At 36.1% G+C, this 57671-nt stretch carries 54 protein-coding genes (2 of these 54 only partly in view); 23 read left to right on the top strand and 31 right to left on the bottom strand.

Going from position 1 to position 57671, the window contains the following annotated elements; all coding sequences use genetic code 11:
* A protein-coding gene (locus NST63_RS04215; protein ID WP_071974800.1) for a YoaK family protein crosses the window boundary here: on the bottom strand, window positions 1–669 show its 5' portion. The gene continues 51 nt to the left of window position 1, outside the view; only the first 669 of its 720 coding nucleotides appear in the window; the start codon lies at window positions 667–669; the stop codon falls past the left edge of the window.
* A 209-nt stretch (window positions 670–878) separates the two neighbouring features.
* On the opposite strand from NST63_RS04215, the gene NST63_RS04210 reads away from it, so the two are divergent.
* A complete protein-coding gene (locus tag NST63_RS04210; RefSeq protein ID WP_071974799.1) occupies window positions 879–1439 on the top strand; it encodes a hypothetical protein in 561 nt (186 codons plus the stop codon).
* A 40-nt stretch (window positions 1440–1479) separates the two neighbouring features.
* Here the strand turns inward: NST63_RS04210 and NST63_RS04205 are convergent, their stop codons facing one another.
* The 4 genes from NST63_RS04205 to NST63_RS04190 all read right to left on the bottom strand — a co-directional run bounded on the left by NST63_RS04205 (window position 1480) and on the right by NST63_RS04190 (window position 6382).
* On the bottom strand, window positions 1480–3072 hold the full coding sequence (locus NST63_RS04205) for an acetolactate synthase large subunit (RefSeq protein ID WP_180212207.1): 1593 nt from the start codon (window positions 3070–3072) through the stop codon (window positions 1480–1482).
* Between the two features lie 282 nt (window positions 3073–3354).
* Window positions 3355–4224, bottom strand: coding sequence for an ROK family protein (locus tag NST63_RS04200; RefSeq protein ID WP_212945521.1), 870 nt, complete (start codon window positions 4222–4224; stop codon window positions 3355–3357).
* A 171-nt stretch (window positions 4225–4395) separates the two neighbouring features.
* Window positions 4396–5601: a hypothetical protein gene (locus NST63_RS04195; protein ID WP_341041364.1), complete on the bottom strand. Its 1206-nt coding sequence runs from the start codon at window positions 5599–5601 to the stop codon at window positions 4396–4398.
* A gap of 64 nt (window positions 5602–5665) precedes the next feature.
* Window positions 5666–6382, bottom strand: a complete 717-nt coding sequence (locus NST63_RS04190) for a YiiX/YebB-like N1pC/P60 family cysteine hydrolase (protein WP_078110446.1) — start codon at window positions 6380–6382, stop codon at window positions 5666–5668.
* Between the two features lie 313 nt (window positions 6383–6695).
* On the opposite strand from NST63_RS04190, the gene NST63_RS04185 reads away from it, so the two are divergent.
* Window positions 6696–7385 (top strand): YjjG family noncanonical pyrimidine nucleotidase, encoded by a 690-nt coding sequence (locus NST63_RS04185; protein WP_341041363.1) that lies wholly within the window; start codon window positions 6696–6698, stop codon window positions 7383–7385.
* Between the two features lie 114 nt (window positions 7386–7499).
* Here the strand turns inward: NST63_RS04185 and NST63_RS04180 are convergent, their stop codons facing one another.
* From NST63_RS04180 to NST63_RS04155, 6 genes are all read right to left on the bottom strand, one after another.
* Window positions 7500–8603: a threonine aldolase family protein gene (locus NST63_RS04180; protein ID WP_341041362.1), complete on the bottom strand. Its 1104-nt coding sequence runs from the start codon at window positions 8601–8603 to the stop codon at window positions 7500–7502.
* A gap of 238 nt (window positions 8604–8841) precedes the next feature.
* Window positions 8842–10974, bottom strand: a complete 2133-nt coding sequence (locus tag NST63_RS04175) for a cellulose biosynthesis cyclic di-GMP-binding regulatory protein BcsB (protein ID WP_341041361.1) — start codon at window positions 10972–10974, stop codon at window positions 8842–8844.
* Complete coding sequence (locus NST63_RS04170; RefSeq protein WP_078109581.1) at window positions 10971–12242, bottom strand: glycosyltransferase family 2 protein; 1272 nt, start codon at window positions 12240–12242, stop codon at window positions 10971–10973. The genes NST63_RS04175 and NST63_RS04170 overlap by 4 nt, the downstream gene beginning before the upstream one ends.
* 1 nt (window position 12243) lies before the next feature.
* Window positions 12244–13947 carry a DUF2334 domain-containing protein gene (locus tag NST63_RS04165; protein ID WP_180212218.1) on the bottom strand — a complete coding sequence of 568 codons (1704 nt, stop codon included), beginning with the start codon at window positions 13945–13947 and terminating at the stop codon, window positions 12244–12246.
* Window positions 13937–14788 carry a diguanylate cyclase domain-containing protein gene (locus tag NST63_RS04160; RefSeq protein WP_180212219.1) on the bottom strand — a complete coding sequence of 284 codons (852 nt, stop codon included), beginning with the start codon at window positions 14786–14788 and terminating at the stop codon, window positions 13937–13939. Before NST63_RS04160 ends, NST63_RS04165 begins: the two co-directional genes overlap by 11 nt.
* Window positions 14772–15866 (bottom strand): glycosyl hydrolase family 8, encoded by a 1095-nt coding sequence (locus tag NST63_RS04155; RefSeq protein ID WP_180212220.1) that lies wholly within the window; start codon window positions 15864–15866, stop codon window positions 14772–14774. Before NST63_RS04155 ends, NST63_RS04160 begins: the two co-directional genes overlap by 17 nt.
* A gap of 271 nt (window positions 15867–16137) precedes the next feature.
* Here NST63_RS04155 and NST63_RS04150 point away from each other — a divergent pair, with 271 nt between their 5' ends.
* From NST63_RS04150 to NST63_RS04120, 7 genes are all read left to right on the top strand, one after another.
* Complete coding sequence (locus tag NST63_RS04150) at window positions 16138–16968, top strand: hypothetical protein (RefSeq protein WP_259548964.1); 831 nt, start codon at window positions 16138–16140, stop codon at window positions 16966–16968.
* A 206-nt stretch (window positions 16969–17174) separates the two neighbouring features.
* Window positions 17175–18293, top strand: a complete 1119-nt coding sequence (locus NST63_RS04145; RefSeq protein WP_180212223.1) for an ABC transporter ATP-binding protein — start codon at window positions 17175–17177, stop codon at window positions 18291–18293.
* A 2-nt stretch (window positions 18294–18295) separates the two neighbouring features.
* Window positions 18296–19234 carry a carbohydrate ABC transporter permease gene (locus tag NST63_RS04140; RefSeq protein ID WP_201788798.1) on the top strand — a complete coding sequence of 313 codons (939 nt, stop codon included), beginning with the start codon at window positions 18296–18298 and terminating at the stop codon, window positions 19232–19234.
* Window positions 19231–20046 (top strand): ABC transporter permease subunit, encoded by an 816-nt coding sequence (locus NST63_RS04135; RefSeq protein ID WP_180212224.1) that lies wholly within the window; start codon window positions 19231–19233, stop codon window positions 20044–20046. The genes NST63_RS04140 and NST63_RS04135 overlap by 4 nt, the downstream gene beginning before the upstream one ends.
* A 40-nt stretch (window positions 20047–20086) precedes the next feature.
* Complete coding sequence (locus NST63_RS04130) at window positions 20087–21418, top strand: extracellular solute-binding protein (protein ID WP_180212225.1); 1332 nt, start codon at window positions 20087–20089, stop codon at window positions 21416–21418.
* 90 nt (window positions 21419–21508) lie between these two features.
* Window positions 21509–22267 (top strand): glycerophosphodiester phosphodiesterase, encoded by a 759-nt coding sequence (locus NST63_RS04125; protein WP_071974773.1) that lies wholly within the window; start codon window positions 21509–21511, stop codon window positions 22265–22267.
* The gene (locus NST63_RS04120; protein ID WP_180212226.1) at window positions 22260–23198 is read left to right on the top strand and encodes a glycerophosphodiester phosphodiesterase family protein; all 939 of its coding nucleotides are present in this window, start codon (window positions 22260–22262) and stop codon (window positions 23196–23198) included. Before NST63_RS04125 ends, NST63_RS04120 begins: the two co-directional genes overlap by 8 nt.
* Before the next feature lie 129 nt (window positions 23199–23327).
* On the opposite strand, the gene NST63_RS04115 is transcribed toward NST63_RS04120, so the two are convergent.
* The 6 genes from NST63_RS04115 to NST63_RS04090 form a co-directional block, all read right to left on the bottom strand.
* The gene (locus NST63_RS04115; RefSeq protein WP_180212227.1) at window positions 23328–24359 is read right to left on the bottom strand and encodes a DUF418 domain-containing protein; all 1032 of its coding nucleotides are present in this window, start codon (window positions 24357–24359) and stop codon (window positions 23328–23330) included.
* 70 nt (window positions 24360–24429) lie between these two features.
* Entirely contained in the window at window positions 24430–24789 is a 360-nt protein-coding gene (locus NST63_RS04110; protein ID WP_078109591.1) for a YxeA family protein, read from the bottom strand.
* Window positions 24790–24811: 22 nt separating this feature from the next.
* Window positions 24812–26683 carry an FtsX-like permease family protein gene (locus NST63_RS04105; RefSeq protein ID WP_180212228.1) on the bottom strand — a complete coding sequence of 624 codons (1872 nt, stop codon included), beginning with the start codon at window positions 26681–26683 and terminating at the stop codon, window positions 24812–24814.
* Entirely contained in the window at window positions 26658–27431 is a 774-nt protein-coding gene (locus NST63_RS04100) for an ABC transporter ATP-binding protein (protein WP_071974768.1), read from the bottom strand. The genes NST63_RS04105 and NST63_RS04100 overlap by 26 nt, the downstream gene beginning before the upstream one ends.
* A gap of 716 nt (window positions 27432–28147) precedes the next feature.
* The gene (locus NST63_RS04095; RefSeq protein WP_180212229.1) at window positions 28148–29125 is read right to left on the bottom strand and encodes an ATP-binding protein; all 978 of its coding nucleotides are present in this window, start codon (window positions 29123–29125) and stop codon (window positions 28148–28150) included.
* The gene (locus tag NST63_RS04090; protein ID WP_180212230.1) at window positions 29122–29823 is read right to left on the bottom strand and encodes a response regulator transcription factor; all 702 of its coding nucleotides are present in this window, start codon (window positions 29821–29823) and stop codon (window positions 29122–29124) included. The genes NST63_RS04095 and NST63_RS04090 overlap by 4 nt, the downstream gene beginning before the upstream one ends.
* Before the next feature lie 304 nt (window positions 29824–30127).
* Here NST63_RS04090 and NST63_RS04085 point away from each other — a divergent pair, with 304 nt between their 5' ends.
* Window positions 30128–30658 carry a GNAT family N-acetyltransferase gene (locus NST63_RS04085; protein ID WP_216384427.1) on the top strand — a complete coding sequence of 177 codons (531 nt, stop codon included), beginning with the start codon at window positions 30128–30130 and terminating at the stop codon, window positions 30656–30658.
* A 200-nt stretch (window positions 30659–30858) separates the two neighbouring features.
* Here NST63_RS04085 and NST63_RS04080 read toward each other — a convergent pair whose 3' ends face one another.
* Window positions 30859–31284 carry a carboxymuconolactone decarboxylase family protein gene (locus tag NST63_RS04080; protein WP_078109597.1) on the bottom strand — a complete coding sequence of 142 codons (426 nt, stop codon included), beginning with the start codon at window positions 31282–31284 and terminating at the stop codon, window positions 30859–30861.
* A 120-nt stretch (window positions 31285–31404) separates the two neighbouring features.
* On the opposite strand from NST63_RS04080, the gene NST63_RS04075 reads away from it, so the two are divergent.
* Complete coding sequence (locus NST63_RS04075; RefSeq protein WP_071974763.1) at window positions 31405–31839, top strand: Lrp/AsnC family transcriptional regulator; 435 nt, start codon at window positions 31405–31407, stop codon at window positions 31837–31839.
* A gap of 82 nt (window positions 31840–31921) precedes the next feature.
* Here NST63_RS04075 and NST63_RS27755 read toward each other — a convergent pair whose 3' ends face one another.
* Window positions 31922–32068, bottom strand: coding sequence for an aspartyl-phosphate phosphatase Spo0E family protein (locus NST63_RS27755; protein ID WP_352523797.1), 147 nt, complete (start codon window positions 32066–32068; stop codon window positions 31922–31924).
* 263 nt (window positions 32069–32331) lie between these two features.
* Here NST63_RS27755 and NST63_RS04070 point away from each other — a divergent pair, with 263 nt between their 5' ends.
* Window positions 32332–32739, top strand: coding sequence for an ASCH domain-containing protein (locus tag NST63_RS04070; RefSeq protein ID WP_078109599.1), 408 nt, complete (start codon window positions 32332–32334; stop codon window positions 32737–32739).
* Between the two features lie 92 nt (window positions 32740–32831).
* On the opposite strand, the gene NST63_RS04065 is transcribed toward NST63_RS04070, so the two are convergent.
* Together NST63_RS04065 and NST63_RS04060 are read right to left on the bottom strand one after the other, a co-directional pair.
* Window positions 32832–34250 (bottom strand): alpha/beta hydrolase, encoded by a 1419-nt coding sequence (locus tag NST63_RS04065; protein ID WP_180212231.1) that lies wholly within the window; start codon window positions 34248–34250, stop codon window positions 32832–32834.
* Between the two features lie 95 nt (window positions 34251–34345).
* A complete protein-coding gene (locus NST63_RS04060) occupies window positions 34346–35794 on the bottom strand; it encodes an MDR family MFS transporter (RefSeq protein ID WP_180212232.1) in 1449 nt (482 codons plus the stop codon).
* A gap of 122 nt (window positions 35795–35916) precedes the next feature.
* On the opposite strand from NST63_RS04060, the gene NST63_RS04055 reads away from it, so the two are divergent.
* The gene (locus NST63_RS04055) at window positions 35917–36780 is read left to right on the top strand and encodes a TetR family transcriptional regulator (protein WP_180212233.1); all 864 of its coding nucleotides are present in this window, start codon (window positions 35917–35919) and stop codon (window positions 36778–36780) included.
* A 92-nt stretch (window positions 36781–36872) separates the two neighbouring features.
* On the opposite strand, the gene NST63_RS04050 is transcribed toward NST63_RS04055, so the two are convergent.
* From NST63_RS04050 to NST63_RS04040, 3 genes are read right to left on the bottom strand one after another with little or no spacing between them, the layout of a single operon-like run.
* Window positions 36873–38324, bottom strand: coding sequence for an NAD-dependent succinate-semialdehyde dehydrogenase (locus NST63_RS04050; RefSeq protein ID WP_078109603.1), 1452 nt, complete (start codon window positions 38322–38324; stop codon window positions 36873–36875).
* A gap of 14 nt (window positions 38325–38338) precedes the next feature.
* Window positions 38339–39658: an aminotransferase family protein gene (locus tag NST63_RS04045; protein ID WP_078109604.1), complete on the bottom strand. Its 1320-nt coding sequence runs from the start codon at window positions 39656–39658 to the stop codon at window positions 38339–38341.
* Window positions 39659–39664: 6 nt separating this feature from the next.
* Complete coding sequence (locus tag NST63_RS04040) at window positions 39665–41053, bottom strand: APC family permease (RefSeq protein WP_078109605.1); 1389 nt, start codon at window positions 41051–41053, stop codon at window positions 39665–39667.
* A gap of 895 nt (window positions 41054–41948) precedes the next feature.
* On the opposite strand from NST63_RS04040, the gene NST63_RS04035 reads away from it, so the two are divergent.
* The 7 genes from NST63_RS04035 to NST63_RS04005 are packed head-to-tail and all read left to right on the top strand — an operon-like array spanning window position 41949 to window position 47058.
* Window positions 41949–42689, top strand: a complete 741-nt coding sequence (locus NST63_RS04035) for a UTRA domain-containing protein (RefSeq protein WP_180212234.1) — start codon at window positions 41949–41951, stop codon at window positions 42687–42689.
* Between the two features lie 21 nt (window positions 42690–42710).
* On the top strand, window positions 42711–43142 hold the full coding sequence (locus NST63_RS04030; protein ID WP_218958330.1) for a PTS sugar transporter subunit IIA: 432 nt from the start codon (window positions 42711–42713) through the stop codon (window positions 43140–43142).
* A 15-nt stretch (window positions 43143–43157) separates the two neighbouring features.
* Entirely contained in the window at window positions 43158–43445 is a 288-nt protein-coding gene (locus NST63_RS04025) for a PTS sugar transporter subunit IIB (protein WP_071974754.1), read from the top strand.
* Window positions 43446–43447: 2 nt separating this feature from the next.
* Window positions 43448–44713: a PTS ascorbate transporter subunit IIC gene (locus NST63_RS04020; RefSeq protein WP_341041355.1), complete on the top strand. Its 1266-nt coding sequence runs from the start codon at window positions 43448–43450 to the stop codon at window positions 44711–44713.
* 56 nt (window positions 44714–44769) lie between these two features.
* On the top strand, window positions 44770–45690 hold the full coding sequence (locus NST63_RS04015; protein WP_180212235.1) for a phosphotriesterase family protein: 921 nt from the start codon (window positions 44770–44772) through the stop codon (window positions 45688–45690).
* 4 nt (window positions 45691–45694) lie between these two features.
* Window positions 45695–46315, top strand: coding sequence for a bifunctional 4-hydroxy-2-oxoglutarate aldolase/2-dehydro-3-deoxy-phosphogluconate aldolase (locus tag NST63_RS04010; protein WP_071974751.1), 621 nt, complete (start codon window positions 45695–45697; stop codon window positions 46313–46315).
* Window positions 46315–47058: a creatininase family protein gene (locus NST63_RS04005; protein ID WP_180212236.1), complete on the top strand. Its 744-nt coding sequence runs from the start codon at window positions 46315–46317 to the stop codon at window positions 47056–47058. Before NST63_RS04010 ends, NST63_RS04005 begins: the two co-directional genes overlap by 1 nt.
* Before the next feature lie 62 nt (window positions 47059–47120).
* On the opposite strand, the gene NST63_RS04000 is transcribed toward NST63_RS04005, so the two are convergent.
* On the bottom strand, window positions 47121–47909 hold the full coding sequence (locus tag NST63_RS04000) for a MurR/RpiR family transcriptional regulator (RefSeq protein ID WP_058004639.1): 789 nt from the start codon (window positions 47907–47909) through the stop codon (window positions 47121–47123).
* 160 nt (window positions 47910–48069) lie between these two features.
* Between NST63_RS04000 and pfkB the strand changes: the two genes are divergently transcribed.
* The 3 genes from pfkB to lacD are packed head-to-tail and all read left to right on the top strand — an operon-like array spanning window position 48070 to window position 51928.
* Window positions 48070–48990 (top strand): 1-phosphofructokinase, encoded by a 921-nt coding sequence (pfkB, locus tag NST63_RS03995; RefSeq protein WP_058004638.1) that lies wholly within the window; start codon window positions 48070–48072, stop codon window positions 48988–48990.
* 44 nt (window positions 48991–49034) lie between these two features.
* Window positions 49035–50942 (top strand): fructose-specific PTS transporter subunit EIIC, encoded by a 1908-nt coding sequence (locus tag NST63_RS03990; protein WP_180212237.1) that lies wholly within the window; start codon window positions 49035–49037, stop codon window positions 50940–50942.
* A gap of 14 nt (window positions 50943–50956) precedes the next feature.
* Window positions 50957–51928: a tagatose-bisphosphate aldolase gene (gene lacD, locus NST63_RS03985; RefSeq protein WP_180212238.1), complete on the top strand. Its 972-nt coding sequence runs from the start codon at window positions 50957–50959 to the stop codon at window positions 51926–51928.
* A gap of 51 nt (window positions 51929–51979) precedes the next feature.
* Here the strand turns inward: lacD and NST63_RS03980 are convergent, their stop codons facing one another.
* From NST63_RS03980 to NST63_RS03955, 6 genes are all read right to left on the bottom strand, one after another.
* On the bottom strand, window positions 51980–52840 hold the full coding sequence (locus NST63_RS03980; protein WP_257234076.1) for a Cof-type HAD-IIB family hydrolase: 861 nt from the start codon (window positions 52838–52840) through the stop codon (window positions 51980–51982).
* 76 nt (window positions 52841–52916) lie between these two features.
* Entirely contained in the window at window positions 52917–53963 is a 1047-nt protein-coding gene (locus NST63_RS03975; protein ID WP_180212239.1) for an NAD(P)-dependent oxidoreductase, read from the bottom strand.
* A 123-nt stretch (window positions 53964–54086) separates the two neighbouring features.
* The gene (locus tag NST63_RS03970; RefSeq protein ID WP_180212240.1) at window positions 54087–54797 is read right to left on the bottom strand and encodes an L-ribulose-5-phosphate 4-epimerase; all 711 of its coding nucleotides are present in this window, start codon (window positions 54795–54797) and stop codon (window positions 54087–54089) included.
* A gap of 5 nt (window positions 54798–54802) precedes the next feature.
* Window positions 54803–55894, bottom strand: a complete 1092-nt coding sequence (locus tag NST63_RS03965) for a zinc-binding dehydrogenase (protein WP_180212306.1) — start codon at window positions 55892–55894, stop codon at window positions 54803–54805.
* 66 nt (window positions 55895–55960) lie between these two features.
* A complete protein-coding gene (locus NST63_RS03960) occupies window positions 55961–57382 on the bottom strand; it encodes a PTS galactitol transporter subunit IIC (RefSeq protein WP_078109613.1) in 1422 nt (473 codons plus the stop codon).
* Window positions 57383–57407: 25 nt separating this feature from the next.
* Window positions 57408–57671: the 3' portion of a PTS fructose transporter subunit IIB gene (locus NST63_RS03955; protein WP_078109614.1), read on the bottom strand. The gene runs 36 nt beyond the window's last position; the window shows 264 of its 300 coding nt (coding positions 37–300); the start codon falls outside the window, past its right edge; it ends in the stop codon at window positions 57408–57410.

The raw sequence follows: 57671 nt of genomic DNA, 5'->3' as shown, positions 1-57671 counted from the left end.
ATGACTGTGATACAGAAGAATAGAGATAATGAGTAGGGCGGAGGCAATCCAAATAGCTCGATCCCCTATATGCATAGTCAAATATGTTCCTGTTAATGCACCAAGGAGAAAACAAAGAATAATTGAAATGAATTCTTTAAACTGGTTTTTCGCTTCCTGATCACGTTCAACGATTGCTGAGTATGCTGCTTGTGTTGCAGTACGAAGATTTCCTGTAGTTACTGTCGAATTATAGTTCCATTTATCCAGCTTATTAAATGTGGAAATCTGCATCGATGAGACAAATGCGATACATACGGTTACAACCATATTGGGTACACTTTCAGGCAATGCTCCAACGATGAATAGAACGATACATTCCAAAATTAGAACAAAGCGTCGATAACTATACACGATTGCCCGTACGCGTGGAATCTTAACCGTTTCAGCCACTAAAACACCGAGAATAAAAGCTAGAATAGGGGGAATAAATCGAACCGTCTCCTTCCACTCCCCTTGTGCAGCCCTTATCCCCAAAAGAACCATATTTCCCGTCTGAGCATTCGCAAAAACCCCATCCCTACTCACATACGTATAAGCATCCAAAAACCCACCAACAATCGCCAGCAAAATCCCTAAAAAAACCGAATTCGACGACAACGATGGAATCATCCTTCTTTTATTTTTCATTATCTTCTCCTATTTGGGGGTCAGACCCCCACCGTTTTAACGTATTAAAGTAGTGGGGGTCTGACCCCCTCATACACAAATACTTATAATCGTTAATATACTATAGTAGTGTTTTCACATAAGTAGCTGTTGCAACTAGTTTACATATCTGATCAGGTCACTTGAAAACATGGAAGATTGAATTAAATATGTAAACGAGGTGTGTTAAGGTGTATTTTTTTTCTAAAGTGAATGATATGCTGCAAGTTTATCAAACTGCTTACCGACGCGTATCTAAGCTTAAGCAGTTACTATTAATTTCTCTATTTTCCATCATTACTTCAATATTGCAATCTGCTGGTGGTTTTATACCAGGAGTCGGTTATTTTATTAGCCCTTTCGCAACAGCTCCCATTCTTTTTTGTTCCATGCTCAACATCCCTTTTGGATGGTGGACATATTTATTCACCAATTTATTACTTCTATTCCTTCAGCCCAGTGAACTTGTCATTTTCCCTTTTACCACCGGATTATTAGGACTTGGTTTGGGAATTGCTTTTAATCTCTTTGCCAAACGATTAAGCATCATCTTCTTTGGCGCATGTTCCTTAACTATTGGCATTTGTTTACTACTATATGTGTTTAATTTCCCCGTTCTCGGACCCGCCATTTCTCATATTATGTCTATTTATACTGGCATTTGTATCTTCATTTTTTCTTTCTTATATAGTTGGTTATGGATGGAGATTGGGTTAATGATGGTGAAAAAATTTCCGAACTCAATGATTTAAACTTTAACGCTTTAAAGAAGTGGGGGTCTGACCCCTCGTCCTAATTATTTACGCAAACATCAAATAAACATAACTCCTCTGGCGATTCAATGACTTTTTTCAAGCTTTCTTCAAAATCCTTGAAAGTTGTTATTTTTTTCCCTTTCACTCCGAAACTTTCTGCAAGCTGGGCAAAATCCGGATTACTAAAGGATACCCCAAAGCTCTCACCAAACTTTTTATTCATCATCACCTGTTCCAATTTCAATATAGAATCGTTAAGAATGATGATGATGAAAGAAAGACCTAACCGTTTCGCAGTTTCAATTTCAGACATATTCATTAATGCCCCTCCATCCCCTGTAATACAAATTACGGGATCGTTAGGGCAAGCTAATTTCGCTCCAATAGAACCTGGTATAGCAATGCCCATGGAAGCAAGTCCATTTGAAAGAATTAATCGATTTGGTTGCTTCGGCTGATAGGTTCGAGCAATTGATATTTTATGTGAACCAACATCAGAAATAACAATTGTATTCTCCACACATTGTGCCTCAATGACCGCCAATATATTTTCAATTGTTAATAATGGAGAGACTTGAGATATTTTCTGACCAATGTAATAAGATTGTTTAATTTTTTCCCGTAAGTTTCCAAAAGGTTCCCATGCCTTTTTTTCCATATTAAACTGGTTCAATTGCTGCAATATGTGCTTAATACTTCCGATTAATTCCACTTCCACTGGATAATATTCATTAATTTCTGCAGGCATTGAATCAATATGTAGAACAGGGAGCTTCTTTTTATTCCACTCCTTTGGAAGTGCTTCTACAAAATCAAGCCCAATCACAATTAAGAGATCTGACTCCTCAATTCCTTGTAAAACAAGATCCTGCTCACTAAATCCAAACGTAAAGAAATTTTGTGGGTGCTTTTTTGCCAAGACTCCTTTTGCCATAAAACTATGAGCAGCAGGTGATTGTAAAGCATCTATAAACGTTAGTAGCTCATTTGCAGCTTGTTCTCTTACTACCCCGTTGCCTATCAAAATAAACGACTTTTTATATTTTCGTATCACAGCAAATGCATCTTGAAATATCTCATTAATTGGGATGGTTGGAGAAATCATTTTTACAGGTAGTGGCTTGTTCGGGATCTCCTGTGTAGCCAAGTGCTCAGGAAGCTCAATCACAACAGAACCTGGCTTTGTCATGTTTGCAATATTAAATGCCTTCCTAATGGTGGTAGGGATGGATTGGGACTCTTTGATTTGGGTGGACCATTTTGTTATAGGCTCAAATATTTTTACAATGTCTACATACTGATGAGATTCACTATGCTGTCTTTCAAAAGGAGCTTGTCCTGTTAATGCAACAACAGGAGAATGATCCAGATTTGCACTAGAGATCCCGGTCAATAAATTGGTTGCGCCAGGTCCCAGGGTTGCCAAGCAGACCCCAGTTTTTCCAGATAATCTCCCGTAAACATCCGCCATAAAGGCAGCACCTTGCTCATGACGTACATTGATAAATTTAATTTTGGTTGACCTTGCTAAGGAATCAACGATATCCAAAGTTTCTTTCCCTGGAATACCAAAAACATATTCTACCCCTTCATTTTCTAAACATTGAACAAGAACATCACTTGCTTTCATAGCTACCTCCTATAAAGCGTTCCTATTTTGTTTAGTTTGTGGATAAAATCGTTTGACATTCAAGTAACGTCAACAAAACAATAGACTTTTTTACAAAAAAATTTAATAGAAAGAGGATGACGGTGAAATTTGAAGATTACAACGTGGAAATATGAAGTTTTTTTATAAAAGAAATTACAAATTATTCCCCTAATTAAATGTGGACAATCTAGTGAAACACTCACCAATCTGGTGGAGAAGCATTGCTTCACCGCTTTAACGGAGTGGGGGTCAGACCCCCTATTACTCTTTAAAAAACGGATAAACCGCACCATATAATGCAGCATCATTGTAGAGCTGCGCAGTTTTGAGCTCAGTTTTCAGAAAATCATCAGGTAAAAATAGGTGAAGTTGTTTTTGTATATGGTGTAATAAATAGTCACCTTGGCGAGAGATTCCTCCACCAATTAAAATGCACTTAGGATCAATTAATAAAATGATTTGTGCTAAACCCTTGGCTACTTCCTTGCTCCAATCTTCTATAATGGAGACACATAGAACATCTCCTTGTTTAGCTCTAGTGAACACTTCTTTCGTAGATACTCCTTCACCAAATTCCTCTTTTATTCTTTTATTTAAAGCAGAAGTGGACGCTCTCATTTCATAATTTGTTTTTGTCATCGGATCGAATAATAAATATCCGACAGAATTTGCCTGGTGATGAAAGCCATCAATGATGTGATGATGAAAATATGCACCACCAATCCCAGTTCCTAAAGTTATACAATATACTTGATTTTGTTTTTTTGCAGCTCCCTGCCAAATTTCCCCTAGAAGCGCAGCGTTTACATCATTTTCTACATGCACAGGGAGCTGAAAAATTTCAAAAAGTCTACGCTTAAATTCAGTGCCTCTATAATGCTTAATTGTAGGACCAGCGTAGATGATTTCTCCCTTCACCCGATCAACAATTCCTGCAGTACTGATTCCTACACCATGAATAGATGTATGCTGAAGTGATGATGCTATGATTGCTTCAATTTGTTTAAGAATCGCATCATCGATATTTTCCTTCGTTTCTATTTGCTGATGACCATACAAGCCCTTTTTATCATCCATGAATGCATATTTAATAAAGGTACCACCAATATCGATTGCTAAATAATTAGCCATAATCCCCTTCCCCACTCGCTTGTTTATTGTATGTTTTACCTTCTAAGTCAACAAATCCTACTTGTACAAAAGACGAACCCAACACCATTTACCCTCGTTCAATTCACCCTCAAACCGAGGGGACAGTCCCCATTCCATTACCGCTGTAAAGTAGTGGGGGTCTGACCCCCACTACTTTAACATCTTAAAATCATAAGCATGAATGGTTTTTCCTTTTACTGATGATAGGATTTCTTCTAATCCATTAATCTTAATTTCCTTTATTTTTTCTCCGGTGTTTAGAGAATATTGTTCTATATAATAGTGATTTTCTCGTTTTTCATTATATCTCATTACATACAATTGACCATCTTCGAAATAGGTTCCTTCATTATGCCTTATCCCATCTTTTGAGGCGTTTGTAATGTTAAATTTTATTTTCACCTTATGCGTCTTTGCGTCAAAGGAAAAAACCTCTCCCAGTCCATTTATATAGTAAAATTCATTACCATATACATAAGCAGAATTTTTCGGATTAAACGGCACCGTTGCATATAAATTATTATTATTTCGATATGTAGCCAAATTTACTTTTTCTTGATCCAATGTTTCTTTATTGATCCGGAAAAGTACAGTGTTCTCATTAGTATCATTAATAAATTCACTAAGAACAATATAATAATAATTTTCGTCAGCTACAATAGGGGATAAATTTGCATAGTCCAAGCCTTCTTCATTTTTTAACTGGACAATGTCCTGCACCTTTAAATCATCATTCGTAAACAAGACCTTTCGAAATTCATATTCCTTCTCAATATCATTCGTTAATAGAATGACCTCATTATTGTCCACACCAGATGCTAAAATATAATGCGGAATGTTTCCTTTCTGAAATCCATTCTTATTCCCAAATAACACATTTGAGTCGTATCCATCTATCCCTCTTTCATTGTTTACACCCGTATTAAAAATACTAAAATATAAATTTGGTTGTTCTAAATATCCAGTTCTTTCCCCCGTATGCTGTTCCTGCTTCATCTTAAACTCTCGATACGATTCTCCGACGAGCCGAATTTTGTTCTTGTCGACCAGCATAATATCATGCTTATTTTTCGCAATTGTCCCTAGTTCTAAGCTTTTCATTTTATATCCAACGGCGTTGCCTTTATCCTCAATAAATACAGCATAACTTACCCCTTTATTATCTGTATCTTGATCAATCGTTGATGAAAAATATAAAACAGCTTGTTTATCCTCTAAGAAATCCTTTTGCTCAATACTCTCCTTATCAATCATATGTGTTTGATTACTGCCTTTATTAAAAAATAAAAAGTAAATGAGTCCTCCAACTAAAACGATAAATATGATAATCAATAGTATTATGATTGTTTTTTTCATTATAGCCCCCTATTTATTTGAAAAAGGCAATAAGTTTCGTTTCCTAACTTATTGCCTTTTGTCTTTATATATTACGAACTAGTTTTGTACCAGGAGCATCGCGAACATCTCGAGGGTACACTCCTAATCCCTTATCCTTGTCTAGATCTAAGTTTCCATTTAATTTATATGCAGACCAAATTAATTTAGAGCAGTTTTTCGCTCCATTATGACCGGTTGACCGATTAGTAGCAAAGTTATAAGAATATTTCTGTCCTATCTGACTATAAGCCCAATTCGCTGCACCATTCCGATTAGCAGTAGAAGTAGTGACTGATTTTACACAAGCTCCACCTTTATCCACTAGGCGATTAGAAGTAGATATTTTACGAACTCCAGCACTAGGTACAGATTCAACAATAGTACTGCTAGCATAATACAATCCAACATGACCATGATTTAAATAAGCCGTTTGTGAATCTGTATAGAAAAAATTCCCCTTCGTACTCGTACCTACAGCTACCGTTCCACCACTACCACCACTTAATCGATTTTCATTTTCCGCCAAATCAGCATCATTTTTAAGTTCCTGATAAATTTGTTCTAAAATTTCTTCCTGCGAATTTCCTGTTTCTTTTGCAATAGATTCTACATCAGCTAATAACTCATCAGAAGTAACATCTGGCTGCATTTGTAAGATATCGTTTAAGTAGGGTATATCATCACTTGCGGCAAATACACTTGGAACAGAAGATACTACAAGACCAACAGCCAAAATACTTGATAATAAAATTTTTTTCATTAAAATTCCTCCTCGTATTGTAGGCTTTCTTGCCGTTCTAACAAAACTTCCTGTGTATTCCCTACCTCCCCCTTAAAAAACCAGAATAACACGCAAAATAATCATACATTTTTGTAAAAATATTGTAAATATTACAAAATTACTATTTAAAGGAATTTAAACATGACTTTAGATAGGGGGTCAGACCCCCACCACTTCACCGCTTTAAAGAAGTGGGGGTCTGACCCCATCTGAAATCTAATGTATAATAAAATAGATTAAGTATTTATTGCAGCTAAGGTGACTATATCAACATAGAAATGGAGAAGTAATGATGAGAAAATATCAGACTTTATTATTTGATGTGGATAATACTTTATTAGATTTTAGTACAGCTGAAGAGGAAGCATTACGGTTGCTCTTTGAAGATCAAGATTTTCCTTTAACTATTGAAGTTAAAGATCAATATAAAAAAATCAATCAAAGTCTTTGGCGTTTATTCGAGGAGGGCAAAATTGATCGTGATACTGTAATGAATACCCGCCATTCACGACTATTTAAAGAATACGGGCGTGAAGTTGATGGGGCATTATTGGAAAGCAAATATCGCAAATACCTTAGAGAAGGACATCAGTTAGTTGATGGAGCCTTTGAATTAATTAATCATTTGCATAATCATTTTGATTTGTATATTGTCACGAATGGGGACTCAGAAACACAACACAAACGTTTAAAAGATTCTGGTTTATATCCTTTTTTTAAGGAAATATTCGTATCAGACGAAATTGGTTTCCAAAAACCACAGAAGGAGTTTTTCGATTATGTCTTTGCTCGAATTCCTAATTTCTCTGTAGAAAAGGGAATAATTATAGGAGATTCTTTAAGTGCAGATATTAAAGGAGGCTATTTATCAGGTATTGATTCATGCTGGATCAATCCTGAAATGCTACCAAATGATACTAATATCATTCCAACCTATCAAATACAAAAACTTGATGAACTATACCATATTTTAACTGTCTAAATTCCCCTATGTCTAAACAGAGCTTCTTTATATAAAAACTACTAATTAAAACTGCAAAAAAGAGGAAGTCATTTTAATGTACTTCCTCTTTTTAAATTTTATCACTATACTACTTTAAAGCAGTGGGGGTCTGACCCCCAATAATTCATTCAAGCTTTTAAATACCTTTTTCAAATCTTCCTTCGGTATTTTCGCAAATTGGTCACCAATACTTACCTCAAAATAGCAAGAATCCTTATTGATTTCTGTTAAGTAGCTCGTTATACCGATACCTGTTTCTTGATAGATAGCTATTAGAAGCGGCTCAAGTTGCTCTTTTGCAACATTAATATGAACATGAAACATATTTGAAACCGGTTCAAGAGGTAGCGTTGATATTGTATGACATTGATTAAAAAAACTTGCTAATTCTTTGGCATCCTCAAAGTACCTATCCATTTTATGAACGCGCTCATCAAAATAAAAATCAGAGCTGATGATATATGGATAAAGGCTGATAAGATCTCCCCCATGGCGTCTTTTCCATACTTTAGATTTCTCGGTAAAGTCTTTATCACCCGCTAGTATTGCACCTGCAATCCCACCAATCCCTTTATAAAAGGACACATACACACTATCAAATAAAGCGCATATTTCCTCTGCAGACTTTTGATAATACGGAAGAATTTCGAATAGCCTTGCCCCATCTAAATGCAGTTTAATTCCTTTACTCCTGCAAAAGTTTGAGATCTGCTCTAAAGTTTCATAGTCTGGTAGCTGCCCACCAATTTCTCGCTGTGGTAGTTCAAGCAATAAACAAGAAATATCTCCTTCCATATTCACTACATCATCTAATTCAATTACTCTGCTTTTATCAGCAAGTAATACGGGTTCGATATGATGCAATTCCTTTAGGCCATCCTCCTCATGAATCTCTAAATGACTAAGGGGATGATAAGCCACTTTATTGGAACCTTTTTCATCACACCATATTCGTAACGCAATTTGCTGAGCCATTGTACCACTAGGGAAAAATACAGCTGCTTCTTTGCCGAGAAAATTTGCTAGCTTCATTTGGAAGTTTTCAATAATCGCACCATTTCCATAATGGTCACTATCTATTTCACCGTTTAAGTCCATAAGTACCTTTTGTAATACTTGAATATTTCTTTTCCCATGTCCGGAAATTTGATAATTTGTTTGTTTAAAAGCTTCCAATAATGGATTAATGATTAGCATTTTTTTAACTCCCATCTTCGTTGTCAGCGATTTTTCAAACAAAATAAATCGTCTTCAACAACTACTAATTGAATTAACACTCTCTTTATATAAGAAAATGGTAATACATTTAGGCTATAATAAAAAGATTTATCAGATAAATATTTTGGTATCTTTAAGAGATACAAAATAATATTGAAACAAAATTACTTTTTCGCTTTAAAGCGATGGGGGTCTGACCCCCCATTATTGACCCTTCCTATTCTTTTCGCTTTGCTCTTTTTCTTACAATAATAATTAATAAGGCAATAAGGAGGATTAGTGCAATAAATTCAATGATCCACAATATAGAGAAATCGCGGCCTTGTTTCTTTCCTTTTTCTTTCGCCTCTTTTTGATCTTTTATTTTTATTTGTGATGCGTTTGAAAATAGCTGGTTATTATTTGACTGAACAATAATCGTAGATTTTTCATCAGTATTTACTAGATAGTCGAGAAATGTTTTCGAGATCAACGGTGTAGATGACATTTGGTGATCTAAAACAAGGATACTATTTTGTTTTGGGCTCCAAGGATTTGGTTGAATCCAACTAAACAAATCAACTGATTCAGGTATAAAACCATATTTGTTTAAGTCTGGCTTTGATTTCTCTTTATATGTGATCTCTAATTGATCATTTACTTTGTTTAAGAGTGGTTGTAATGCTGGTCCTCCAATAAAGATCGCGTTCGTATTTTTCAGCTCATTCACTTCTACTTTATCTGCAGATGTTAATCTTATCTGCGGTAATTGTCCATTCATACTAAGCGATAGGTATAAAGCAAGAAGCTGTTGATCCTCTACTTTTACCGTTTGAGGTAAGATAATAGTTGTTTTACTATCCTTTCCACCGAAAGGTAGAGGATAGGCTGCGAATGTTTTGTTCCCTTCATCCTTTTGATCCTTTGATGGGAAGTTGAAAGAGCTATCATCGGATATATATATCCAGCGATTTTCGTCTGAATTTGTACAAGAGTTTTTTTGATTTAAGCCATTCGCAACAAATTGTATATCCATCATGCCATTATCTTTAATTGTTTTTGCATCAATCGGTATATTCACGGTATATACACCATTCTCTGCATTTTTCAATGTTCGCAAATCAACCGAATGAGGAACATCATTGATGAATACAACTAATTCTACCTCTCCACCATTTATCGTTTTACCAGTTTTCTCATTGATTGGCAAAATCGTTTCAGAGCGTTTTAAATGTAACTTCAGAGTAGATGTTTGCCCAGAATGTAAAGATTTCGGTAAGTAGTAAAAGTAATGCTGACTTTTCCCTTGCGTACTATCCAAAATAAAATTTCCCATACCAAATTGTTTTAGTGTAACTTGACGATTATTATCTGTTTCTTTCCAATTAGGGATCGTCTGAATGGACATTTGATTTCCTGATAATTGTTTCATCCATTGCTGATTAGTTAGTACACTTACCCGCTTCTGAATTTCTCCTGGTGTTTTTGCTGTGACAAATAATGCTTCCACTTTATTTTTCCCATTTACAAGCTTATGACGAGAAAGCAAGAGTGATTGATTATCAGTTGGTAGTGATGCTTTTTCCATTACTTGTTTCATAAATGGTGTGGAAAATTCCGTTTGTGCCCCGATGAATATTACATTTCCTCGAAGACTTTTTACATTAGATTCCCGAACCATTTGAACTGAACCCTCTGTATAGGATTGCTCCCTTAAATAGGTTGCTATCATTAACCCACTATTCAATGTTTCCATTGATGCCTTATCTGGTAGTATGATGAATACTGGATTTGTTGAAGTGCCTTGAAAAATATCTGGATAATCCTTTAAGGATTGCTTGATATCGTTTATTTGTCCATTTAGTTGGATATATGAATTAATACCAATATTTAACCAGTTACCAGAAGTTCCTTGATCGACACAAACACCTTCCTTAATGACACCATGGTAGGAAACCTTTACACTATGACTCCCTTTTTTAAGAGCATTACCTGTAAGTGGAAATATGATCTGGCCCTTTTCATTTTGACTATTTAAAGGCTTTGATGTGATCGTTTGTCCATCGACACTTAACGTTAATGATGAAGGCGAAATCAGCATTTCAGAATGAGTGAAATCTAAGACTAGTTGATTATTCTGTCCTTTCGCATCTGAAATGTTCTCATAATAAAATGTAACCTCTTGTTCTGGTCCAATTAACTCAATCGGGCTATTTGTTATGGAATGCCGTGTTCCTACATTATTTTGACCTTCTATTTCCATACCTTGTATAGGAATTTCAGTCAAGGTCTGTGCCGCACTATTCAGCTGTCCCATACATAAGAAGAAAATAATTAATGATGTGATAAATATTATTCTATTGTTTTTCATAAGGAACCCCCTTTACCCTTCTGATCGAACCGTTCTGTTTTATACCATTTTACCTCTTGGTGAAATAACACACGTTTGATTTCAAGGTAAAGTGCATATATAACAAGAACAATCCACATTTGCGAATAGGTGAAATACATAAATATGACATAAAAAAAGTTTTTAAGATTCATTTCTGCTTTTTCAATACTTAGTGTAATCATGACTTCTGTTAGGAAAAGCAGAAAGGCAAGAACCCATAACGCTAAAGAAACATTTCCAATCGTCAGCTGTAAATCGTAGAATAGATTAATGATGAATAGAACATTCGATACAATTACACCAAAGAAGAAAAGAAAATAAGTGAAGAAAAAATAAAATAAATCAAATATAATTCTTTTTCGCTTTAATTTAAAAAATTGGCTTAGAAATTTTAACACGACATACTGATTACCGCGTGCCCATCTGGTTCGTTGCTTCCACCATACCTTTAATGTTTCTGGCTCTTGCTCCCAAGTAATCGCTGCTGGAAAAAAACGAATATGATAGCCTAAATTATATACGCGAATCGTTAATTCAGTATCTTCCGCTAATGCTTTTACATCCCAGCCTCCAAGCTCTTCAATAATACTTCGACGAATGGCAAAGTTAGTCCCAGGTATCGTTGCCACTTTGAACCATTTCCATCTGCCCCCCTGGGCCATCCATTGAAAACAGATTGTTTCAATATTAATAAATCGTGTTAACCATGTTTTTGCTGCATTAATTACTCTAAATTTACCAACTATCGCTGCAGATTTAGGATCATTCACAAGTCCCATAACAAGATACCAAATGGCCATTCGCTCTGGTGTATTGTCCGCATCATAAACAGCAATAATCTCGCTTTCAGATTGATATAATGCTTCATTTAAAGCAGATGATTTACCCTTCCCTCTATTAGGAGGCTTTGTTTCTATCATTCGAATAAAAGGATATTTTTCAGCGAACTCCTGAACGATTTCTCCTGTACGATCTGATGAGTTGTCATTAATTACGATGACTTCTAGCTTATCTTTGGGATAGTAAAGGCGAGACATCGCTTTTAAGGTCTGCCCGATAACTACTTCCTCATTATGTGCTGGAATGAACACACTTACAGTTGGGAGATCAACCATATTTTTCTCCCATTTCGGGATGATTTTTTCATATGTCTGAAAGTGGCGATAACCACCTTGCATTAAGAACATATGATATAGCAACATGACCCAAATTAAAATAAGAGCCATGTAGAATAATAGATTAGCCATGTTAATTCCTCTCCTCAAAAAGTCTTTTTCGTAATCTTGCTCTAAGACCTAAAATGTAAAAGAAGAAGACAAGTATGGTGAGGGATACAATGATTGCTAGAACCCATAAGACAAGGTCAAAAGGACGTTCTTTTATATTTTGAAAAAAGAGCTTATAACCATTTATTGATGATGTTACCTGTATGGGTTTGTCTTTTTCCTGCTTAATCTTTACATGATTAGATTGAACGGTTTGCTCTGTTTTTCTTAGATCAAGCCATTCGACATTTGGAACTGATTCTATTAATTCCACCATATGGGGTAAATATTTCAATCCGATATAAGGATGATAGAAACCGCCAATCATGGATCCCGGTACTTTCTCAAGCTGTTTTAATTTCGTCTCCATCTCTTGATACGGATCGCTTAATGTCGGATCAATAAATCCAATCGTTTCTGGATACAGTGTCATCCCTGAAGTGATAGCTGGCTTTGATGCAAAGAGTGGAGCGGACATGACCTCCCAATTTTCATCACTCAATTGAACTTGTCCAAAAATAGAAGAAAAATACTCGGAAGTAACATGATAGCCATTTGGACTCATCGCATAGTGTGGTGCCTCAAATGCAATAGGATAAAGACCTAATTGCGTTAAATGTTCGATTGAATTTGTCAGCTTTTCGTCTATATATTCTTTTTCCAATCGATTCATCTTGTTTAAATATTTTTGATACTCTTCCTCTGATGTAAAATCCAAGCTATTCTTCATTTTTGGCGGTGTTTCATCTGTATTTTTAGTAATAATTTTTTGATTTAATTTAGCATCCCAAAATTCAAATCCTTCTCCTGTTTCTTCATGACGGTAGGAATGAGTATATCCATGAGCAATGATCATCCCTCCACGCTTTTGAAGCTCTTTTAACACCCGAACAAGTTTTTTATTACTTGCAAGAGTTGTATATTCACCCGTTTCACTATTTACATAAACAGGGATAACAGCCATATAAAATGGAATGTTATGCTCTGATAAATATTCACCTGTTTCTTTTAAAAGCTTAGGATCTGTGATCGGTGAAATATCCTCAAGACGTATATATGCCTGGTGAACATCTGGTGGTTTCTGGTCTAGTAGGCTATAAAGGGATTGGGATACTGAATATTTCGTTTCTGTTCTAAAAGCTGTTGCCGCAATATATGATAATTTCCCCTTTTTAACAATAAAAGGAAATCTTTCTCCTAGATTCTCTCCAGTAGAAAGAGTTTCACTCTCCTCTGGTGGAATAACATGAATAATTGATAATATCGTTTCTAAAGAATCATTATCTAATTTCCTTATCGATTCGGGACCGACAAATTTCCATTGCTTATACGGCTGCAATTGCTCTACATTATGACCAATTGCAATGATTCGCCCTTTAAAAGATTGAATTGCATCCCTCACATTTCTAGGAACCCTTCCTTTTTCTTCTCCCATAAACACGATGACATCACTTTTCTTCAGCTTATCTATGTTCACTTGGTTCGCTTCCACTAAATCGATCTTTTTAGCAAAAGCTGCAAGAGTTGCTTCTAAAAATAAAACATCAGAATTCGGGAGATGATCTTGGGTCATATAGATGAATGTCATTTTAGGAAGTGTTTCTTCTGCATGGGTGGTTGGAACAATTGCAATTAACTGCACTAGCATGGCCAATACAAAAATGGACATCAATCGTTTATAGTTCACGATACACCATCTCACTTTCTACTTGCTGAAGCAATGCACGGTAATCCGCAACAGCGACCTCTTGATCGTAGACGATATGCCCTGAACGGAACGACAATGTTACATATTTTTCATTTAATAATTGATGTGTTTTAAGTGTTTCAGCTAATTTTTTATATATCACCTCAACAGAATGATCATCTGTATTTGTGAGAAGTAATGCAAACCGATCTTGATCATAACGAAATTTTCTATCTGTTATCCTCATCGTTTTCTCAATGGTTTTTGCCAGTTCAGACAATAAGTGACTCGTTTCCTTTTCTCCATATAATTGTTTAAACTTAGCAAAATAATCAATTTGCAATAGAATCAGGGTAAAAGCTGCACCATATCGATCCGTTCGTTTCATTTCTGCCTGTACTTCCATTTCCATCCTAAATTTATTATCAAAACCAGTCTCAACATCCACAGCTACAAATTGTCTTATCTCTTCCTGTAATCGACGATTTTTTTCACCTTGATTGATAAATATATCATGTACACGTCCTGTTAGCAGGATACAAATAATTAATGCAACCCCATAACCTAAAAAGAGAGGTAAAGGAAAAGTAACCTTTGGTGTATTGGTCATTTCTAAATAAAAAAGAGCAGTTCCAACTATAAATATAAATAGGAAGCTGCTATATAGCCCCTTAACCGTACCTAACATCATTGTCACACATAGGAGTAATACAAAAAATCCTAATAATAGAAAGCCTACGGTTCCTTGTTTCAGTAATAAAAAGGATGGAATTTGTACGACAATTAACAAAATGACCATTAGAAGGAGAGCAATTTTTTCCTGTTCAAAATACTTTTTCATTCATTCCTCTCCTTTCCGCAATAATTGCTAATAAATTATCAAATGAATGAGTATCCTTCGAGTCAACATCAATATAGCCACCATAGTACGGTGATTTCTTTTGATTTTGACGTAATGTAAGCATTTGGGAATATAGCTGTTTCGCAAATTCTCTTTCATCTATTTCAATACACATTAAAATAGCCAGCGCATAAACTGCTGGTGCCTCATACTGTACGATTGGCTGCGCTGTTTCACTATCATATTGTCCATATATTTTTCCATTTCCCTCTTTAAAAGCCTTCTTTGCAAATTGAAATAAAGGGCTAACATCTCCACCCCATTGCGCTTCATGAAGACCAACATAAAATTGATCAATTAAATTCACTTTTTGATCATACGAATATTTCCCTGTTTTTATATTGTATTCCTTCGGATAAAACCCTATCTTTGAGCGTGGTGCTTTAAGTAATACATCTTTTGTTTCTTCGTACATTTCATCTGATAGGATTCCAACTTTACTCATTCTCTTATAGCTTTCAGGTATGATATAACTTAGGGTAATAATCTCTCCTTTATCGTCCATATTAGTTAAATCTATGTAATCTACCATCAATTGATCAACTGATTGATTGCGAACAAGACTTTTACTCATTTTTTTTGCTAGGTTTGTATAGAAAGGGGTCTTCCATTTTTCCCCCGCTATGAACAAGCTATTAACAATTCTTAAATCATCGATTGAAGCATTAACAAGGTATTTTTTTGTCCCTTCTATTTTCCATGGGACTAGATGATCCTTTGTTAAAAAATACTTTTCCAGTACCTCAACTTGTTGCTTGAATTGTATAGAATCATTTTTTTCGATTAAATACTCAAGCCAAAGTCCCACAGATTCAGATAAATAAACATTATTTTGATCTGTTATATTCGTTTGAATGAATCCTTCTTTATTAAGTAGATAGTTTTGAATAAATATTTCCGTAGCAAGGGAGGCTTTTACAGGAGTTGACTGACTCTTTTCCGAAAAAACACATACGACAACGATAATCACCCCTAACACCAACAGTGACAACAATCCCCTAATCAACCAAGCTCTCATTTCACAATTCCTCTCTCATATGCCAAACTAATTTATTTCATAGTTACATAGTAACCCGTTCCATATACCTAGTAAACAAATTTTCGCTTTGGTAATTAGTGGGGTCAGACCCCCACTGCTTTACCGCGTTAAACGACAGGGGGTCTGACCCCCTGTTCCAGAGTCCTCAATTGACAATATAAATAAATGATTACTCCTTTAGATGAAAAGTGACGATAATTTGGTAAAATAAGGATCACCATATAATCTTAAATGCTTGGAGTGATTCTCTTTGAAAAAAACACTATTTTCGATACTTTTATGTATGCTTATTGCTATCATCACTACAGGATGCAATTCAGATGAAGACAAATTATTAAAAACTGAAATCTCCAAAATGGAGAATGATAAAAAACTTACGAAAGAAGAGAAAAAATTAATAAAGGAATCACAGCTGATTAATTATGTTGTAGAAACATATGGTACATCCATTGATATTACTAAATACGAAGTCATACCTGAAGAACCTGAGGAAGCTCCCCCACTGATTATTATTTATATAAAGGATCATAAAGGTCGTTATCAATCTTCGGTCAATTGTGAAATGAACTATGAGGAAAAAGGGAAACTAGACTGCAAGCCATATGATACTTATTTTACAAACCTCATTAATAAAGAGGCTACCAATTATATAAAACCATTGGTAGCAGCTTCATTTGGAAACTTAAAGAAGGAAGTAGAACATTTTGCCTTCATTAATATTGATAATGCGTCTGAAAAAAATTTAACATTTCAGGAGAAACCAAATTATGAAAAACTGAAAAGGAATTTACCAATTTGTGTTTCTGTGAGGTTGATAGATGAAAAATTAAAAGCAGAAACTTACTACAATGAAATGTATCACTTTATCCAGAACTTTAATAATCAATCCCATATCCGATTAGATTCTAATTGTAATGGAGTCTCTTTGTATATTAGAGGAAAACTTAAAGATAATTTCGGTAATGCCGATGTTAAAGCAATAACCGTAAAACAACCAGAAATTAACAACATCAAACAACCAAATGACTTAAAAAAATTCACCAAAACATCCAACCTCTTTGAAGCTGGGTATGAAATGTAGGGGGTCTGACCCCCACCTCTTTACCGCGTTAAACTACTGGGGGTCTGACCCCCTAAAATAGACCCCCTAAATAACCTCTAATATTAATTTCATATTAATTCTATTAATCTTCGGTAAAACCGCTGTGAAGTGTCAGTAAATTTGCATTATTCCTTTAGATATTGTGTTTTAATAGGCTTGCAGTGGTGATAACAAGGAGGGGTTTGATGAGTCAGGTTGAGTTATTGGATCTTTCGAAGTCTTATGATAAGCAGAAGGATATTTTGAAAGAGATCAATTTATCCATTGAAAAGGGAGAGTTTTTTGTCCTGGTAGGACCTTCTGGTTCAGGGAAAAGTACTTTGCTTCGAATGATTGCGGGACTTGAGGAAATTTCCGGTGGATTTTTAAAAATGAATAATGAACCAGTAAATCACCTTCCACCAAAAGACCGCAATTTATCTATGGTCTTTCAAAATTATGCACTATATCCACATTTAACGGTCGAACAAAATATCCTCTTTGGTCTCAAAGCAAAGAAAGTCAATAAACAGGAACAACAAAAAAGATTAAAGGAAGCTGCCGAAATGGTAGGTCTAACTGAAATGCTCAAACGCAAACCAAAAGAGCTTTCTGGTGGTCAAAGACAAAGGGTTGCACTTGCACGTTCGATTGTTAGTCAAGCACCTCTTTGCTTAATGGATGAACCTCTTTCCAATTTGGATGCAAAGCTGCGGGCTAATATGCGGATTCAAATTCGCAGATTACAAAAAAAGCTTGGTTTAACTACCATTTATGTCACCCATGATCAAGTTGAAGCAATGACGATGGGCGATCGAATTATGGTATTAAATGATGGCAAAATTCAACAGGTTGGAGAGCCGATTACTCTTTATAACGAACCAGCCAATTTGTTTGTCGCTTCTTTCATCGGGTCGCCAAAAATGAATATGGGAACAGCTATTTTTGCATCAAAAGCAAAAAAACTAATGATCGAAAATGATCTTTCCATTTCTGTAGATCCAGCTATAGCCCAAGGGCTACCGAAGGATAAGACACTTACGATTGGCATTCGTGCAGAGCATCTTTTACCCGGAACTACAGAAAATACCACCCATTATTTAGAGGTAGTAAATGTAGAGCAATTAGGAAATGAAACCACCATTGCCTTTGATGTTGGCACTGAATTATGGACAGCAAAATGGCCTGGACAATGGAATATTCAAGTAGGACAAAAAGTTCCTATCCACCTGTCTTCAGACTATCTATTATTCTTTGATACAGAAACAGGAAATCTCATTCGCTCAGCTACCCATGGAAAGAGCCAAGGGGTCATAGCAATATGAGTATGTCTAGTGTAGCCATTCAGACAAATGAATTAAATCTACAGTACGTTGAGCAAGTAAAAAAGAAACAAAGAATTAAAAACTTTTTACACGGGCTATTATTTCTTTTACCATCGATTCTGCTATTTAGTATTTTTGTATTTTACCCTATGATCCGAACGATTTATTTAAGTTTTTTCTTAACAAATGCAAGTGGTGAAACTACAGTATTTGTCGGATTGGAAAATTACTTGAATATGTTTACGTCTCCTATTTTTCTAAAGAGCATCCAATCCACGTTCTTATTTGTGCTATATACCGTTCCAGCGACCATTGTGATTAGCTTATTTTTAGCCATTATCGCGAATGAAAAATTAAAGGGAATTGGATTTTTTCGCACGATTTTCTCCTCAACAATGGGAATTTCAGTAGCAGCTGCATCTGTATTTTGGATGTATTTATTTAACCCTACTATGGGATTACTCAATCAGTTTCTTCAATCAATCGGTGTCGAATCGATTGGCTGGCTCACTGATCCAGCTTGGGCACTTTTTTCTGTTTCAGTTACTACGGTTTGGATGAATATAGGCTTTACTTTTCTCGTTCTTTTGGGAGGGCTGCAATCAATCGATTCCTATCTTTATGAAAGTGCTGATATTGAGGGTGCAGGTTACTTTTATAAGCTAAGGAGAATTACACTTCCAATGCTTTCTCCCACCCTATTTTTTGTATTAACCGTATCGATCATTAATGCTTTTCAAACATTTGGTCAAATTGATATTTTGACGCATGGCGGTCCACAAAATGAAACAAATTTAATTGTTTATTCCATTTATCGCGAGGCATTTGTTAATTATCAGTTTGGATCAGCAAGTGCTCAAGCCGTTATATTATTTATTTTGATCCTACTTATGACCGCTCTGCAATTTAAGCTTGGTGAAAGGAAGGTTCATTATCAATGACCATGTCCTTTAGAAAAAAATTAATCTTCTATGTTTTACTGACACTTTCAGCATTCATCCTATTTGCTCCTACAATGTTGGCAGTAGTGATGAGCTTTATGACCAGTCAGGATATCTTAACAGGCAGTACGCCCAGAACACTTATTACAGATAATTTTACACAGGCTTTCGAACGTTTTCCTTTATTTCAATTTTTATTAAATAGCTTGATCGTGTCGATCGTTATTATGATTGGTCAAATCATTCTATCCAGCTTAGCAGCGTATGCCTTTGTTTTTCTAGAATTCAAAGGAAGAGATTTTCTATTCTATCTATTCATCGCTACGATGATGGTGCCTTTTGAAGCATCAGTTATTCCAAATTTCCATATCATTCGTGACTTAGGTTGGATTGATACCTATCAAGGACTAACGATTCCTTTCTTTGCAACAGCTTTCGGCACATTCCTCCTTAGGCAAAATTTTAAACAAATCCCTAAGGAGCTTAGGGAAGCCAGTCAAATTGCTGGGATGGGAAATTTCAAGTATTATGTCACGGTTGTTTTACCTGTTGCAAAAAGTAGCCTAATCACATTAGGAATATACGGATTTCTATCATCCTGGAATATGTATCTTTGGCCACTTTTATCGACGACCAATGATTCCGTACGGATTGTCCAAATCGGTTTAAAGCAATTACAATCCCAGGAGCAGCTAAATGAATGGGGTGTCATGATGGCTGGGGCAGTAATTGTGATTATACCTACTTTAGTTCTTCTATTCCTCGGACAGAAAAAGCTGCAAAAAGGATTAACCGAAGGTGCATTGAAGTAATCAAGCTTCATTACATATTTAATCAAAAGGAGAAGTGAAAATGAAAAAGCGACTCTCGATACTTATGATTGGTCTATTATTCTTACTAACCGCCTGTAATACGACAGAAAAAGGCTCCGCATCATCTGCTGCAGATAATGGAAAACAAATGGTGACGTTTTGGCATTCCATGAGTGGAGCTGGTCAAGAGACATTAAAACAAATTGTAGAAGACTACAATAACTCCCAAGATAAGATTCAGGTTAATGCAGAATTTCAAGGTACCTATGATGAGGCATTAACAAAATTTCATACTGTAGCAGGTACAAAAAGTGCCCCAAGCATCATTCAAGTATTTGAAATTGGAACAAAATCGATGATCAACAGCGGTAACATCGTTCCAATTCAAAAATTTGTTGATAAAGAAAAATATGATATGAGTGGATTAGAGCAAAACATTCTTAACTATTACACGATCGATAATAAGCTATATTCCATGCCATTTAACTCATCAACTCCTGTTATGTACTACAATAAAGATGCATTTAAAAAAGCAGGTATAGATCCAGAAAATCCTCCAAGAACCTTTGAAGAAATTGAGAACATATCAAAATCAATCACTAAAGCAAATCCAGATATGAAAGGTTTTGCCTTACAAGCATATGGCTGGTTATTTGAAGAACTAATGGCCAATCAGGGTGCATTATTAATGAACAATGATAATGGTCGCTCCGATACTCCATCTAAGATTGGCTTTTCTAAGGAAGAAGGAACAGCTGTCTTCAATTGGGTGAAACGAATGATTGATGATGGAACCTTTGCCAACTATGGGACAAATGGCGATAATATGGTGGCTGGATTTCTAGCTGGAGATGTTTCAATGTTTGTCCAATCATCCGCAAATGCTCGAGATGTTATAGACAATGCTCCATTTGAAGTAGGGGTGGCCTTCCTTCCACATCCAGAAAGTAAGGAACGCCAAGGTGTCGTTATCGGTGGAGCAAGCCTATGGATGATTGATGGAAAACCGAAAGAAGAGCAGCAAGCGGCGTGGGAGTTCATGAAATACTTGCAAACACCTGAAGTACAAGCAAAGTGGCATGTTGGCACAGGCTATTTCGCGATTAACCCTAAAGCTTATGAAAATCCAATGGTCAAAGAAGCCTATAACAAAATGCCCCAATTACAAGTAACTGTAAACCAATTACAGTCAACAAAACCATCTATCGCTACTCAAGGAGCAATCATGGATATGATTCCAGAAGGCAGAAAAATTATCGAAACAGCCCTTGAAACGGTATATAATGGTGGAAATGTGGATAAAGCCTATGATACTGCAGTGAAACAGTTCAATGCGGCTATTAAACAAGCAAATGCAGCAAGAGGAAAATAAAAAAATATAGCAGATTAAGAGAATAAGGGCATATATCCTCTCCCGCTCCTTATTCTCTTCCAATTCTTTATATTGAAAGGATGGATTGTTATGACAAAGGTTTATGGACACCGAGGCTGCAAGGGAACCTATCCTGAAAATACATTACTTGGATTTCGCCAAGCGATTGTGCATGGAGTTGACGGCATTGAACTAGATATCCATATGACAAAAGATGGAGAAATCGTCGTCATCCATGACGAAAGTCTAGATCGAACCACTGATGGAACAGGCTATATTAAAGATTTAACATTAGAAGAGATTAAACAATTTAGTGCTGGAAATCAGTTTACTCATTTACCTAACTATCAAGAGGGAATATGGTCACAAGAACGCGTACCAACATTAAAGGAAGTGCTAGAACTATTAGCCCCCTACCCAATCGATCTAAATATCGAATTTAAGACGTATATGTTTGAATACGAAGGAATCGAAAGTAAAGTACACTCCATCGTAAGCCAATTCGGTGGACAGCGCAAAGTTATTTACTCATCCTTTTATTTACCGACGATCTTAAAAATGAAAAAAATCAATCCAGAAGCCACAATAGCCCTCCTATTACATAATGATGGATTGCTAAATCAACCAAACTATCTACAAAACTTACCATTATCAGCATTGAATATAGCAAAGGATATAGTTTTAACCAATTCGAATTTAGTAAAAAGCTTAAGCTATCCAATATGTGTTTGGACTGTGAATAAAGAAGAAGAAATCAAGCAGCTTTTAGAGCAAAACGTCGAAACCATTATTTCCGATTTTCCTGAAAAAGTCTTACATTCTAGAAATGAGAGAAAGCTATATGTTTAAAAAAATCGTATTCACTTTAACTAGTGTTCTATTAATTTTAACCTTTATCTATACTTTTGCTAGTCAAAAAGCAGAGTCTGTATCAACGGCAACTATAGAAACCATACCGAAAAAAACAGCAACGTCCAAGATGGAATCAACGGTAAAAAATAAAACAGAGCACAGCTTTAAACAGACTCCAAAAATTCTCGCCCATCGAGGAGCAAATGACCGATTTAATGAAAATACAATAACCGCTCAAAAAATAGCTGCCGATGATGGTGTAGATGCGTTAGAAATGGATCTACGCATGACAAAAGATGGTTCACTAATCATCATGCATGATCAAACAATTAATCGTACAACGAATGGAAAAAAGAAAGTTTCAGAACTTACTTTAGATGAATTAAAAGCCTATCAAACAATTGGACGATACAATGGGAAAACGACAACGGAAGATATCCCCACGCTTAGGGAAATGATTGAAGCTTTTACAGATACCGAACATTATTATATTGAAACAAGATTGGTCAATAGGGAATTAAAAATGGAGGAACCCTTAATTGAACTGCTTAATGAATATCATCTTATTTCCAAAGGGTTAGTCACCATTCAATCCTTTTCACCGCAAAGCTTAGAAAAAATACAGAGATTAGCACCTAATGTTCCTTTAACCCTACTTTTCGGAAAAGGTAAATTTGATTTGGAAATGGCACTAACTTCTCCTTACCCGAACATAGGGATTGAATCAACGGATGTCACTTTAAGTATTGTCAACGAGCTCCATCAAGCCGGAAAAGAAGTTCATGTGTATTTTACAAATAAAAAAACGGAAAAGAATGAGCAGGCACGGGTAAAAGCTTTTCAGGTTGATGGTTATTTCACTGATTACATAAATTATACGAAACAACTTTTGGGACAATGGACCGGATCCATTGTCCCATTTTGTTGATGAGCTTGTGCAGGTTATTTGTAACTTCCTAAGTAAAAAGGATAAAAATCAAAATCAATTAGTTGAAACAATCTAATGAAAGTAAAAACAAAGGAAGAGGACGATTGATAAGTCCTCTTCCCCATTCGGTTAATTCACTTTTCGTAACGGCATTCTCTTTAAATAAGTCACCATTCTCCATATCCATTCGAGTGGACCAAACTTAAAGAAACGAAGCCAAATCGTACTATATATTAGCTGCAAAGCAAGAATGATTAAACATAGATAAAGAGTTTCTAAATAAGTAATCTTATTATTTAAAAGCAAGACTACATTAGCCAACAATATGAAAGTAGTTTGCATAATATAATTGGACAATGCCATGCGTCCTAAATTTTTGATGGGTGACAATAGTTTAGCTATCATTCCTACCCTAACAAGAATAATGACTAATCCAACATAAAAAGCGGACACAATGGGTCCAATCATAATTCCAATTTTGAGAAATTTATTCGTCTGAATGACATTTAGGTCATCAGTTCCTTCTAATATCATGCCATAAAAAGGACGCAATGGACTCTGCATGTATTGATAGGTTAGACCGACTATACTTAACAGAAACATGACGAACGTAAACTTGTTAATTAAACGCTTTTGTTCAGAAAGTTTCTCAAAGATACGATATTGTCCCGCAGCAAGTCCCAATAAAATGTATGGGAAGCTCATAAGTTCTTTCATCGATAAAATGGCAAAAGTAATTAATAAAACCAATCCAACAATCAGATTTATTTCTTTTTTCACCTTATAAAATGGCATCACTAGAAGACCACAAATGGCATAGACAGCTAACGCTTCTCCCGGCTGAAATATATGATGAATGCATCCAAAAATGAATAATGCGATGATTCTTCGTATAAATAGCACATAGCCATTTTTCCCTTTGGAGATCGCTCTTGATAGAAAAATATAAAAGCCAACCCCAAATAAAAAGGAAAAGATAGAGAAAAAGCGAGTTTCCACAAATACATAGAGCCATTTTTGATAGGCAGCATTCGCCGTATGTGGTTCAGGCATTTGCACTGACAATAATGCTAAAATATTGACTAAAATAATTCCAATTAAAGCGAATCCTCTCAAATAATCTAGGGCATCGATCCTTCTTGTCTGTTCAATTGAATTCATATGTTTCTCCTTTTTGTCTGTTCTATTATAGGGTCTGACCCCTAGAACATTTCTCCCTGTCCTTTGTAAGCTATAAATCCGATTTTATTAATTGATCCCTTACCTTTTTAGGTAAGCTTTCTAGCTTTACTTCCTCCCACGTTTTTACATAGCTCCCCTTCATATATACTTTTAAAAATGCATTCTTTCTTAGTTCATGTGAGGCGTAAAATTTTACTTCTTGTTTTTCACCACTCTTTGTAAAACCAATTAATGTATAATCAGCCCCACCTGGATTTCTCAGTGCAGGTTTCGCGTTAATTTGAACATATACATCTTTTTTTGATACAAAAGGGTTAATTTGATCGGATACTTCTTTCGGCAATGCTAAAAATCCACCAACAATAATAGCCATTCCTATGACAACCCCAATCATTGTTTTCTTTTTCATTTTCAATCACTCCTTTACTTTTTTACTCATCAATAGATGCCATTATTTTTTTTACATAGCTGATTCGTACAATTGTAAAATAGACAATCTCTAAAATTAAAAACCCAATAATCGTAATAATCGTAGGAACAACAACACTACTTCCCATATCTCTCTCCAAAACTTTTAAGGCAAAGCATGTATGAACAATAGCTACTATGAATGGCAAGAAAAACAGAATCGACAATTGCCATGTAGCACTTTTCTTAATTTCCATTTCAGTGAGCCCTATTTTCGATAATGCTTTGTATTTTTCTTGTTCATGCTCAAGGTCTGTAAATAGACGGAAATAAATAAAACTACCTGCAGCAAGGAAAAATACTAAGGCCACAAATAAACCAATAAATAAACTGAGACTAGGAATTTGAACACTTTCATAATAAATTAACCCTTTTGAGAAAAATTCAAAATGAATATTAGTATAGTTACCGTATAATGTATCGTGTAGTATCTTGCTTATTTCAACACTCTTCTTCCAATCTTTAAAATGGAACCCATAAAGGGTAGACGGTTCAAAGGTTGATTTCATTTTTTTATACGTTTGCTCATTAACAACTACTGCCGTCGAAACACCTAAAATAGATGATTCAATCCCTTTAACCTTGAGCGAGTACGGGGAATCTACTATTTTCAATGTTGATGGAATGTCTTTGTTATGATCAAAACCACGATTATCCAAATAAACAATGGCCTCACCATCATTTATGGCCCCCACTTTTAAGGTTGGATTATATTTTGACGCTTCCTTTTGCGATAAAATCACAATAACTGGAACCGTACCATCTGGCATTTGATAACGCGCCTCTAAGGCCTCCACTTTCCCCGCTTTATAGTCAATACCAACATGACTTAAAGATTCTTCAATTAAACCAATATGTTTTGCTTCATTCCCATTATCTGGACTCGATAAATATTCTATTTCGTAATTTGTCTTTTCAATCGGTTGCTTTGATTTAAAAACAGTTAACACACCTGTTGCTGTAAAGGCCACTGCAGAAACGATACTCACGATAAAAAACAATCTCGCATTATCCTTTAATCGATAGGTTAAATCAGAAATCGTTAAGAAATGATAGCCATTTAAATAAAGATTTTTGCTTTTCTTCAATCGTTTTAATATCCATACACTTAATTGACTGTAAAAGAAGAAAGTTCCTATAACCGTTAAGATTAATATAATCACCGCACTGGTCATATTAATTTCCGCAATAAAAGCCATCGTATAGCCCGTCCCTAAAAAGATAAGTGCAAGTGCAGACAATAAAATAGAAGGCTTCGGAGCTTTTTTTGGTTTAATCGATCCTTTTAACAAGGCTACCGTTTCTTCAGTGTTAATAAAGAAAAGCGTAAATTGAGAGATAATGAAAAATAATACAAGAAAAACGCCACTTGTTAGCCCAATCGCTTTCCAAGGTAAATATAAGGACAACTCATCCATATCAAGAATATATCCACCCGCAACAAAGAACATTTTCGCAAGAATCGTTCCTCCTGCTATTCCTGAAATAATAGAGGCTAGTCCAATAACCAGGTTTTCAAGTGTTACTAATCTCCTCAACTGCTTTGGTGATGTCCCTGAAATCGTAAGAATTCCAAACTCTTTTTTTCTCGTATGCAGGAAAGCATTAACTGAATATAAAACAAATAGAATGGAGAAGACAAAAATAATCCACTCAGCTGCTATCATACCCTTGCGTGCAATAGTATTGATCACTCCTGTTTCTAAGGCAGGGTGAAAAATAAACATCGCAAATATATAAAAAATCATGACAGCAAAGGAACTGCTTAGATAAAACGCTAAATAAGAACGTAAATTACGCGCTACATTTTTAGTAGCGAGTTGATAAAAGTTCATTTGCATTCCCTCCAAGCATGGACAATACATCGATAATTTGCTGGAAGAATACTTTCCGGTTATCTCCCATATAGATCTCGTTGTACAATTCACCATCTTTAATAAAAATGACCCGATGACAATAACTTGCTGCAAAAGGATCATGTGTGACCATTAGCATTGTAGTCTTCTCATGTTCATTAATATCAAGCATAGCTTCTAACACTGCTTTTGAAGATTTTGAATCCAAGTTTCCGGTTGGTTCATCCGCTAAAAGTAAGGAAGGTTTGTGTATGATAGCTCTCGCAATCGCTGTTCTTTGCCGTTGCCCTCCAGATACTTCGAATGTTCTCTTCTTTAAAATAGATTCAATTCCAAGCTTTTCTGCGATATGGCTTACTTTTTCTGCAATCACATGAGGTTTTACCCTCTCCAGCACTAATGGGAGCATAATATTTTCTTCTAATGTTAATGTGTCCAATAAATTAAAGTCTTGAAACACGAACCCCAATTCTTGTCTTCTGAATTTTGCTAGTTTCTCTTTTTTCAATTTATGTGGCTGCTTTCCATTGATGATAATCTCTCCTGATGTAGGACGATCAATAGTTGAAATTAGATTTAATAATGTTGATTTTCCTGAGCCTGAAGGACCCATGACTCCAATAAATTCACCAGCCTGCACATTCATGTTGATATTTGTTAAGGCTTGAAAAGGATTTTTCCCATCATAAACCTTGTTTATATGATTAACTTGCAGAACTGTCTGCATGATGTAACCTCCTTAAATGTGTATGACCCTATTGTAAAAAGAACAAGAAAGATCTGCGATTTAATTTCCTTAAATGAAACTTACATTTTTGTAAGAAAATCCGACCTTTGATTTTCACAAAAGGAAAGTTGGCCTTAGAACTTTCCATGAAAATCTGATCTTTGATTTTCCTAAAAGGAAAGTTGGATCTAATACTTTCCACGATAATCCGACCTTTGATTTTCCTAAAAGGAAAGTTGGCCTTAAAACTTTCCATGAAAATCTGACCTTTGATTTTCCTAAAAGGAAAGTTGGCCTTAAAACTTTCCACGAAAATCCGATTTTTGATTTTCCCAAAAAGGAAAGTTAGCTTTAAAACTTTCCACGAAAATCCGACCTTTGATTTTCCCAAAAGGAAATTTGGCCTTAAAACTTTCCATGAAAATCTGACCTTTAATTTTCCTAAAAGGAAAGTTGGCCTTAAAACTTTCCACGAAAATCCGATTTTTGATTTTCCCAAAAAGGAAAGTTGGCTTTAGAACTTTCCACGAAAATCTGATCTTTGATTTTCCCAAAAAGGAAAGTTGGATCTAAAACTTTCCACGAAAATCCGGTTTTTGACCTGAAGAGACATGGCTAGAACATATTCATGTTTAGTGCATTGCATTTATCCATTAATCAATAATTGAAAAGAAAAAACCTTGCTGAAGATACAGCAAGGCCACAATTATTTTTTCCTAAACATTAAAAATAATGCTAAACGAAGTTCCTTTGTTTATCTCCGTATCAATGGAGAAATCATGGGCGAGCCTATTTAATATTTCCTTAACAAGATAGAGCCCCATCCCTGTCGATTCATGATACTTTCTTCCATTCACACCGGTAAAATATGGTTCAAATACCCTCTTTACATCCTGTTCAGGAATACCTATTCCATAATCAGTAATGGTTAAAATCACTTGTTCATTTTGTTTTGCTAATCGTATATCTACCTTATTGGACTTTTCCGTTGAATACTTTAATGCATTGGACAGCACTTGCTCAATGACAAACTTAATCCATTTTTTATCAGAAAGAATATAAAGATCTTGGTCGTCCATTATCATATTGGGATATACCTTGAATTGAAAAAACAGGCTTTTATTTTCTTTAACAAGTTCTTTTATAAATGTATTGATAGGGATCCTTTCAATCTGATAATCCTTTTCAAACAAGGATAGCCTAGAGGAATATAAAACAGTCTTTAATCCCATCTCTAATTTGTATATTTCCTTTCGAATATCCTGGAAAACTGGATCATCATAATCTTGAATCATTAGCTGTATCACTGATATCGGCGTTTTCATTTGATGGACCCATTGATTCATAAAGGTCGCTTTTTCTTTAATCTCCGCCTCACCTTCCAATATCAATTGATCAGCGGCATCTTTTTCCTCGATTATTTTCTGGTGCAGTACTTTATTAAAATAACCATTTCCAAAGCTAGGTATATACCTTAATTCTTTCTCATCGGTAGTTATCCATTTATAAAGCTGTGAGTCATTCATCCACCGATAGGCTAAATAAATACAAAGAAGAATGATTTGCATTAACAAAACATAAAGGACATGTCCCCATCCTTGAAATCCTAGAAACCAAAAATACAACCATGTGAATCCGCCTTGTACAATTACCATAAATAGTAATGCAAAATGACTTCTTAGAAAGATTTTCATTGGTTATCTTCCCACGTCTTTTTCATTCGGTAGCCGGCTCCACGTATGGTTTCTACTGCATCATTGATCCCTAATTCCTTCAATACCCTACGAATTCTTGATATATATACATTTAACGTATTCTCATCAACAAACATATCTGTATCCCACATTTTCTCCATTAACCTATCACGACTCGTTACCTTATCTCCACGCTCTAAAAGTAGCGCTATCATTGTCGCTTCTTTTTTCGAGAGCTCGTAGTTCTTGCCTTTGAACTCTAATTCAAGCTTCTCTGGATAATACTTGAGTCCTTCAAAATTAATCACCTTCTCCTTTTGGTTTAGCGCATATTCCCCCAGGGTCCGTCGAAGTTGACTTTTTACCTTAGCTGTTACAATCTCAAATGAAAAGGGCTTTGTAATATAATCATCTGCTCCATTCTCAATAGCCATCACTTGATCCATTGTTCCTTCACGAGCAGATATAAAGATAATCGGACATTTTGAATACTTTCTTATTTGTCTACACCAATAAAACCCATCAAAAGAGGGCAAATTGATATCAAGCAATACTAAATCAGGGCTATTCTCTCTAAACTCTGTCAAAACACGATCAAAGTTATCTAATCCGACACACTGATAGCCGTACTTCGTTAAATAGTTCTCTAAAAGTTTTCTGAGGTCTTCATTATCCTCAATGATCATTATCTTTGGCATATCGATCTTCCCTTTCAAACATAACATTAACAAATATAATCCTAAGACACTATAGTTGGATAAGACTCTTTTAGTTATTCGATTATACAAGTTATAAAAAGTACATGCATTAATTAAATTGATTTTAAAATAAAAGCATTTTAGAATTATAGACCTTCCATCTATTTCAGATGCAAATGTTAAAAGTTTTCCTGTCTATCTACTAATATATAATAGAATTATCTTTTTCAAGAAGGGACTGAATTATGCGCAGATATCAATATAGTAACCCGATATAAAAAAAACAGATGGAGGGAACTTATTGATGAAGGAACTTTTAACAACGGAAAGATTATTATTAAGAAAAATTCATGTATCAGATTCGGAAAGCTTATTTTCGATTTGGTCAGATCCTGATGTAACAAAATACATGAATATTGATCGCTTTACTGATGTAAGCCAAGCGAGGGAAATGATTGAATTACTAAATCATTTATCACAGGAAAACAAGGCTATCCGCTATTCTATAATTAAAAAAGACACTCAAGATATAATTGGCTCTTGTGGGTACAATTCTCTCGATTATGATCATTCTAAAGTTGAACTTGGATATGAAATTAGTAAGGCTTATTGGGGAAAGGGATATGCTCCAGAGGCGATAAGCTCACTTGTTCATTATGCATTTAACTCATTGGGCATGAATCGAATTGAAGCTAGAGTTGAACCTGCTAATAAAAGTTCAGTGAAAGTTTTACAAAAACTAAACTTTACATTTGAAGGAACAATGAGAAAATGTGAAAAGTCTAAAGGAAGGTTTATTGATCTAAGTATTTTTTCAAAATTAATTACAGATTAGTAAATCCTAGTATAGAGTTGTCTATTAGAGGGTCTGACCCCTTTGTTTATAGACAACTCTATTTTTCATTCCTGCTACCCCATTTGGATAGAAAAGATTGATGCTAACTATTAAATCTATAAAAAACTCCCCTTTTAAGGACAGTTTTGTTATTTTTATATGCCAGTTACTAATAAATCGTAGTCTAATTCAATTTTCTATTATTCTACTATTTTATTTTCAGCTTCTAATTTCATCATGGCTCCAAAATACTGTGATGCGGTTGTAAATGCAATAAATGCACAGAGCTCACTTATTTCATTTTCGTTAAAATATTCTTGTAATATTTCAAAAGATGAATCTGGTATACTTTCTTTTTGCTTTAAAAAAACTTCCGCAAACCCGACTGCAATAGAAATTTTCTCATTGAATTTTTCAGGCTCTGGCTTGCCTTTTGCTTTACAATATTCACAGCCATTGCTTTGAGCCAGAGTTCTTCTTACTTGTTCCTTTAATTCTGAGGAGAGGAATCCATCCTTTTCTAACACATCTCCTAAGTAAGACCACCCTTCCATTACTTTTTCGTTATGTCCTAAAAGTCTTTGGAAAGGAGTATTTCCAAATGTAGATTCACTAATTCTTGCCATTATTAACACCACCTTATATATTAGTATAAAAAATAGAATGAACCATTCACATTAAATATGTAATGTATTAATAATTATTAGTTATGGAATTTAATAAAAAACAGAGGAGTTTCCTTAAAAATGAAAATTGATGAGATTGATAAAAAAATAATTAATGAATTGAAACAGAATAGTCGTTTATCAATGAGTGAACTCGGGAGGAGAATCAACCTTTCTTCCCCTTCAGTCACAGAACGAGTCCGACAAATGGAATCCTTTGGAATAATAAAAAGATACACGTTAGAAATCGATTATTCTAAATTAGGTTCGCCGATTCAATGTATCGTTGAAGCAACCATTAAAAATGGCGATTACAAAGCTTTCAGAAAATATATCGAGCAACTACCAAATGTAGAGTTTTGTTATCGTATTGCTGGCAATGCCTGTTATATGCTCAAAATGCAATTTGAATCTTTCCCAAAAGCAGAGGAATTTATTGATGATGTCAGTCCATTCGCTCACACGGTCACACATTTTATTTTCTCGCAAGTAGAAACTAATTTAAGTCTATTTTAAGGGGTCTGACCCCCGCTGATTTAACGTATTAACGCAATGGGGGCCTGACCCCCAAAGCCTATTTACTTTTTTACCGAATCATCTATTTCTCACTATGACGAAATTTTATGAAGGTTAATTGATAGTTTAGAAGATATTTCTCTAATTCTTGACTGAAACGTATGGTATCGGGATGTGTTAACCCTTTTTCGTTAGCAAAAAGATTTAATATTTGTCGTTTCTGTTCAATTTTTATTGATAATTCTTTTCTATTAATAATTGTTCATCTCTTTCACTTTTATGAATCATAATTAAATACTGTATAACCAAATTATTTTATTTACCTCCACTTCCCCCCTCACCATGACCTAAAACATTTATTGGACTACAGTATACTTTTATATACTTAAGTACAAATATTAATTATAATAATAGTGGGATAGGAAATATGTCAATATTTTTTAAAGGCGATAATCTTGTATCTACATAAACTTAAAGAATTGAGGAATGAATATGTCTGATGTTGCAATTTCTAAATATCAAATGATTTTTGGTTGGGAAGAGGATAATGGAATTGGCGAGATGTTGATTCAACAAATTCTAAAAGGAGAAAAAACAGCTACTTGTGCTCCTAAACAGGAATATTCAAAAGAAGAATTAAGAAAAACATATGAACCAGTTGGAGAAATTGTTACGGTATATGATAAACATGGTCATCCACGATGTAATGTGAGATTGAAAGAAGTATTCGAAACAACCTTTGGAAACCCAGATTTAAGACTTGTTCGAGGCGAAGGAAATGGTGACGATATAGAAAAATTTCAAGAGGACCACAAATTAGCATGGAAAGAGATAGATATTGAATTAAATGATGAGACTATTTTAGTAGTGGAATTATTCGAAATGGTAACAAACGAATAGCACCTATTACAGGTTTCACGATAAATCTATCAATGATGTTTAGTATCCAACAAATAGCCTTCGAAAATGAAGGCTATTTAATATGAAGACGATTATTCACTTACTTTTATATCTGAATAAGCCTTCTTTAGTTGATTTAAATGAAAGGGCTTATTTTTCAAATGGAAATCAAAGAAATGTAATGTAAAAGCATTAATTACCTCATGAACATATCTAGGATCTTCCCCTTTATTTGCAAAAAAAGGTGAAAAAAGCGGAAAATCAGTAAAACTCATATGAGACGTATGAGGAATTTCAATAGATATCCCACCATTAGCTAATGCATTCTCCCTTCGCTCTGTTGTTTCCTTCCAATTATTCTCATAATAACTGAGTGGTTTATCCAATTGAGAATCAGCTTGATTAAGTGTTTTTTTATACTCGTTATAATCTATACTTTTTTCCCCATTAAAAATCATTAAGGGCTTTTCCACCCCAGTTTCTTCAATTTTTTCTCCATACAAGGTACCATCCATATTGACAGCTGCTTTAATTCTGTCATCTTTCATTAACATTTGCACGGCAGTCGCACCACCATATGAATGACCAAACATACCTATTTGATTTAGATCCATTCGATTGATGAACAAATTTTTTCTATCATTTTTATTTAACTTCTCTAACTCATTAAGGACAAACGAAACATCCTTTTCCCATAAAGTAATATGTGAATCCAGTTCATCAAATCCGGATAAATTTTTAAAGCGAATTTCAGCACTAGAACCGTCCGTAAAAATCGTTGCTGCAGCATCATATGTATGATCAATTCCTACAATAATATATCCATGGCTTGCTAGCTCTTCAACTTCGAACGTATTTTGATTTCGAAATCCTGTTAGTCCATGGGAAAAAATTAAAACAGGATAATTAGACTTTTCTGGTGAGACATGTACATTTAACATCGAATGAGTTTTTACTAAACTTAGCTGTTGGAAAAGGAATGACGGCAAATGGAGTGCCTTTTTTAGCCCTTTTGCAATGGGTTGAATATCTGATATATATGGAGCAAATTTTCCTTTTTCATCTTTATTCACAGGGTACCAAATCTGTACTGCTAGCTTTCTTTTTGAATATGGATCTTTTTCGTATGTCTCCAACCGATTATGATCAACGAAGGTATAGCTTGTTGTGCCAACTGCATATTTACCGGTAGGCTCCTTAAATGCAAAAACAGGAAAGATGAAAGGTAAACTAACGGAAATAACAGTAAAAAGGCAAATGCTTATAGACATAGTAATCTTTAACCATTTCTTAGAAACATTTACGCGTAAAAAATAGATTAAAGAGATTGGCACTACATATAACGGAATCATCTGCCAACGGAAACCTTCCACTTTATATTGTATTGTTATCAGGAAGAGCATGGCAGATAATAGTAGAATGATAATCTTCCAGTTTTGTTTTTTTGAAAAGAAAGACCACCAAAGTAAACCTAATGCTAAAATAGCATATATCATTTCTATTAAACGCATTTCATACTCCTTTCTTTACTTTTCGACAGCAACATTTAGGAAAGGAAACGACTAATTAACATGAATAAGCGTTTCCTTTAGCAGAGTGACAAAAATCATTGGGCATTATCCTTAACAGGCTGTTTAATAAAAAAACAAAAAATAAATGCTAAGATAGTAAGAGTAAATGCAGCTAAAAATCCATTATTCAGTCCTTTTATAGTTGCGTCGAATAATAGATGTGGTGCTTGGCTCATCCCATGATGACTAATGTAATGACTGACTGATGTTGACATGACCCCCACAATAATGGCTGAACCTAGAGATGCAAAAATTTGACGAACTGTATTATTAGCTGCAGTTCCGTGACTGATTAACGCTTGAGGTAGCGCATTAATCCCTGCAGTCGCTAAAGGCATCATAACTAGCCCCATTCCTAACATTCTTAAAGAATAGGCCGTTACAATCCACCAAATGGATGTATCCTGTTCTAAAAATAAAAAAGGTATAGTACCTAATGTTAAAATAACCATCCCGACGATCGAAAGTTTTCTTATTCCATACCTATCAAATATTTTCCCTGCAATAGGTGAGATAAGTCCTAATACTAACGCGCCTGGGAGAAGAACTAGGCCTGATTGCAATGCAGAATATCCATGAATCTTCTGTGTATAAATGGGGAGTAAAATTTCAGAGCCAATCATTGTCATAAAAATAATAGAAACGATTACCGTAGTTACAGTAAATCCCTTGCTTTTAAATACACGTAGTTCTAATATTGGTTCTTCTAATTTGAATTGACGAAGAGAAAATAGAAATAATACGACTAGACCTATTCCACAAGAGATCCATACGATAGGATTCCCCCACCCTTTATCTCCTCCAATTCCAATTCCATAGAGAAGTGTTCCTAATCCAATACTGCTTAATAAAACTGAAAGTATATCCAACTTTGGTTTTGTCAGCTGAATAACGTTCTTCAGAAAATAGATTGCAAGAATCATATCAATAACTGTAATTGGCAGAATTAAATAAAAAAGATAATGCCAATGATAAGAATCAACAATCCAGCCTGATAAAGTTGGACCGATTGCTGGTGAAAAAGCGATGACGATACCAACAAGTCCCATTGCTTCTCCTCTGCGATCAGGTGGAAAAATCATAAACATTAATGTTTGCATTAAGGGTAGCATGATGCCAGATCCAACTGCCTGAATCATACGACCAATCAGTAGAAGTTGAAATGTTGGGCTAATGGCACAAACGACGGTTCCAATAGCAAAACATCCCATTGCAAGAAGAAATAAATTCCTACTAGCAATCTGGTTTAATAAAAATGCTGAAACAGGAATCATTATTCCATTGATTAACATAAACGCAGTGATGAGCCACTGTGCATTATTAGCTGTAACATTTAGGTCTTCCATAATTTTTGGAAGAGCAATAACTAAAACCGTTTGATTTAAGATCGCTATAAAAGCACCTACCAAAAGAACAATAACAAAACCTGGTCTTTTGAAGGGCTTTCCTTTTATATCTACCGGTAAAGTGGAAATCTGGTTCATATAGAACACACACCTTTCTTTTCTTTTTGACTTGTGTATATTTTTTTATACTCAAGTATATTTCTTGATTATAATAAAGGTGGTATACTATATATGTCAATAATTTTTTAGGAGAAGAGCAAATGACAAAAAAAGAACAAATCATTGAAGTAGCTAAAACGTTATTTCGAACAAAAGGATATCATTATACTTCGGTTCAAGATATTTTGGAGAAGTCAGGTGTTTCAAAAGGGACTTTTTATAATCACTTTTCTTCTAAATCTCAAATAATTTTATACATCATTCAAGAGGTTGATATAAAAGTTGAAGAACAGCAACAACGGTTGATTGTTGATGGAGATATTCATAGCAAACAAATTTTTCATTCTCAACTTCGTGTAAAGCATTCCATCTATAGTACCGAAAAAATACTAGAGCTATATAATATTTCAATGGCGGAAAACGATGAACAATTAAAAAAATATATGGAGGAAAGCCATTATAAGGAATTAGAATGGTTAGCAAAACGGTTGATTGATGTCTATGGCTTAGAAATCGAAGAGAGTGCAATGGATCTCGCCACTCATTTCACCGGGGGTCTTGGGTACCAGTTCAGATACTGCAATCAAATGAACCTTGATACAAAAAGTTCGGATATATTAGACTACAATATACTTCGACTAGAAAAAAACATTGAAATAACAAAACAGCAAAAACAACAAATACTGTTCCCATTTTCATCTGGAAATAATCAAGAATCATTAGAAACCGTTCTCTCTAATATAGGGACTATACTTGAAGAAATAAAAAAAGAGCACCTCTCTAAAGAAGAACAAGAGCTCGTCCACTTTATCTTAGACGAAATTCAACACCCATCAATAAGATGGATCGTTTGCGAAAGTGCCGCTCGCCAACTCAAAATTCTATCCTCCGCCCCAAAACAAAGAGAACAAAAATACAACCAAGTCTACGATATGGTTTCTAAGCAAGCAAGAAGAGTTAAATAAAGGGGTCAGACCCCCATTGTTTTAACGTATTAACGCAATGGGGGTCTGACCCCCGCTGTTTTAACGCTTTAACGCAGTGGGGGTCTGACCCCTTAGTTGGTCATCCCTATGGAGACGTATTTCATTTCGACGAATTCCATTATTCCTTCTTTGCCGCCTTCTTTTCCAAATCCTGATTCTTTGATGCCTCCGAATGGGGCTTCGGCGGTGGCGGGGAATACGTCATTTACACCGATAATGCCGTATTCAAGGGCTTCTGATAGCTGAAAGACTCGATTTGTACTCTCAGTCATGATATAAGCCGCTAAGCCATATGGTAGTTGATTTGCTTTTTCTATCACCTCTTCAATTGAATCAAATGTTTCTATTGGTAGAACCGGTCCGAATGTTTCCTCGTTCATTACCTTCATTTGATCATTAACATCAACAAGAATAGTAGGTTCATAGAAATGTCCGCCTAAATTTCCTTGCCATTCCTTCCCTCCTGTAATAATGGTCGCACCTTGATGAACTGCATCCTCTACATGTTCTGCTGCCTTTTCCACTGCATTTCTATCAATCATTGGACCAATCACCGTTGCTTCATCAATCCCATTGCCTATTTTCATACTTTTCACTTTAACCGCAAGCTTTTCAACAAAGGAATCCGCAATTTCCCTATGAACATACACTCTATTGGCACATATACATGTTTGCCCACAGTTTCTAAATTTACTTGCAAGGGTTAAGTCAACTGCATTCTCTAAATTCGCATCATCCATTACCAGAATTGGGGCATGCCCACCAAGCTCTAAAGAAAGCTTTTTAATATGTTGGGCACTGTTCTTCATTAACTCCCTCCCCACTTCAGTTGAACCGGTAAATGTGATTAAGCGTACATCAGGACTTTGTGTCAATGCCTCCCCAACGCCTTTCGCATCACCTGATACTAAGTTTAATACCCCTTTTGGCAGACCAACCTCTTCAAAAATCTTTACAATGGCCATTGCTGTCAATGGAGTTTGCGAAGCAGGCTTCAATACAACCGTACAACCTGCCGCTAGGGATGGACCTAATTTTCTAGTGACCATGGATGCTGGAAAATTCCAAGGTGTAATCGCTGCAATGACACCAATTGCCTGTGGAATAACAAGTGATCGCCTATTTACTTTTGAAGACGGAATAATTTCCCCATATACACGATTCGCTTCCTCCGCATACCATAATAAATAGCTTGCTGCAGACTCAATTTCCGTACGTGCCTCCGTCAATGGCTTCCCCTGCTCCGAGGTCAATATTTGAGCAAGCTGCTCCTTGTTTTCAAGCATCTTTTCATATGCTTTATATAAAAATGTCGAACGCTCTCTTGCCGTTTTTTTGGACCAGGAAGGAAATGCTGCTTTTGCCTCCTCAACAGCCTCCAATGCTTCTTCTTTCCCACCATATGAAATTTCTGTTAGCTTTTCTAATGTTGCTGGATTTATAATCGCCCGAACGGTTCCGGAATAAGAATCACGCCATTCCCCATTGATAAAAATTCCTTTTTCCTTTTGTCCCACTATCATAATCGAATCCCCCTTTACAACTCTTCTTGAACGGCAGCGAGGGCTGCACGCATAATAGAAATAAGCTCTTGAACCTCTTGTTTATTAATAATAAGCGGTGGTGAAAAAACTACCGTATCCATCCCTTCGAAAACAACTGTACGAACGATTAACCCTCTTTTAGCTGCCTCTTCACTTACCCGTGGAGCTATGAACGAATCAAAACGCTGCTTAGTTATAGGATGAACCATTTCTATCGCGCCAATCAAACCTAGTGCGCGGACCTCACCGATAAAATCAAATTCCATCTGTAATTCTTTAAAACCGTTGAGTAGCTCCTCACCCATTAATCTTGAATTTTCAACTAAGTTTTCTCTTTCAAGAATTTCAATATTTTTCAAACCTACTGCACATGCAGTCGCATGACCACTATACGTATATCCATGTAGAAGGGTGCCATCTGAGCGTTCAACTAGTTCACGGTGTATGGCATCAGTAACCATTACACCGCCAAGCGGAATATAGCCGCTTGTGACGCCTTTTGCAAAGAGCAGCAAATCAGGAACAACACTATAATGTTCACAAGCGAACATTTTTCCTGTACGGCCAAAGCCAGTAATTACTTCATCAGCAATGAGCAAAATATTATGTTCATCACAAATGGCTCGCACTTCTTGAAGATAGCCTTCAGGTGCGATATTGACTCCACCTGCTCCCTGCACAGGTTCAGTAAGAAATGCAGCAATATTATCTGCCCCTTCCTTTTCAATACATGCCTTAAGTGAATCAATAGAAAAGGTGTCTACATGAACAAAATCTGGTGCTGGTGAATTCGTCAATGTATGGAATGGAGAAATTCCTGTGGCACTAGTAGCCCCAATATTCACACCATGATAGCCTTTCTTCTGTGAAATAATTTTTTTCTTATCTGGTAAACCTTTCAGCTTCCAATAATAACGTACTAATTTATAAGCAGTGTCATTTGATTCAGAACCACCTGACGTAAAAAATACGGCATTTAAATTACCAGGTGCTAATTCTGCAAGCTTTGCAGCCAGTCTTATGGCAGGTTCATTGCTCATTGAGGAGAACGAATTTGTAAAAGCAAGCTTTGACATTTGCTCATATGCAGCTTCAGCAAGCTCCTTCCGCCCGTACCCAATATTTACATTCCAAAGTGAAGACATCCCCTCAAGCACTTTTCTCCCTTTCGTATCTGTTAAATATACCCCCTCACCACTTGAAAAAATAAATGGAGCACCGCTTTCATGTTGTTGTTTTAAAGAAGAGGTTGGGTGAATAAAGTGCTTCTTATCTAAATCAATTAACATTTCATGTACATCTGTTTTCATCATTTGATTTCACTCCTTAAAAGTTGTAGTGCTAATATCGATACTTTTCATTTTAGGAATTCTTGAGAAAAAGATCAGACCAACAATCCACCATGCTCCAAAAAGCACCCATTCATAGGGCCAGATAAGAGATGCCGGCATGCCTGGCATATACAGTACGATAAATCCTATGCTCAAAATCGAAGCTAAAATACCAACAATATTACTTTTCCCTGCTTGAAATGGCCGCTGAAGTTCTGGGTGTGTTTTTCTCAAAATGACAAATGAAACGGAAACAATAAAGTATGCGATGACAATTGATAGTCCACCTGCATCTACGAGCCACACTAAAGCAGGTCTTCCAAGAAGTGGACAGAATGTAGCAAGTAATCCAATCACCAAGATGGCATTCTTCGGTGTTTTATATTTTGGATGAATCTGACCGAACCATTTCGGAAGCATCCCGTCTTGTGCCATGGCATACATCACACGACTTCCACCGATAATAAAAGCATTCCAGCTTGTCAAAATCCCTGCAATCCCCCCGAGTATTAAAATTTTTGAAAACACGGCAGAGCCAAACACGGCTCCCATTGCATCAGCTGTAGGTAGACTAGCTACTTTCAACTGCCCCTCATTTAAAGATAATGACACACCTAAAATAATGAGAATATACCAAAGAACCGCTAATGCAACTGATAATATTAGGACCTTACCAACTGTTTTCTTAGGAATATTCATTTCTTCAGCCATTTGGGGAATAACATCAAATCCTACAAACATAAACGGAGTCATAATCATTACTCCCATTAATCCTGCCATCCCACCAGTGAAAAGGGGATCCATATTTTTTACCTCTCCCCCAATCGCAGAACCGAAAATTAAACTAAGACCAACGACGGCTAGTAAAACCGTTAAGATAAGTTGCAAAACAGCTGCCTGTTTTACACCAATAAAGTTAATCCATGTAACAATAATCGAACCAACCATTCCGACTGCTACCCAGGAAAAATAAACATCCCATCCAGCTATGGTCCACATATAACCCACTTGATAATTCGGAAATATATATTCAATAACGGTTGGTAATGCAACTGCCTCAAATGCTACAACTGAGACATAGCCTAATAAAATAGACCATGATACAACAAAGGCTGCTCTTGAACCAAATGCTGCTTGTGCAAAATGATGGGCACCACCTGTCTTTGGCAATGCTGTCGTCAGTTCCGAATACACCAATCCAACAAACATAACCATGATGCCTCCAATAAAAAAGGCAATCATCGATCCTATTGATCCTGCCTTCGAAATCCAATCACCTGATAAGACGACCCATCCCCAGCCAATCATTGCCCCAAAGGCTAGCACAATAACATCTGCACGCGATAGTACTTTACTAAAGTCATCGCTCTTTGACATCTAACTCCCCCTATCTCATTTACATCATTTAGAGCATTCTTAAAAAAAATGAAATAGTATGTAATTCGTAGATAGATCAGAAAATTGATTAGTGTTTTCGTGAAATAAGCAGATCCTCATATAAACGTTTACTCTATTTCTCAATCTTCCCTCCCATCTCCTTCATTCTCTTTATATAAAAAAAGCCAGTCCTCACCACAAAACATGTGATAGGACTGGCTTATGATTCATGAGCACCATTCTGTAAAAAATGGACATGCAATCTTAACAGTCAATGGATAAAAACACAAGTGATTCTTCCCTTCCTTCCGCGGCAAAACGGCTAGGGCGAAGAATATATATTTTCATTTTACATAATTTTCAGTATTATTCAAGTGACTTAGGAATTATTTATGAAATAGTAAAATAATGCTTAGCCCCTGCTATGCCTCACTACTTTTTCTTGATCTATTTTTCTATAATCCACTATTACTCGTCATACCAAGTAAAGACAAATATCTATAGGATATTCTTATTTTACCAGTTAGATAGTCCGATCCAGATCATTGGCTAACTTATTACTAATTTTTCATTCAGGGGATAAGAAATATAGATTATTAAAATTGCTTAGAGATCTTTTTCAATTAGTCCTATCCTTATGCAGCTCTCCTCCCCCTTTTTTGATACTTCATAGATATTCTTCAGTTTGATATTATCTTCAAGCATTACATACATCATAATCATTCAATATAAAAAGAACCCCATATAAAATCATCATTCAATCGAAATTCATCATAACCTTTTAATTTTTCTAAATATTATTGACACAATTCATTATAATGATATTATATTGTTAACGGTTACATAATAGATTCATTATAATCAATTCAAAAAAAAGTAGGTGAAGTTCAAACTTATGTTAGATAGAAATTCCAAAACACCATTGTATCAACAATTAAAAATCACATTATTAAAATATATCGAAGAGAATTTAAATGAAGGAGATTCTCTCCCGATAGAATCTGAGATTGAAAAAATGTATGGCGTTAGCCGTATTACGGTTAGAAAAACAATCGAGGATCTAGAAAAAGACGGAATTGTAATGAAGCATCAAGGCAGAGGTACTTTTGTGCAATCAAAAAAAATCATTCAAGATGCTGGTACTATTACAAGCTGGACTGAAGAAATGAAGTCAAAAGGCAAAACAATTGAGACAATTAACCTTCATATTAGTGAGATTGAGCCTTCCCGAAAATTAATCGGTGAATTAAAGCTAGATAAAGGAGAAAAGATTATATGTCTTCGAAGAATCCGCTGTGCTGATGGTGAGCCTATTGCCATCATGGTGAACTATATCCGTTCTAAATATGTACCTGGATTTCTCGAAAAAGGTCTTACAAAGGAATCTTTATACGAAGAGTTAGAGGTGGATTACCAAATACAACTAGAAAGTGCACGAGAAAGAATTCAGGCAAGAATTGCAACTGATTTAGAGGCAGTAGAATTGCATATTCCTCCCTATTCAGCTGTTCTTCATATTACTAGGACGTCCTTTCTGCCAGATGGAACTCCCTTTGAAGTAGTAGAAATGACCAACCGCTCTGATCGATACCAATATGATATTCATTTAAAAGGGAGAAACAAATACAAATCATAGAATCCTAGGGAGGAAATTACGATGATCATTCCTATTAACCACGAATTGATTGAACTCGATGTACCGGCAGAATCAGCTGAGGCTGCTATACAGAAGGCTGGGGAATTACTCGTGCAAGCAGGGAAAGTTGAAGTTAGCTACGTAGAGGCAATGATTAAAGGGTATCAGGATGTTGGGCCCTATATTGTATTAGCACCTGGAATCGCAATTCCACATGCACGACCGGAGCATGGTGTAAATGAACAATGTATTTCCGTTATTCGCTTAGAAAAGGAAGTTGTATTTGGTCACCCCTCCAATGACCCAGTTAGGTTGGTCTGTTCCATTGGAGGAGTTGATAGTACCAGTCATATCGGAATGCTCCAAGCATTATCAGGTATTTTAGGTAATAAAGAAAAACTACATGTTTTATTAACAACAGATAATAAAGAAGAATTTTTATCTGTCTTTTAAAAGGAGGAAATATAAATGAGAATTGTAGCAGTCTGTGGAATGGGATTTGGAACAAGCTTAATGTTATTAATGGATGTTCAGGCTATAGCAAAGAAGCATGGATTTCATGTAGATGGAGAGGCCACAGATCTTGGCTCTGCCAAAGGGAAATCTTGTGATTTTATGGTAGCTGCTAGTGAAATTGCTTCCGAGTTATCTGCTGAGACCGTTGAGGTTGTTTCGATTAATAATTTACTAGATAAAGAGGAGATTGAAGAGAAAGTTATGCCCGTAATTATACGTCTCTCTAAGGGAGGGAACTAATCATGCTACATACGATTGCATTGATACTAAGTAACCCAGCTATCATTTTAGGGATAATCGCAGCAGTCGGTCTTATTGCCTTACGGAAATCAACCTCCGACATTATAAAAGGCACCTTAAAAACCGTCTTTGGCTTTATTATGCTACAACAAGGTTCAAACATCATTGTCAATGCACTTGTCCCTTTTAGCACGATGTTTACTGAAGCATTTGGTTTAAAAGGAATTGTAGCCGAAGATAATTCCTTAGTTGCAGCTGTACAGGTTGTTCTAGGAAAGGAAACTGCTCTTATCCTTTTATTCTCTTTTCTTATTAATCTTGTCATTGCACGTATTACAAAATGGAAATATATTTTCTTGACCGGGCATATGATGTTTTCGTTTGCAGGAACGATGGCCATCGTTTTTAATCTGATGGGATTTTCAAGTATCACTACCATTATTCTAGGATCTATAATTCAAGGAATCTCCATGGTATTTTTCCCTGCTATCTCTCAACCATTTGTTCGCAAAGTAACTGGAAACAACCATGTTGCATTCGGTTTTTGGGGAAGCTCTTGGATTTCACTCTCAGGCTACATTGGAGGTCTTGTTGGCAATAAAGAAAAGTCCTCCGAAGATGTGAAAGTACCTAAGTCACTCGACTTTTTAAAAGATATGAGTATTCTGATGGGAATTGTTATGGTCATCATCTATGTTGTAACTTCTTTATTTGTTGATCATGCGACGATGCAAAAAATATCTAGCGGACAAAGTGCTATCCAATTTTCAATTATGAATGCTCTAACCTTCGTTGTCGGAATATTAGTACTTCTCCAAGGAGTTCGGATGTTTCTTGGTGAAATTGTCCCTGCATTTAAAGGTGTTGGGGAAAAGATTGTTCCCGGTGCAAAACCTGCACTTGACGTTCCGATTTTCTTCTCATTCGCACCGATTGCCGTGACACTTGGTTTCCTATCTGCATTAGTGGGTAGTTTAATTGTCACTTTTATATCTAGTGTATTACCAGTAGTTGTACTTCCATCTGTTATTGGATTGTTCTTCATGGGGGGAGCGGCTGGAGTATTTGGAAATTCAACAGGTGGGCGAAGAGGAGCCATTGTTGCCGGTTTCGTTCTTGGTCTTTCATGGTCGTTATTGATTGCTATTACATACCCTCTTATTAACCTAGAAGGATACGGAATTGAAGGGCTATGGTTTGCTTCTCCAGATGCGATCATTGTTGCTGTTATTATTCGTTTAGTTGGAATGTTATTTGGAATTCATTAATGAATAGAGGACTATACTATCTTTTCTTTTAACAAAAGTATCAAGGAGTGATTACATTGAAAAAAATTAGAACTCTCATAGGTGATATTGAACCCTCACAATTAGGCTTTACTTATAGTCATGAGCATTTATGGACGAACCCTCCTGCTCAACAAAAAGATCGTGATTTGGAATTAACGGACTATGAAGCTAGTGTTAGCGAGCTGTGGAGATTTAAAAAAGCTGGTGGAAATGCACTCGTTGATGCTACCACTTTAGATTACGGTCGTGATGCAGGAAAAATGAGACAAATGTCAATTGAAACAGGTGTTCATGTGATCGCCACTACTGGGTTTAACAAACATGTATACTTTCCAAAATGGGTTGAAGCATTAACGATAGAAGAAATCACACAAAAACTAGTTCGGGATGTAACCATTGGAATGGACGGAACAAGTTCAAAGGCAGGTTTCTTAAAATCAGGTTCCTGGAACCAACTTATTCATCCTTTAGAGGAAAAAGTTACTCGTGCGGTTGCCCGAGCACAACTCCAAACGGGAGCTCCAATTTGGTTGCATACAGAAGCAGGAACGATGGGAATGGAAATGCTTGATATTTTAGAAGAAGAAGGCATTGATTTAAGTCTTGTTGGTGTTGGTCATAGCGATCGAAATGCGGATGCTTACTACCACCTTCAACTTGCTAAACGAGGAGCTTATGTGCAATTCGATGGGAGCAGTAAAATCAAATATTCCCCAGATAGCACAAGAGTTGAATTAATAAAAAACATGATCGAAAACGGTTATGTGAAGCAATTGCTGATTTCTGGGGACATGGGACGTCAATGCTATCTCCACGCTTATGGCGGAGGACCTGGTTTCGAATATATCATCAAAAAATTCATTCCACGGTTATTAGATGAAGGAATTAGTCAAGAAGACATTCATACCATATTCGTTAAAAACCCAGCTAGATGGTTAGCACAATTTGAGGGGTGAAAAAATGAAAAAAGATACAATCATTGCCATTATCCGTGGGGTCGACCCAGGTCATGTTGTGGAAATCACACAAGCTTTACTTGATTCTGGTATTAGCTGGTTAGAGGTATCCCTTAGTGAAGAAGAAAAAGGCTTAGAATGTATTCGAAGAATTTCCCAAGCATTTCCTAACCAAGTCCATTTAGGTGTAGGAACAGTTTGTACTCCTTCACAAGTAGATGCATCTCTTAAAGCAGGAGCAAATTACATTATTACTCCTGGCTGGGATCGCGAATTAGCGAAATATGTACGCTCAAAAAATGTAACTATGTTTCCCGGAGTTTTTTCACCCGGTGAGATTATGCAAGCAGCTAGCTTAGGTATTGACACTGTTAAACTTTTTCCTGTAGTAAACCTTGGTACCAGCTTCATAAAAAATGTATCAGGTCCTTTTCCACGAATGAATTGGATGGCAGTAGGCGGAGTCAATAAGAGAAATATTTTAGAACTAAGATCAGCTGGTTGTTCATCCTTTGCCATCGGAAGTGAACTAGTCCCAAGAGGTGCTACAACAGATCATCTTGAAGCAATAAAACAAGCTGCAATTAGTTTTCAGCAATTACTACTTGAGGAGTGCATCAATTAATGGGAAAAGCAAAAGAAATATTGCATATGACCCGTGATGAGGTGGCTAAAGCAATAACATCATTTCCTGTAGCCATTTTACCATTAGGAGCAACAGAACAGCATGGACATCATTTGCCATTAGGTACTGATATTTTTTTAGCTGAAGGAATATCACGAAAACTCTCAGAAAAAACGGGAGCTCTCCTCCTCCCTACGCTACCATTTGGTTACTCATGGGTTTGGCGGGATATCCCTGGTACATTATCCATGCAACAACATCACGTTGAAGCCGTTATAAAAGACATTGCACATAGTGTTAGCAGATACGGGATTAAACTTCTTGTCCTAGTAAACGGGCATGATGCCAATAACTCTAGCATGAAATATGCCGCAAGGGAATTAATGGATGAACTAGACATGTCGGTGATCTATCTATTCTATCCCAATATAGAATCAGTCATAGACATGCATTGTGACTCCCCTACTTGGCATGGAATGATTCATGCATGTGAATTCGAAACATCGCTTATGCTTGCACTAAAACCGGAACTGGTCCAAATGGATAAGGCAGTAAGTGAATATCCGAAAAAACCAAACTTATACGGAAAATCAACTATTTCACTAGGTAATTTAAGTCAAAGTGGAGTCTACGGAAATGCTATTCTTGCAACAAAGGAAAAAGGAGAAAAAATGATAGATATTTTCATTGAAAATATGACTAGTTTATTATTCGAAGCATATGAAGGAACAAAAGAAGAATAGAAATTGAGAGTATACCAGTAAAAGATATTTTGACTGGTGTACTCTTTTTTATTGAAAGGACCTCAACTCATTTTCTCCTCCGTACGAATGGCATACGCATCTAAAATAATACGAGCCATGACTTGAATTGGTAGGCGTGAACGTACCTCATAATCAGGAAAATACGATGTTTCTGATTTAAAACCAACTAAGGAAATTTCACATAATTCATATAATGGACTATTTTGATTGGCTGTTAGCAGGATCGTGCTTACCTCATTATCTTGGCAATTTTTTGCGGCTTCAACTAGTTCCTTGGTCTTTCCATTCAATGAAATAAAAATGACGATATCTCTTTTATCTATTCTTTTGCTAATTGTTCGAATAATATTAGGGTCATCATGTAGCTCACAATGCTTACCTAACAGCTGAAATTTAATCATCATTTCCTTTGCGATGAGCTCGGAAAATCCCCTCGCAAAGATGGTGATTTTTCTTGAATGAATGATTTTTTGCAGTGCATCCTCAATTGTCCCGCTATCTAGAAGCTGAATCGTTTTCACCACTTCTTGTTCATTTTTTAAAATCGCCTCTTGAATCTTCTTATCTATCTTTTCCACAATCGAAAATTCACTACTGGAGTCCACTTCATCTTTTAAATGAATCTTAAAAGCTGTAAATCCGGTATAACCAAGCTTTTGCATCGTACGGACAATGGTTGCAGTTGAAACATTTGCTTGACTGCTCAATTTCACAATCGAGATTTGCGGAATGATATCTAAATGCTGCTTAATATAATCAATCAAATATCTTTCCGTTTCACTCAATTCTTTATATTGATTTTTCACTCTATTTAAAAACGTCTTGGACATTAAACCATCTCCAAAAGAAAAGTTTTACAATGAAAACGTTTAACCTTGTAAACATTTACATGATTAATTGTGCCACAATTGGAGTATAAAGTGAAACTGAAATCAGCGCTGATTATGAAAGTGGAATAAACATCGATTAATATGAAAGAAGGGAAAAAATGTGATCTATACATGCACAATGAACCCAGCCATAGATTTATTTACAGAGTTTGAACAATTTTCTCCCTTTGTTGTAAATCGTAGTACGTTTGAAAGTTATCAAGCGAATGGAAAGGCAATAAATATTTCATTTATTTTAAAAAAATTGAATATAGACAATACAGCCACAGGATTTCTAGGTGGATTCACTGGTAACTTTATCGAAGAGGAATTAGTCAAGAACTCTATTGGCACAAACTTTATTAAAGTAGATGGAATTACTAGAATAAATACCTTTATACGGTCTGGAGAAAAGGAATACAAGGCAGTCAATCGCGGACCAGAAATTAATACAACTGCTCAAGAGGCCTTACTTCAATACATCAAAACATTTACAAATAAAGACACGCTATTTGTTTCTGGCAGTTTGCCAAGAGGAGTGAAAGATGAAATTTTTGTCACCATTGCCCAATTATCGAAGGAACAAGGATTTTCATTAATCTTAGATATTAGTTCTTCTAGATTACTAGATTGTCTTCCCTATCATCCATATTTAATCAAGCCAAATGATGAAGAATTAGCTCAGCTTATGGGGGTTCCCACATTGGAATCAGTGGAGGAACTCATAGCTGCAGCTCAAACACTTTTGAATCAAGGGGCTAGGAGAATTTTAGTATCTCGTGGAGAAAAAGGTGCTTTATATGTGGATAAAGACAATATTTTACTGACAAATGCTCCTAAAGGAAAAGTTGTGAATACGGCGTGTGCGGGAGATACGATGCTAGCAGTTTTCGCTGGAAAAATGATGCAAATGGAAGACTTGGAGGAAGCTCTTATTGAGGCTACTGCTGCTGGATCATCCACTGCATTTACAGCAGGATTGAGTGATTTCAAGGATATTCCTTTATTAAAGAAACAGATTTTAATAGAAAAGCGGAAGTAACTTGCTCATTAAGTGCAAACAAAGATAGAAAAGGAGGCATTTAAATGAAGACCTATACAATTATCGCTGCAACCGGATGCCCTACCGGAATTGCACACACTTACATGGCACAAGAGGCATTAGAAGCAGCAGCAAAAAAACGTGGCATATCAATCAAGGTTGAAACACATGGTCAGGAAGGAATTAGGAATGCATTAACAGAAGCTGAAATCGATGCTGCTGATGGCGTGATCATAGCAGCTGATAAGGATGTAAATGCGGACCGTTTTATCGGAAAGCCTTTGATCAATGTTTCAGTTAGCAAAGGAATTAAAGAGCCTGATCAATTGATTGATGAAATTTTATCAGGAAATGTTCCAAAGTATAAGGACGGTCAAGCTAGAGCCCAACAGCAATCGGGCCATAGCAGTGGTCAAAAGACATCCATATGGCATAGCATCTATGTTTCTCTTATGAACGGTGTCTCCCATATGCTTCCGCTCGTTGTTGCTGGCGGTGTGATGGTAGCAATTTCCTTTATGTTTGGGATTCATTCAGCCGAGCCAGATAGTCCTGAATATAATCAATTTGCCTATTACTTAAAAACAATTGGCGGCATTTCCATGAATTTGATGGTGCCTGTTTTATGTGCTTATATTGCAGAATCGATTGCGAAAAGGCCAGGATTAATCATTGGATTTATCGTCGGGATGATTGCTTACATGAATGGTACTGGCTTCCTCGGAGGAATTGTTGGAGGTTTCCTCACTGGATACATCATGATTGGTCTAGCTTATGTATGTAAAGGATTACCTAAGCAGCTTGATGGTTTAAAAGCGATTTTCCTTTTCCCTGTATTAGGAATTTTTATTGCCGGATTTGCCATGTGGTTCCTATCAGCACCAATGGAGTCCATCAATCAAGGCATGATGTCTTTCCTAAGCAGTGTTCAAGATTCAAGTCCTATTTTACTAGGTTTAATCGTTGGTTGTATGAGTGCCTTTGATATGGGCGGACCCGTTAATAAGGCAGCCTATGTTACAGGGACAGCCTTACTGGCTCAAGGAAATTATTTCTTTATGGCTGGTGTCTCGGCTGCATGTATTGCACCACCTCTTGCTACTGGTTTCGCCGTCTTATTTGGCGGGAAAGCTTATTCCGCAAGCGATCGCAGTGCAGGCTATGTCAACTTTTTACTTGGATCCACTCATATTACAGAGGGAGCAATTCCTTTTGCAGCGAAAAAGCCATTAAAAGTCATACCAATACTTATGCTCGGATCTTCTATCGCAGCCATTTTAACTTATCTTTTTAAAGTTCAAGTTCCTGCACCACATGGTGGATTTATCGTATTACCAATTGTTACCCACGCTATCCTATGGGTGGTCGCTATTTTAATTGGTGCGGTAGTAAGTGGATTCCTAATGAGCATGGATCAGAAACGGACCGTTGCTAAAGAACAAGAAGCTGATTCAGAGAAACTCTCTACTCCACTGCCATCAGTAGTGAATCAGTCAACAAGCTTAGACTCAGTACTAGATATCGAAAATATTTTCTGTAATGTCGATGCAGCAACTCAAGATGAGGTGTTTCAAAAACTAGCGAAAATTTCTAATGATCACCATATCAGCAATGATGAGACCAGTGTGATCAAGGGATTTGTGGAAAGAGAAAAACTAAGTACAACCGGTATGGAGCAAGGAATTGCTATTCCACATACGGAGCTAGAAAGCATCAATAAAGCAAGCATTGTCATTTTAAAATTAAATCAAGGCGTAGATTGGAAAGCTCTTGACGGACAACCGACAAATATCGTAATTGCCATGTTTATTCCAAAAGGAAAAGCAAATGATCATTTACGTTATTTATCAGAAGTCTCAAAGCTTCTCATTCACCAAGAATTCATCGACCAATTACAGCATGCCAACAGTTCTAAAGAGATCTATCAACTGTTTATCGAAAACATACATTAAGGGGAGAACAAACCATGAGAGAAATCAGCGAAATGAAAAGAAAAGCCCTAGAAAATCTAGCCAATGAACAAGGAGTAATCAGTGCTTTAGCGATTGATCAACGGGGAGCATTAAAAAAAATGATGGGGGAAAATGCATCGCAGGAAGCGATTGAAGAATTTAAAGGTCTTGTTTCTGAAGTGCTTACACCTTATGCATCATCTATATTATTAGATCCTGAGTATGGGTTACCAGCAGCAAAAAAACGGGCAGCAAATTCTGGACTACTCATTGCCTATGAAAAAACGGGCTATGATACTTCACAGCCTGGGCGATTTCCAGACCTTTTACCCATTTGGTCAGCTCAACGTATTAAAGCAGAAGGCGCTGACGCTGTAAAATTCTTACTTTATTATGATATTGATGAATCAAAAGAAATCAATGACCAAAAGCATGCATTTGTGGAACGGATAGGTTCCGAATGTATGGCGGAAGATATCCCCTTCTTTTTGGAGCTTGTCTCCTATGATAGTAAGATAGCTGATGTGAAGAGTAAAGAGTATGCAAAAGTCAAACCACATAAGGTAAATGATATGATGGTCGAATTCTCGAAACCAAACTATCATGTAGACGTATTAAAGGTTGAGGTTCCTGTAAATATGGACTATGTGGCAGGGTATGGATCCGAAGTGCTTTATACGAGAGAGGAAGCCCTCCAATACTTTAAAGAACAAAGTGAAGCAACAGATTTACCTTTTATTTTCCTTAGCGCTGGAGTAAGTGCCGAACGATTCCAGGAGACATTAGTTTTCGCCCATGAAGCGGGATCACAGTTTAATGGTGTCCTTTGTGGACGAGCAACCTGGAAGGATGGGGTACAAGTATTTTCAAATTCAGGCGCTGAAAAAGCAATGGAATGGTTACAGACTCAAGGAAAAGCGAATATCGAAGCCTTAAATGAAGTCATTCAAAAAACAGCGTCTTCTTGTTTTCATAAATTCAAATAAATAAACCGGAGCCTATTGCTCCGGTTTATTTTTGATGAAAATGAGATACAATCAACCGTTTATGACATAGCTCTGTAAAGCATGAGCTACCCCATCTTCATTATATCTTTTTGTCGTATATGTACTTTTCTGTTTCACTACTTCTGGTGCATTGCCCATCGCAATACTTATCCCTGCGACTTGAAACATTGAAAGATCATTTAAATTGTCTCCGATCGCCACAGTATCCTGTATAGGAATTTGTAAGTGCTTAGACATATTCGTTAGCGCATTCCCTTTACTCACCTCGGCTTGGGCAATTTCAAGCTTAGTTTGTCCTGATGATGTAATCGATAGATCTGTTCTCCCAGTTAAAAGTGACTCAAGGTGGTCAAGCTTCTCTCTATCAAAAGACAGAACAAAGATCTTATAAATGTCTAACCCAGCCACATCTATATTCTTATAATCATTTACATACTGCAATCCATATTGTTCAAATTGTATATCTCTTTCCCTCTTTGCCCATTCAACCGGAAAGCCAGCGTCCTTTTCTATCATTCTTTGAATTTCTTCATCCAGCTGTGCTTTTCCTTTATTAAGCAGATGAATCCCCTGATTTGTATATAACTCAAAATAATAGCCTCCCGATTCAAGCATCGGAATAAGCTCCATAATTACCTGCTCAGGAATAATATATTTATGCAAAAGCTCCTGACCATTATAAGCGATCGCTCCATTTCCGGTAATTATTGGACAAGTTATTCCAGCCCTTTGAAGAATCTCTTGTGTATCATGGAGAGAACGTCCTGAGCAAATCGTAATCATATTCCCTTGTTCTTGCGCTCGATGTATAGCCTCTACATTTGCAGAACTAATCGTCCCATCATCCGATAATAATGTTCCATCCAAATCAATGGCAACTAACTTCATCATATCCCCTCCCTCCCTTTATTCTACATCAAACACTCGTGTAATAAAAAAGAAACAAATGGTTGAATCATACATAACTTTACCACTTTAAAGCAGTGGGGGTCTGACCCCCTCTGAAATATTCATTCAATGCATCTCTTAATAAATTGGGTGATCCAAGGATTGCATCAACTGTATCACCAGCAATGTGAGGGGTTAAGGTTATATTATCAAGCTTTAGTAATTCATCATTGGGATCCAGTGGTTCTTCCCAAAAAACATCTATAGCTGCTCCTGCTATACGGTGGTTTCTAAGAGCATCTATTAGGTCTTCTTTGTCCAATAATTCAGGTCTTGCCGTGTTAATTAGATAGCTACTTGGCTTCATCCGACTAATTAAGCTCTTATCAATCATATTCCTATTTTCCTTTGTTACACGTGCATGTAAGGAGACGATATCCGATTCGGTGAACAGTGTTTCCAAATCAACCATTTCAACGCTTAACCCATTCTTATTCAAGTCATCTTTGTTCTCCCTACTGCTATAGAGTAACACGTCAACCCCCAAAGCATTTAAACGTTTTATTACTAGTTTGCCAATATGACCAAACCCACATATCCCTACTTTCAAGTGACTTAATGTCGTTTTATAGGGATCATTTGGAAATGCTTTTTTCCATTGACCATTCATCATAAACTGGTGTGCCCGTGAAATGTTTCTTGTCTCTGCATACATTAATCCAATCGTAAAATCTGCGACAGCTTCTGCATTACGAATGACATGGATAACAGGGATTCCATGTTCTTGACACACAGTCATATTCACATGCTCCGTTCCACCCCGACAGGTTCCGATTACTTTTAAATGTTGAGCGTGTTCAATCATTTTCCTCGATACAGGGGCATAATGAACAAGTAAATAGTTCGCAGTTTCCAACTCTTCTAAGATGCCATTTGGGATGTCCATATATTCCGGCCCAACCATTTCAATTTTTTTAATAATCCTTTGGAACTCTTTCTTAGATATATCGGAATACCACTCAAACTTTTTAACCTCAATTGGACCCGTTATTTTTAATTGCAGTGCGGCTTTCTCTAATAGATTACTACTTACTAGTGGGTCCCCAACAACGATGACCTTTGCCACTTTACCACCGCCTATTCGAATTTAGTAATACCCCTAATCTATAGAAAAAAATGGCCTTTGTTAAATTTACAATAGAAAAAGGCCATATATATTACCTTCGAAATCACTTCAATGTCATATCAATTATTGATTAATAAATTGGTTTTGTCCGTAATAGGCATCTTTTCCATGCTTTCTTAAATAATGTTTATCCAGTAGATTCTGATCTATTGAGGAGATATCCATATTTAATTGAAATGTATTTGATGCCAGCTTACAAACCTCCTCTAAAACAACTGCATTCTCAAGCGCTTTTCTTGGACTTTTCCCCCATGTAAATGGACCATGACTATCGACTAAGGAGGCTGGTACTGCGTTAGGATCTATATTTCTTTCTTTAAAGGTCTCTACAATTAAATTTCCAGTTTCCAGCTCATAATCAGACTCTATTTCATCTTTTCTTAAGTTTCTTGTACATGGAACCGTCCCATAAAAAGTATCCGCATGTGTTGTTCCTAATGCAGGAAGATCCTTTTTTGCTTGTGACCATATCGTCGCCCATGTAGAATGCGTATGAACAATCCCGCCAATATCAGAGAAATGCTTGTATAACACTAAGTGTGTTTTTGTGTCTGAAGAGGGTCTTAACTGACCTTCTACAATATTTCCCTCTAAATCTACGACTACTAAATCCTCAAGCTTTAATTTCTCGTATTCTACTCCGCTCGGTTTAATAACTACTAACCCACTATCTCTATCGATACCACTAACATTTCCCCACGTAAATGTTACTAAATTATATTTAGGTAAGCTAAGGTTTGCCTCGAGGACCTCAGCTTTTAGTTTTTCTAGCATAGCCATCACTCCATTAGCTTTCTTTTATTATCTAAATTTTCATAATCTTCAAGAGAAACTAGTACTTTATTAAATGATAAAGTTCTCTCAGCCATCCCCTTTAAATACTCACCAACTTCTTCTATTTTAATCTTGTGAGAAATCATTCTTTTAAATCGAATATCCCCTTTGGTCATATAATCTAGTGTGGCTTTCCAGGCAATCCCTGGATATGGTGGCATATAAGAATTCCAAGACCCTTGAATGGTTATTTCACCACGCATAATATGGTCCATAGTTTCTTCTTTTAATTCCAAACCTTTATGTGTAATCCCTATAAAAACGACACGTCCTTTTTTCTTAGCTGCTAGTATGGATTGCTGTTGTGTAAATACATTCCCTGCTGTTTCAGCAACTACATCTGCCCCACCATTAGTTAATTTCTTTATTTTTTCTACTGGATCTTCATTTTTTGAATTAATCGTAATATCGGCACCGAGCTCTTTAGCCAACTCCAACTTGTCATCAAAAATATCTACCGCGATTACAGTAGATGCACCGAAAATTTTTGCCCACTGTAAGGTTAATTGTCCAATTGAACCACAACCCATTACCACAACTGTTTCACCAGGTTGAATATTCGCCTTTTGTAAACCATGGTAACCGATAGTCGCGGGTTCAATGCCTGCAGCAGTTTCAAAATCTAAACGATCATCAATTTTTAATACATGATTCTTTGGAGCTTTCACATATTCTGCAAAGGCACCATTGCTTCCCGTACCAATAATATTGTAATGATCACATAAACCATAATCTCCAGCTTTACAATATAAACATTCACCGCAAGATACTAACGGTGCAACAACTACACGATCCCTTGGGTGTATATCGCTTACTTTTCCTCCAACTTCAACCACTTCTCCAGAAAATTCATGACCTAATATAAGAGGATATATGCGAGCTCCACTAATCATCGAACGGGGAACGTCTGACCCACAGATTCCTGCATATTTAACTTTAATAAGTACTTCCTCTTCATTAATTTGAGGAATATCGACTATTTCTTTTTTAATATTTCCAAGTGAATGCAATACAGCTGCCTTCATTTTACCTTCCATCACTTTACGCCTCTTTTTCTTAAGTAATTTCAATTCATCTTTTTTTAGTAATAATTTATCTCAGTTTTAAGCAACTTGCCCATTTGCTGGTTCAGGATCGTTTTTTGCTGCCTGTCGATCAAGATAATCGTAGAAGGATTTTTTGTTCTTTCGAAATAAAAACCATAGCACTAAGTAAACAATGATAACTAACGAGATCCAAAGCGGGCTACCACTTAGAAATGCAAAGAATACAAGTGATGCCAATGGTTTAGATAATATATTAAAACTTGTGATTAAAAGGGCACCTGCCGGTAAAGAAATCCCTATATCGACTGCTATATCTGTAAATAACTGAGCTGTTTCTGTACAAATATACAGCCCAATACTAAACCATATGATCCCATTTACAATCACTTTAGCCATATTACCGTTCGTTAAAGCAACCAGTCCTTGCACCATAAATGGCAATGCAACTAAGTCAATAACAGGAATTACTTTATTCCCTGGTAATATGAAGGCCATTAAGACCATTATAGGAATTAGGATCAGTCCAGCAGTTAATGTAGCAGGCTCACCAAATCCAGCAGCATCATTAATCCCTAAAAACCATTCACGACCGGATCCTTTTTCTCTTTTAGCTGTAGATTTCCTAGCTGCATCGGTAATAGGTGTAAATGCATTTGAAAAAATCCCCGCAATCTTTGGAAAAATTGCCATTACAGCAGCAGTAGCAATTGCAACAGTTAAAGTTGACCCCCAGGCTGAAACAGTATCTAATGAAGAAATATTACCGATTAGACCAATAATCGCACCGATAAAAAATCCTAATACGATCGGCTCACCAAATATTCCAAGACGCTTTTGGAGCGTTTCTGGGTTTATTTTAATTTTGTTGAAACCTAAAGCATTTAAGACCGGATCCATCACTAAACCAAAGATCGCTGGTTCAATATTATGCATACCAACAATCGTTGTATTGGGATATCCATAATATGTGGACCATCTTCTAGCAATGACCTCTGAATTTAGTAAACTATACATATTTAATAAAATCATACAACCTAAAGCTAGTAGCATATTATCTGTTACGATGTATACCATCGATCCCCAGATTGCATAGGAGTAGTTATTCCATAGATCAGACGGTTGGAATACGTCTGTCCATTTAACAAGGAAAAGAACAGTTTGTAATATGATACCGACTGCCAAGAAAACCATACCCGGCTGAGTAGAATAAGCTACTATCGATGTTGCTTGCCATCCTACATCAAACGCAGGCAAATTAATCCCCGTATTTTTCACCATACTTTCAATTACTGGAGAAATAATCGGAGTAAAGGAATTAATGACTAATGTGAACCCTTGTAAACCAATGCCTGCATTTAAGCCAGCCATCAGCGCTTTTTTTAATGGTACTTTTAATATCATGGCAATAATAATGATAATAACAGGCACTAATATTGCTGCTCCAAATGCATTAAATACGGATTGAAGTGTTTCTAACATTGCATTTTATCCCCCTTTTTCATTTTTAAGACAAGGATTTTAGCGTTTCTTCTACTTCATCAAAAAACTCTTCTTCCCCAATTCCAGTTAAACAACTAATAGAACTAATTCTCGGGATTCCATAATCCCCTTCTGGCAGTGGACTTGTGTGTACAACGACATCATATTGACCCGTTTGTGCAAGGCTTAATGCTTCCGTTGGTTTTCCTGTATTTGTCGTTAGAGAAATGCCTCTTAATGCCATCTCTTCTTTTACTTTCTCAGCAACCATTGTTGAAGTGACTGTTCC

The sequence above is a fragment of the Heyndrickxia sp. FSL W8-0496 genome, from assembly GCF_038007825.1.
Lineage (GTDB): Bacteria > Bacillota > Bacilli > Bacillales > Bacillaceae_C > Heyndrickxia > Heyndrickxia oleronia.
The sequence above is the reverse complement of the archived record's forward strand: the minus strand, read 5'-3'. Positions and strand labels throughout refer to the sequence as shown.

Excerpts from the sequence above, each read along its gene's own strand:
- NST63_RS03970 (WP_180212240.1), bottom strand. The coding sequence starts at position 54,797 with ATGCTAGAAAAACTAAAAGCTGAGGTCCTCGAGGCAAACCTTAGCTTA.
- NST63_RS04010 (WP_071974751.1), top strand. The coding sequence starts at position 45,695 with ATGAAAAAAGATACAATCATTGCCATTATCCGTGGGGTCGACCCAGGT.
- NST63_RS04050 (WP_078109603.1), bottom strand. The coding sequence starts at position 38,324 with ATGATAGTGGGACAAAAGGAAAAAGGAATTTTTATCAATGGGGAATGG.
- NST63_RS04100 (WP_071974768.1), bottom strand. The coding sequence starts at position 27,431 with ATGCAGACAGTTCTGCAAGTTAATCATATAAACAAGGTTTATGATGGG.
- NST63_RS04115 (WP_180212227.1), bottom strand. The coding sequence starts at position 24,359 with ATGAATTCAATTGAACAGACAAGAAGGATCGATGCCCTAGATTATTTG.
- lacD (WP_180212238.1), top strand. The coding sequence starts at position 50,957 with ATGAGAGAAATCAGCGAAATGAAAAGAAAAGCCCTAGAAAATCTAGCC.
- NST63_RS03965 (WP_180212306.1), bottom strand. The coding sequence starts at position 55,894 with ATGGAAGGTAAAATGAAGGCAGCTGTATTGCATTCACTTGGAAATATT.
- NST63_RS04200 (WP_212945521.1), bottom strand. The coding sequence starts at position 4,224 with ATGGCTAATTATTTAGCAATCGATATTGGTGGTACCTTTATTAAATAT.
- NST63_RS04045 (WP_078109604.1), bottom strand. The coding sequence starts at position 39,658 with ATGATGAAAACAGATGTACATGAAATGTTAATTGATTTAGATAAGAAG.
- NST63_RS04180 (WP_341041362.1), bottom strand. The coding sequence starts at position 8,603 with ATGCTAATCATTAATCCATTATTGGAAGCTTTTAAACAAACAAATTAT.
- NST63_RS04065 (WP_180212231.1), bottom strand. The coding sequence starts at position 34,250 with ATGCGTTTAATAGAAATGATATATGCTATTTTAGCATTAGGTTTACTT.
- NST63_RS04190 (WP_078110446.1), bottom strand. The coding sequence starts at position 6,382 with ATGAAAAAAATTTTATTATCAAGTATTTTGGCTGTTGGTCTTGTAGTA.
- NST63_RS04175 (WP_341041361.1), bottom strand. The coding sequence starts at position 10,974 with ATGAAAAACAATAGAATAATATTTATCACATCATTAATTATTTTCTTC.
- NST63_RS04000 (WP_058004639.1), bottom strand. The coding sequence starts at position 47,909 with ATGTCCAAGACGTTTTTAAATAGAGTGAAAAATCAATATAAAGAATTG.
- NST63_RS04205 (WP_180212207.1), bottom strand. The coding sequence starts at position 3,072 with ATGAAAGCAAGTGATGTTCTTGTTCAATGTTTAGAAAATGAAGGGGTA.
- NST63_RS04160 (WP_180212219.1), bottom strand. The coding sequence starts at position 14,788 with ATGAAAAAGTATTTTGAACAGGAAAAAATTGCTCTCCTTCTAATGGTC.
- NST63_RS04040 (WP_078109605.1), bottom strand. The coding sequence starts at position 41,053 with ATGTCAAAGAGCGATGACTTTAGTAAAGTACTATCGCGTGCAGATGTT.
- NST63_RS04035 (WP_180212234.1), top strand. The coding sequence starts at position 41,949 with ATGTTAGATAGAAATTCCAAAACACCATTGTATCAACAATTAAAAATC.
- NST63_RS04030 (WP_218958330.1), top strand. The coding sequence starts at position 42,711 with ATGATCATTCCTATTAACCACGAATTGATTGAACTCGATGTACCGGCA.
- NST63_RS04070 (WP_078109599.1), top strand. The coding sequence starts at position 32,332 with ATGTCTGATGTTGCAATTTCTAAATATCAAATGATTTTTGGTTGGGAA.
- NST63_RS04170 (WP_078109581.1), bottom strand. The coding sequence starts at position 12,242 with ATGGCTAATCTATTATTCTACATGGCTCTTATTTTAATTTGGGTCATG.
- NST63_RS04140 (WP_201788798.1), top strand. The coding sequence starts at position 18,296 with ATGTCTAGTGTAGCCATTCAGACAAATGAATTAAATCTACAGTACGTT.
- NST63_RS04055 (WP_180212233.1), top strand. The coding sequence starts at position 35,917 with ATGACAAAAAAAGAACAAATCATTGAAGTAGCTAAAACGTTATTTCGA.
- NST63_RS04185 (WP_341041363.1), top strand. The coding sequence starts at position 6,696 with ATGAGAAAATATCAGACTTTATTATTTGATGTGGATAATACTTTATTA.
- NST63_RS04130 (WP_180212225.1), top strand. The coding sequence starts at position 20,087 with ATGAAAAAGCGACTCTCGATACTTATGATTGGTCTATTATTCTTACTA.
- NST63_RS04085 (WP_216384427.1), top strand. The coding sequence starts at position 30,128 with ATGAAGGAACTTTTAACAACGGAAAGATTATTATTAAGAAAAATTCAT.
- NST63_RS04095 (WP_180212229.1), bottom strand. The coding sequence starts at position 29,125 with ATGAAAATCTTTCTAAGAAGTCATTTTGCATTACTATTTATGGTAATT.
- NST63_RS04080 (WP_078109597.1), bottom strand. The coding sequence starts at position 31,284 with ATGGCAAGAATTAGTGAATCTACATTTGGAAATACTCCTTTCCAAAGA.
- NST63_RS04120 (WP_180212226.1), top strand. The coding sequence starts at position 22,260 with ATGTTTAAAAAAATCGTATTCACTTTAACTAGTGTTCTATTAATTTTA.
- NST63_RS04025 (WP_071974754.1), top strand. The coding sequence starts at position 43,158 with ATGAGAATTGTAGCAGTCTGTGGAATGGGATTTGGAACAAGCTTAATG.
- NST63_RS04060 (WP_180212232.1), bottom strand. The coding sequence starts at position 35,794 with ATGAACCAGATTTCCACTTTACCGGTAGATATAAAAGGAAAGCCCTTC.
- NST63_RS04020 (WP_341041355.1), top strand. The coding sequence starts at position 43,448 with ATGCTACATACGATTGCATTGATACTAAGTAACCCAGCTATCATTTTA.
- NST63_RS04105 (WP_180212228.1), bottom strand. The coding sequence starts at position 26,683 with ATGAACTTTTATCAACTCGCTACTAAAAATGTAGCGCGTAATTTACGT.
- NST63_RS04110 (WP_078109591.1), bottom strand. The coding sequence starts at position 24,789 with ATGAAAAAGAAAACAATGATTGGGGTTGTCATAGGAATGGCTATTATT.
- NST63_RS04155 (WP_180212220.1), bottom strand. The coding sequence starts at position 15,866 with ATGAGAGCTTGGTTGATTAGGGGATTGTTGTCACTGTTGGTGTTAGGG.
- NST63_RS04075 (WP_071974763.1), top strand. The coding sequence starts at position 31,405 with ATGAAAATTGATGAGATTGATAAAAAAATAATTAATGAATTGAAACAG.
- NST63_RS04125 (WP_071974773.1), top strand. The coding sequence starts at position 21,509 with ATGACAAAGGTTTATGGACACCGAGGCTGCAAGGGAACCTATCCTGAA.
- NST63_RS04090 (WP_180212230.1), bottom strand. The coding sequence starts at position 29,823 with ATGCCAAAGATAATGATCATTGAGGATAATGAAGACCTCAGAAAACTT.
- NST63_RS04195 (WP_341041364.1), bottom strand. The coding sequence starts at position 5,601 with ATGAAAAAAACAATCATAATACTATTGATTATCATATTTATCGTTTTA.
- NST63_RS03990 (WP_180212237.1), top strand. The coding sequence starts at position 49,035 with ATGAAGACCTATACAATTATCGCTGCAACCGGATGCCCTACCGGAATT.
- NST63_RS03960 (WP_078109613.1), bottom strand. The coding sequence starts at position 57,382 with ATGTTAGAAACACTTCAATCCGTATTTAATGCATTTGGAGCAGCAATA.
- NST63_RS04145 (WP_180212223.1), top strand. The coding sequence starts at position 17,175 with ATGAGTCAGGTTGAGTTATTGGATCTTTCGAAGTCTTATGATAAGCAG.
- NST63_RS04005 (WP_180212236.1), top strand. The coding sequence starts at position 46,315 with ATGGGAAAAGCAAAAGAAATATTGCATATGACCCGTGATGAGGTGGCT.
- NST63_RS03980 (WP_257234076.1), bottom strand. The coding sequence starts at position 52,840 with ATGATGAAGTTAGTTGCCATTGATTTGGATGGAACATTATTATCGGAT.
- NST63_RS04135 (WP_180212224.1), top strand. The coding sequence starts at position 19,231 with ATGACCATGTCCTTTAGAAAAAAATTAATCTTCTATGTTTTACTGACA.